The sequence below is a fragment of the Synechococcus sp. W55.1 genome (genome assembly GCF_047461655.1).
Lineage (GTDB): Bacteria > Cyanobacteriota > Cyanobacteriia > Thermostichales > Thermostichaceae > Thermostichus.
Genome location: NZ_JANSHN010000026.1, coordinates 1 through 49,136 on the forward strand (window position 1 = coordinate 1; position 49,136 = coordinate 49,136).

Sequence of the window (49,136 nt, forward strand, 5' to 3'; positions counted from 1 at the left end):
TCCCACCCCGAACCCTAATGGCAGAGGACTTCCAGATGACCTTGAAGTAGCGCCGCCGTCTTTTGGGGGGCTTGGCGGTGGGGTCGCTGTTGCGGCGGCTGCGCCAGGATTTCAGGGCAGCACAGAAGCTCTGCACTACGGCGTCAGCACTGTGGGCATGGAGCTCATTTTCTGGGCTGTTGGGGAACCAGCGCATTAAGCTTGCGGGTTTCAACCACAAACCTTTTTTACGGACTACCCGCCAAAAGGAAACGAGGGTTTGGGAATACAGCTGGCCTGCTGCCAAAGCCAACTGGTGCAACTGTGGGGAAGTTCCTAACTTGAGCCTGCGGACGCGATACACTTACTTTCACCGGTGCCCCAACTAAGACAGACTATAGCGCTCTGCGCCGCCGCAGGCGTCCGCGAAAGCGTCACGTAGCGATGAAGTAAAAGCCGCCCTTAAGGGCAGGGCTTGCAACCCAGTTTTCTTGGTCAGGGGTTCTAAACTGGTGGCTCCAGAGTTCATTGCCGATGGCATCGTAAAGGCGCACAAAGGCATCGCTAGGCAACTGACCCGGTCTGCTCGGGAAGAGTTCCACTCGCCGCAGGCACCCAAAAGAGCCGAGCTGGCAAAAGCCAGCCCTAGAGAGACAACCCTCTCCAGCGGTCGCTTCCTGTTCATATGCGTACGGCACCCTGACGGGAAAGGACTCCGTCCCGCTACCGCGATCGGCGCTTCTTGACAAGGGGGCACCGCCTAGAGGTTAGCACGGGATAACTGACGGGATAACTGTTGGATGATTCTCCAACGGCAGGACTGTCCTCTGGCTGGGAACCTTCCTTTAGGCGACTTGGGGTACGGGCTCAGGGTTGGGCAGCAGGCCAGCTAGGCGCGGGGAAAAACGCAGTGCTGCCTGCACAAAGGCTTGAAACAGACGGAAGTGCTCGGCTTCTTCAAAGGTGAACTCGGGGTGCCACTGCACGGCAACAGCCCAGGGGTGGGTTTCGTGTTCAATGGCCTCGATCAGCTCATCTCGAGAACGGGCAGCCAAACGCCAACCTGAGGGCACATCGCGGATGGCCTGATGGTGCCAAGAGACCACAGAGATTTCTTCTGCGCCGACGATTTGGTGTAGCCGTGTGGAGCGGATCAGGCTGACATTGTGGCGTTCGCGTTAGCGTCGCGTAGCGACAATGGGCTTGCGAAAGGACTCCGTCCCGCTACCGCGATCAGCGGGGTTGAAGTGATCCAGCTCGTCGTACACATCAGGCACATGGGGGAAAGGACTCCGTCCCGCTACCGCGAACAGCTTGCCGCCACTGACCACATTTAACAATTGCATCCCCCGGCAAATGCCTAAAACAGGGATCCCCTGGGCCAGCACGGCCTGAGCCAAGGCCACCTCAAATCGATCCCGCTCCGCGTTCACGTAGCGCACCTGGGGATGTTGCGGATCTTCTCCGTAGGTGCTGGGGCAGAGGTCACCGCCACCGGTCAACACCAGGCCATCCACCCAAGACAGCAAAACCTGAGGTTCGCTCTCACCTGGGGGAAAAAGAACGGGGATCCCTCCGGCAGCGCGAATGGCGTCCACATAGCGTCCTGGCGCTACGAAGTCTCCTTCGTCATTGCGGTTGCGAGTGGTAACGCCAATGAGGGGTCGATTCGAAAAAGGGGATGTCCGGTTCATCCTTCTACGATAACCCCATTTCCCGATGTTGATGGTGCTATGCCCACGGCACCCTGGCGGGAACCGCGCCGCTGTCCTGAACAGAAAAATCTAAAGTTTTCCCCCACGATAGGAGTTGAATCTCGCTGTTGCGCAACGCTAACGCAAAGGGATCCCAGGAATTGCCGAAGCCAATGAACTACCCCACCGCATAGGCGGATGGGGTTTCTGATGCCCCATCCACTTGACGGCAGGATTTTAGTCTCTTCCTCTGCCCCAGTTGCTTCATAGACCCGCAGGTCTTTGAAGTAGAGCTGAGACATCCAAGACTCACGAGGCTGGTTCCCAACCCCGGTTGCCGATTAGTGGCAACGTTGTACATCACCATCACCGAGCCGCGATCCCTGGGGATTTCAAACCCACAAGCCGAGCAGACATGATAACGGTTGCTCAAGTCCGCCCAGTTCGGGTGTACCGCACCACACTTGGGACAGCGTTGGCTCGGTTTGATGGCCTTGGTGGGAAGCAGGAGAACCAAACCTCCCTTCTGTTCGATTTTGTAGGTCAGCATCCGATTGAGTGTGCCGAAACCCACCGACAAAATCGACTTGTTTAGCCCTGCCTTGCGCTTCCCACCCTTGCGGGTCATCCCTTTGATATTTAGCTTCTCCGTTACGCCGACGTCATAACGACAAGCTATCTCTGACGTAACTTTGTGTTGCCAGTCTTTGCGCTGACGGGCAACTTTGGCTTTGAGTTGCGCTTCCCGCCGGTGGATTTTCTTCCACCTTCTGGAAGCCTTGACGCCCTTTTTAGGGGCACGCTTTCTGCGCTTCAGTCTGGCGACTCTGCGAATCTTCTCCTCGCTCCGCTGGGTAAAGCGGGGATTAGTAATCTCCCGAAACTCCACCCCGTCAAACAAAGTCAGGGCGGTCTCTGTACCCAAGTCATAGGCAACTATAGATTCGTACTGCAAATCCGACTGCGAACCAAACTTTGGCTCAGGTACTGCCACCTCCACCGTGAACGACGCAAACCACTGCCGTCGGGAGGGCTTGTAAACAAGGGTCAGAGTGGTGGGCACACCCCAGTCTTTGGCTTTACCCCGCATTTTCAGGGTAATGCCCAAGTCATTGAGCGTGACCGTGCCATGCTTTCCCGTGCTATTTACTTTCCAACCTGACTGGGCAGGATACGTCCAGCCTGAATACCGGCGAATGGACTTGAACCTTGGCTTCCTGTTCAGTCCTTGGAAAAACCGTTGGTAAGCCACATCGACTCGCTTGACGGTGGCTTGCAGGGCTTGGGAGTTCAGTTGAGCAAACTCCGGCCACACCTGCTTGAACTCAGGCAGCAGATTCTGTTGCTCCAAGTAGCTAACCGTCCTGCGGTTGCGTTTGTATTCATACTCCCGATGAGCGATGCAGGCGTTGTACAAGTAGCAGTGGAGACGACGAGCAGACAACAAAACCTTTTGTTGTGCTTTGTTTGGATACAGTCGAAATGTCTGCCTTCTTGTTACCACTGCCCTTTTACCTAGCTCTCGCCCTTCAGTCGATTATTAGTATATCAAATTTTTGCGGTTAGGAGAAATTGCCATGACCCAACTAACTTAGGAGCGGTGCTCATGTCGTTTTCAGGATTTACCTGCACATTGTGTTTGTGACCAAGTACAGGCGCAAAGTTTTGACTGAAGCGATGTTAGAGGCGATGAAACCTGTTTTGGAATGGGTACTATCTGCAAACCGATGTTTTCTAACCTGAATTTCAAGAGGAACCGGATCATGTACATTTGCTGATTGACTTGCATCCCGATAACAATATTTCCCATCTAGTTTCGTCTCTAAAGTCAGCATCAAGCCGAATACTGAGGCAGCAATTCAAAGCAGAAATAGACAAGGTGTACTGGGGTAAAGCCAAGCTTTGGCATGATTCCAAGTGCATTATTTCCTGTGGCGGCGCACCGTTGGAAACAATAAAATCCTGTATCTAAAATCAGTCGGGCGGTGCTATCTATCCCCACCCTGTAGAGGGTGGGGAATTCCGCACGTTTTGTTAACCTTTCCCCAGGAAATAGCGGCGGCTGATCCCTTGGGCCAACAAGACGAACAACACCAGGGATCCCTGAATCACGCCGGCCAGAGAAGACTCCAATTGTAAAGAGAGAGGCAGTTGCAAGCTGCCGATGTTGAGGCTGCTGAAGAAAAAGGCAATCGGCAAGATCAGCAGGGGGTTAAAGCCCGCCAGCATCACCACCAACAAGGCCAAGAAGCCCAAATTGCTGGAGATATTGGGGATGAGGCGATGGAACAGGGCCAACACCTGCAAGGCGCCCGCCAGCCCTGCTAGGCCCCCACAGCAGGCAAAGGCCATGAGCAACCTGCGGGTAGCCGGGATCCCCAGCCGGAAAGCGGCTACAGGGTTTTTCCCCACCGCCCGCAACTGCAGGCCAAAGCGGGTGTTGCGCACCACCAGCACTGTCAGGGCCAAAGCCAACAGGGCCAGCAGCAACGCCACCGGACTGGCCTCTGACCGCCCCCAGGTAGGCAGCCACAAACGGGGATCCAACAATTCCGTCCCGCTCATGGAAGCCACCCCCGGCCTTTTCCAAGGGCCGAAGATCAGGTAGAGAACCCAACCTTGGGCAACAAAGTTCAGCCCCAGACCGGCGAAGATCTCGTTGACCCGCCCCCACACATTCAGGATCCCGGCCAACAAGCCCCAGCCCGCCCCCCCCAAGATCCCGGCCAAAAGCGCCAAGGTAATGACCAGTGACGGCGGCAACCATCCCGCTTCCAGACGCACCAGAAACGTGGCCGCAATTGCCCCGACCACCATTTGCCCTTCGATGCCCAAGTTGTAGAGACCGGCAACAAAGGTAAACACCAACCCACAGCAGCAGAGGACAAGGGGAGCCAGCGTCGCCAAAACCCGGCCAAACTGAGCTTCGGTGCCAAAGGCCCCCTGCCACATGCTGGCCGCTACCTGGAGAGGGGAAGCCCCCGCCAGCAGGATCACCCCCGCCACAAATAGCAGCGCTGCCAGCCAAGCCAATCCCTGGATTACCCAGGTACGCTCTAGAGACACCCACGACCGGCCCGATTCCGCTATTCCCGCCATGCTTTAACACTTCCTAGGATTCTTAAACTTAAGATTTTTAAACTCAAAGAGGCTCCCCGCTGCCCTGCTCCAAGAGGGGATCCAAACGGCGCACCAGTTGCCAGCCCTCCACCGCCGCCAGAGGTTGTAACCCCAAATCCCGGATCTCCACCTGTTCTGCCTGCACCGGAGATACCCAAAGGTAGTCTCCATGCTCCCCTCGTCGCAGAGCCTGATCATCCACCCATCTCCCCGGATTAGGGGTATAAAAAGCGATGGCCTGGGCCTGACAGACATCCGGCAAGCCGCTGCGGCCAATATCCACCACCGTCTCCCCAGCCTCTGTCGAGGACTCCGTCCCGCTAACGCGAACGGACGGGGGCAGCATCTGGCTCCAATCCATGCGGGCAAAAGCAGGGCTGAAGTTGCCGAAATCAGGCCGCAAGACGATGGTGATCATAGCGAGGATCCCGGCCAACAAGAGGGTTCCCACCCACAGACTGCCGGCACAGCGCAACACCCGCCGCCAACTCCAGATCCCCGGCAGCAAGAGGTACAAAAGACCCATCGCCACCAGCGGCCAAGCATGAGGCTGTAGGAGCTCCAGACCGTCTACGCCCAGCCGGACGGCCACCCCCAAACCCAACAGCAGCAGCCCCACCGCTGCCAGGCCCCAAGAGATCACCTGAGCCAGACGGGGCTTTAAGTGCTCCGCACCGCTGACGCGACCCCGCATAGCCAACGCTTGATCCAAGGCTACCCCGGCCAAGAGAGCCAGCCAGGGGTAAAGCTGCACGGTGTAGTAGGGGGTTTTGGTGGGATAAAGCTGCAACAACAACAACAGCAGCAGGGGGAAAGACCAGATCAGCAGCGTGGATCCCGGCTGCTGGCGCACCAGGAGAAAGCCACCCACCAAAGCCAAAACCGTCCACGGGAAGCCATGAACGGGAATGTGCCAAAAGTAGTACCAGCCGGTGGCATCCGCATGGAAGGGCTCTTGCCCCAGATCCCACACCTTCCCCACCAGGGTGGTCAGCACCTGTGGGCCATACACCTGCATGGCTGGACCTAGCCAGAGGCCAAAAATCCCCAAGCCCAGCCCAAGCGCCAGCCAAAATGGGGCGGATCCCATCCAGCGGCGCCGTTGCTGCACGAGATAGGGGATCAAAGCCGCCCCCGGCAGCAGGATCATGGCGCTTTTCATCAGCAGGCCCAGCCCGAAGGCCACTCCGGTTAGCCAAAACCAAACCCTGTGGCTGCGGATACCGTTGACCAGCCCCAGGATCCCCAGCAGCTCCAGAAAGGTCAAGGGCACATCCTGCCCCACCAGCCGCCCCTGCTGCACCCAGAGGTAGCACAGGGGCAAAACCGCCATCCCCAAAAAGGCTGCCCGCATCGGCAAAAAAAACCACCCAATCCAACCCACCAGGGGAATGGAGAGCAAAGCAGCGAGGATCCCTGGCAGCCGCGCTGCCCACTCGTTTACCCCGTACAGGGCAAAACTGAGGGCCACGCTCCAGGTGAGCAGAGGGGGTTTCTCGAAAAAAGGCTCCCCCAAAAAAGTGGGCCCCAGCCAATGCCCTCCCCGCAGCAGCTCGCGGGCCATTTGGGCATAAAAGCTCTCGTCGCAGCCGGCCAAACTGGGATCCGCCCCCGAAAGCACAAACAGAGGCACTGCCAGGCCCATGACTAGTAGGCTTAGGCCCCAAAAGGGCACTAGGTGCGGGTCGCGGCGAAACTGAACGAAGGAGCTGGATCCCGGCAGGGATCTGCGGCTAGGAGAACTGCCCAGACGGTTGGGGTTGCCGAAAGGACGCATGGGACAAGTCAGCAAGGGGCGGCTCTAACCAGACTAGACAAGGACTCCGTCCCGCTTACGCGAGCGGCAGAATTTTTTAGGGAAGCTCCAGAGATCCAGAGGAGCTCTTCAGCTTATCTGCCGGCAAGGTTAAGCCCTGAAACCAGCTAAAAAACTGCTCGGCATAGGGCCAAAGAGCGGGCTCCAAGTAGTAGAAGTTCTCCCCCCGGTCGGTAAACTCCCAAAACTCTGCAGCCGTAGAGAGCAGCTCTTGGTGGATGCTCTGCAGGCGCGCCAGGGGCTCGTGCTGCATATCCTGATAGATCAGCCTGGCCCAGTCCTCCCGGCCACGACTGAGGAAATAGGCTGCCAAGCGGACTTGGGTTTTGCGGATCCCACGCAGGGTGGTTTCCTGTTGCTCGCTTTCGGGATCCTGATCCAGACGTAACAAGGCTTGCACAATGGCTTCCGTTGTTTCAGAGCCCAGAGCACAGCTCGACTGGGCCAACATTCCCAGATCAAAGCCAAAGGTTTCAGATAGGAAAAAGAGGCCAGCTTTGTAGGCAATTAAGCTGTAGTAGCGAAAGTAGCCAACAATCTGCAAGACCAGAGCCGACTGGCGGTGTTGTAGGGCTGCCTCGGCCAACAAGCGGTACTGCTTGAGCAGGTTGTAGCCGCTGCGGATGTCTCGCGCGTTGATGACGGCCCGCAGATAGGTATTGAAAAACTTGATCACCCACCCCGCTACCGTGAGTTGTTGGGTTTCCAGGGCGCGGATCCCCAGCTCCCGGCTGTGAATGGCCACCAGGGTGCTTGCCTGGCGCATGCCGTTTAGCCCCTCGGCAAACAAGGCTTGATACTGCCGCAGGATCTTCAGCTCCAGCCAGGATCCCTCTGCCTCAATCTGGCTCAAGAGTCCCTTATCCACCGAAGCAAAGTCTGGATCCCGCCGCAGAGCCGGGGTAAAGAGAAACCAGGCAGGGGGCAGTTGTGCTTTGTGAGCAGCATAGAAGACCCACAGAGACTTCAAGCTGTCCAAGGCTTCCAGGAGAATGCTCCCCTCCTGCTGACGGAGAGCACTGGTGGCGATGCTTTTGATTTCATCCAGAGCCGAGAGGCAGCGCTGATGAGCTGTCACGCAAGGTTCTGGCGCAGAGGGCTGCTGCCAGGAGAAACGGCGCTGTTCGGAGCTGGAGGTAGATCCCAGTCGTCTGGAAAGTGCTCCGCACCGCTGACGCGAACGTCGGGATCTGGAAGCAAGGGATCCCAGGATGGCCTGCCGCACTTGCTGCTCAATGCGATGGATAATCGAAGCCGGCTGCAAAAAGTGAAACACGAAGCGAAAGTAGGGGATCAGCATCAAAAACGAAGCTGTGCCCAGCAGCAGATTCAGCCCGACGAGCAACCCTGGAGGGTGTTGCTCCGCAACGCCAACACGAACGTAAAAGCCCAGGGCTGCCGAACTCCACAAACTGACCACATTGGCCAGAATCAGGAAAAAGAAGAGGTAGAAATTGACTTTCTCGCGCAAAAACAGCTCCGTGACCTTGGGGGTGAAGCGATCCGCGCTCAACTGCACCACAATGGCCACCACCGAGAGGGTAAAGCCCAGCACCCCCGACAACACCTGAGCCAAGGTGGTTACAAATTCCTGCAAAGCTTCTGTATCCTGCGTGGATCCCGCCCGAACCAGGTTCAACCCGCTCTGGATCCAGCGGTGCCCACCCCAAGCCCAAAGCAAACCTGCCCCCACCACTGCAGCACTCCAGGGCAGAAAGCGGGGGCGACGCCCAACAAAGCCTGGATCTGTGTGTCTCTCTTTCACAATGGCCCTTCTCAGAGAGGGGGTGCCTCAATACTCGCTTAGAAGAGCTTCCACAAACTCGTAGCTGGAAAAAGGCCGCAGATCTTCTAGCCCCTCGCCGGCGCCGATAAAGCGGATGGGCAGGTTCATCTGCTGCGTAATGGCCAGGGCAATCCCCCCCTTGGCGGTGCTATCCAGCTTAGTCAGGATCACACCGCTCAACTTGGCAGCCTTGGCAAACACCTCGGCTTGGCGCAACCCGTTTTGCCCTTGGGTGGCATCCAGCACCAGAAGGCTTTCTACTTTGGCTTCGGGAGCTTTTTTATCGACGATGCGGCGGATCTTGGCCAGCTCGTCCATCAGGTTTTTCTTGTTTTGCAGACGGCCTGCCGTGTCCACCAACAGCAACTCGGTGCCCCTGGCCTTGGCGGCTGTGATGGCGTCAAAAACCACCGCTGCCGGATCGGCATTGGGAGAGGGATTGGCGATCACCTCTACCCCTGCTCGCTCTGCCCAAACCTTGAGCTGCTCCACAGCAGCAGCCCGGAAAGTATCAGCAGCAGCAATCAGACAGCGGTATCCAGACTTGCGGGCGACATGGGCAATTTTGCCAATGGTGGTGGTTTTGCCCGCCCCATTCACCCCGACAATCAGCCAAATGTTGAGCGTGTCCCGTTGTGGGGCAAAGGTGGGATCCCCCACCGTCAACATCTGCCGCATCTGCTGCTTGAGGTATTTGACGGCCTCCTCTGGGGGCACCACCTCCTCTCGCATGCGCTTTTGTAGGGCTTGGATGATCTGCTCGGTGGCGTCGATCCCCACATCGGCCTGCAGCAACAGGGCCTCAATTTCTTCCACAGCCTTCTGATCCAGAGGGCCGCGGCCTACCAGGGCTTTCAACTGGTTGATCAGGTTAAGGCGGGTTTTGCCCAAGCCTCGCCGCAGCTTTTGCAGCCAGGAGATTTCCTCAACGGAAATCTCTTCCGGTTTGCGCCCTTGAGCCGCCAAGATCTCGGCTGACCAGCGGAAGCCCTCATCGAAGACCAGCTCTTCCGGCCCCGTCTCTGGAGAGGGAGCAACGGCTGGAGTCACCGGCTCGGGTTTGGGCTCATCCACGGCGCTGGCTTGCAGGGCTTGGAGACGCTCAGCAGCACGGGGAGCCAGATCGAAAAACGAGGGAGCTGCCGCCGGCTGCACAGGGGGCGATTCTGGAGATGCTGGTTCTTGTGTTGGAGTGGAGGACTGGACGGGTTCACGGGGTTCTGCTTGGGCAAGTGGGCCGGAGTCCTCAGTCGAGGCCGGTGGCTGCAGCTGGACGGATTCTGCAGGGATCCCTTCCGCTGGCGCAGGTGGGACAGAGTCCTGAGTTGCCGGTGGGGCTTGGGCAGCAGCACGGGCCTTCAGGTTGGCATAGGCGGCTTTGGCAAAAGCCAAATAGTCTTCAGGGGAGATCTCCGCCGGTTCTGTGGCTGGCGCGGGGGCTGGTGGCGAAGGCTCTGCTTCACCAGAAGAGTCGGTAGAGTCGGTATAGCGGCGGCGAAACCAATCGAAGGCCATAATCCCATCTCCAGCCTGGCTGATCTTTAATCCAGTTTGACAGAGCAGCTCTCCTGCTAGAGCGCAGCCCTGGGGAGCTCATCCCTGCTCAATGGGGATCCCCGTTAGCGGGACGAGGTCCTTTCCAACCCTTCCACCCGCACAAACCCAATCACCTGCAACTGGTCAGGCTCTATCTCTAGGCTGAGCACCCGCATCAGGATCCCAATCTCTTCCAGCTCTTGCAGGTCAAACACCTCATTGAGCCCGCCCAAAAACGCTGCTGAGATCTCATCGGGAACCCGCACAGAACCGATCACAAACTCCGGATTCTCCAGCTTTAGGCTGCGCCCTTCTTCCACGCGGATCCCGGTGTTAAACACCACCTCCACTGCTCGCGTTGGCTGGACGGAGTCCTTCTGCTCGGTACCGCCGTCTTCCTCCACCAAAAGGGCAGAGAGCTGAATGCGGCTGGGATCCGAAAACTCGACGCGGGGCTGACGCAGATCGAAACGGCGAGCTTCCCTTCCCGCTCCCCCAAAAGGCAGATCGGCGCGGATATCCTGAAACTGGCGGAGCACCTCTGGCTTGTTGAGGGCAGCATTCAAGTCCTCTTCTCGCACCACCACCCGCACCGCAGCTTGCAGAGGTCGCGTCAGGCGCAAGGGAGCCCCCTGGAAAAAAGAGGGGTCAATTGCCACCGGATCGGTTTCCAGCTCCAGAAGCTCGATGCGGGGAAAGGGCGCTCGATAGAGCCCGCGACCGGCAATCAGCAGGCGATCCGCTTGGCCATTCAGCAGCCGGTAATTGGGCTGGCTTTGGATGCGCACCTCCAAAACCTCTGCCCGATCCAACTGATCCAACAGAAGCTGCCGCGCCGTCTGATCCGCCAGATAGCCCGCTCCTCCTCCCAAGCCCGCCAACAGCCCCAAGAGAACTGCCAGGATCTCCATGATCACTAACCGGATGTGCCCCAACCCAGGTTAGCAAGGGGATCCCTGGCCCCCCTTGAGGATCTGGGCTAGCGCAGCACCTTGAGAGGGCTGGCCTCAATGGGTCGGTTGCCCATAAAGGTTTTGGCAATTTTCAGGCCATCGGCCATTATCGGGCGATTGAGCGCGGGGTCATGGATGAATTTGGCGCCAGAGGCAACCGTTGGGCGTCCCTCCCCCCAAGTGTCCACGACTTTGAGAGTTGCAGCAGCAACTGGACGTCCGTCGGCATAGTAATCCACCACTTTCAGGGTTGAAGCCCCAACCGGACGGTGGTCAATCTCAATTTCGCTGAACTTGACAGGGCTGGAAAACACGGGCGGGCCGGATTTCTCCCCCAGCAGTACCGGCATCTGAGCAGCCGCAGAGGCCCCATCAGCAGGCAGGGGAGCCAGGTTTAGAGCGTTACCCGTTTGCGTTAGCGGGAGGGCGTCCTTTCCCATAGAAGAAGCCTCTTGCTCTGGAAGCGTGCCGGAATGACCATTTGGAACGGCCATAAGAAACTCCTGAGTTGGTAGAGATAATGAACAAAACAGGACGGGAAAGGGCAGGAAGCTAGATCCCAGTGGAGCGCTGCAGAAGAGGGATATCCTTGGCAAGGCTAAAGGTTGGCCTCCCCAAGTTCAAATGAGTGAGACTGAATCTCGAATCTAAAAATATTCTAAACCAAAGTTTGGCATGGGATCCGCCGGCTGTGACCCAACGGTTCCTGAGACGATGCCGGCCAGTCGCGTTAGCGTTGCGCAGCTATGACGTCCTCTTCGCTTCAGCCACTCCCTGGCAAAATCCAAAGCGGACGGTACACTAGTGAGTTAGCAAAGTCTATGGCAGGGATCCCCTATTCCTATTGGCGCTGGGCAAGGTGGCCGGCACCGGCTCTGTGGGCGTTGCTGCTTTGGTTTGCTCCTGCAGCTCGAGCTTCTACCCTGGACGCGCCCCCATTTGACCTGAATGTTGTCCGCTCCCGTTCTCTGCCGTGGAGACATCCTCTTCTTGTTCCCGAGCAGAAGGATCCCATCCCAGCCACTCGCGTTAGCGGGACGGAGTCCTGGGTTGAGGTCGAGGTGACAGAGCATCCCTTTCTGGAGTTCACCCTTGAAGAAAGCAACGCAGCTATTGCCCTATTCGGCTGTGATTGCCCGGCCCACCTCAACCAGTTGCGGAGACTACGCGGTCTGCCTTTGCTGTGAAGCACAGCTCCACCAGTAACTGTCCCTGACAAAGAAACACAGGGAGCCATCCAGCCGGTCTTGGGCAGAAGGGATCCCTCTGTGCCGAGTTAGGGCAGGACAGGGAGTAGCGGCAGGATCTCAATCTCGGTGCGTTGGGTTTGTTCGGGGGATCCGGAGGGCCAAATGGAGCCGCCGGAGCCGCGGAGTGGAACAGTCTGACTGGCTGGGCTGGCCATGCCGTGCTGAGTGATGAGCTGGTTGAGGCGGGCAATGCGCTCCGAGACAGGGGGATGGGTGCGCAGGAACTCTGGCACAGATCCGCGGGATTGCAACTTGGCCAAAAATTGCGGCATGCCCTGCGGGTCAAACCCGGCGCGATAGGCTGCCCCCAGACCTTTTTCATCGGCGATAAACTCGTTTTCACGGCTCTGCGGGCGCCGTACTCCCAATTCCAGGGCCAGAGCGGCCAGGGTACTGTCGTTGAGCCCCAACAATTGAGCCCCAAACTGGGCAGTGGCAGCCTGCTGCAGTTGTTGCAGGCCGTGGCGTTCGCCGATGTGGGCCACCTCGTGGGCCAGCACGGCGGCAATCTGGTCGTCGTTGTCGGCGGCTGCGAGGGCACCAGTGGTGATGTAGACAAAGCCTCCCAGTGTGGCAAAGGCGTTGATGTCGGGATCTTCCACCACTTGAAAGGTGTAGGGCAGATGGGGCCGTTCGCTGTGGGCGGCCACCCGTTGGCCAATGCGGTTCACCCGCTCGACCCAGTAGGGATCCGAACTGAGGCGAAGTTGTCCCCGCGCTTTCAGTTGTCGATCGATCTGGCGGCCTAAGCTCACCTCTTGGGCATCGTTCAACTGGCTCACCTGCAGCCACTGAAGGCCATGAATCAGCAAACGGCCCAGATCTTGGGCATGGGCAGGGGATCCCATCCCAGATGCCGCAAGAATGCTGAGTAGGGCAATGGCGACCGGTCTCACCGCGCGAGAACTCCACCCCTTGGAGAGGAGAGGATCCTGTCCTGCTGGCGCGAGCAGCCTGAGGGTGTGGCGAGGTTTCAACATCAGGAATTGGCTCCATCAAGTACCCTCAAGTTAGCGATCCCGAAGCAAGATTGTCCTGCCACCCAAGCGAAACCGCTTTGCTATCAAGGGCAACCGCCGAGAGAGTTTCCCCTGGCTTGGGGGAATGGAATAGGATAGGGCTCTATATTCAGGCAGACGTTTAAGGGCGGTCATGACGGGATCCCCTACATGGAACCCTGAAATCTCCCCAGCTACCCCATCTCCAAACTCCTGGGTCACAGACGGCGTTTACTTTCGGTCGGATGCCCAGGGGATCCATCTGCACTTGCCCAGCACCTTGCCTTGGGAGGAGCTTTGGGAAAACCTGGTTTGGCAGTTGCGCAGCCGCAAACCCTACTGGGCCGGGGTCGCTCCCCTCACCCTCTGGAGCCAGCAGCGAGAGCTGGACATGCCCGCCCTACAACTTCTTGCTGCCCTATTGTCTCAGCATGGACTGCAACTGTGGCGCGTTCAAACTCGATCCCGCTCGACAGCGATTGCAGCAGCGACGTTGGGGTATTCTGTGGAGCAATCTTCCCTTTTGGAGGCAGTTCCCCCTGCTCCCCCAGACACCACACCTCTGTACCTACGTTCGACGGTGCGCTCTGGCATGTCCGTGCGTCACAGGGGCTCGGTATTCCTGTTAGGGGATCTCAACCCCGGCGGCGAGATCATTGCTGGAGGAGATATTTGGGTTTGGGGACGCTTGCGGGGCCTGGTTCACGCGGGGGCCGACGGCGACAAGGGAGCTGTAATTTTGGCTTTGCAGTTGGAGCCCACTCAGTTGCGCATTGCCGATCAAGTGGCCCGTCCGCCAGAAGGCGGATCCCTGCCCAACACCCCTGAAGTGGTTTACCTGCAGGAGGATGTCATCTGCGTCGCCAGCCTTCAGGATTTTCTGCGGAGAGGAGTATGAGCCGAGTCATTGTCATAACCTCTGGTAAAGGTGGAGTCGGCAAAACCACCGTGACGGCCAACCTGGGCACTGCCTTGGCGCGCTTGGGTCGCTCGGTGGTGGTGGTGGATGCAGACTTTGGCCTGCGCAACCTGGATTTGCTGCTGGGGCTGGAGAATCGGGTGGTGTACACGGCCCTAGAGGTGATTGCCGGGGAGTGCCGCCTCGAGCAGGCTTTGGTGAAAGACAAGCGCACCCCCCATCTCTCGCTGTTGCCGGCAGCCCAAACCCGCAACAAAACGGCGGTGAATCCGGATCAGATGCGCCAGTTGATCGAGAAGCTGGCCAGCAGCCATGACTACGTGCTGATCGATTGTCCGGCAGGGATCGAACAAGGGTTTCGCAATGCCATTGCCGGGGCCAACGAGGCCATCATCATCACCACCCCAGAAGTGGCAGCGGTGCGGGATGCAGATCGCGTGGTGGGCTTGTTGGAAGCCGCCCAGATTTCATCGACTCAGCTCATTGTCAACCGCCTGCGCCCGGACATGGTGGCAGCCGGCCAGATGATGTCGGTGGAAGATGTGGTGGAGGTGCTGGCCATCCCGTTGGTGGGTATTATTCCAGAAGACCGCGAGGTGATCGTCTCCACCAACAAAGGGGAGCCCCTGGTTCTCTCCGCCAATCCAACTCTGGCTGCTCAGGCCATCCAGCGCATTGCCCGACGGCTAGAAGGGGAAGCGGTGGAGTTTCCCAAGCTGGCCAGCTTGAGCGAGTCTTTTTGGGAGCGGGCCAAACGGTTTTTAAACCAAAAGGTGCTCTGACAACTGTTTTGTCGTTTTTCCCCACTTTATCCAGATTGGAATGGCAATTTTGACCTGTTCACAACTTTCACAACTGAGTAACAAGGCCGGCAAAACCTATGCTCCTCGATTTTTTGGATCAGCTTTTTTCTCGGCACTCCGGCAACAGCCGCCATCAAGCCAAGCAACGGTTAAAGCTGATCTTGGCCCATGACCGCGCTGATCTCACCCCAGCGGCACTGGAATCGATGCGCCTGGAGATTTTGGGGGTGGTGTCCCGCTATGTGGAGCTGGATTCAGAAGGGATGCAGTTTCACTTGGCCACGGAAGGGGGAACGACTGCTCTTATTGCCAATCTGCCTATCCGTCGCGTTAAGCCCTTAGAGACCGGTCTCAGCCGCTCAGAAGGCGAGAAAGCCTAGAAGGGGAGATTTTTGGCAGCATGTCGATTTGCTTTCAATTCCCAACAGAGCTGCCCAACGCCAGAGTGGTCGTCAAGCCCGCTCTGTGATACGTTGAGGTAAGTCGTGTGTACTGTAGCGAGAAGCAGGCTGAGTGTAGCTTTTGCAACTTCATGGGGCCGACACACATGAGTTAGCTCTGCGTGTTTGGGCTCATGAACTGCTGACGTGATGGGTAAAGCCCCCTTGACGATTGGAGACTTTTCAGCAGTTTGTATTGGCGTTAGCGTTGCGGAGCAACAACGACGTTAACGATGGCAGCGACGAGATTGTTAGCGTTCAGTAGCTGGAAAGGTAAGGGCTCCGTCCCGCTATTGCGTTCGGTTAAGCCTCAATATGCAAGATTCATTTGAGCTGACGATCCTGTTTACGCTAGCCCTGGTGGCTGGGATCGCTGCTCAGGTGCTGGCCAATTTTGTCAAAGTGCCCAGCATTGTATTCCTGCTGCTGTTTGGCCTGTTGCTGGGGCCAGATGGTTTGGGCTGGGTTCATCCCCAAGTCATGGGATCCGGGCTGGAAGCGCTGGTGTCGTTGGCGGTGGCTCTGATCTTGTTTGAGGGGGGACTGAACCTGCGGCTGCAACGTCTCAATCAGGTATCCGATAGCCTGCGCAATTTGGTTTTGTTGGGATCCCTGCTGACCTTGGTGGGGGGAGCGGCAGCAGCTCACTATCTGGGGGAGTTTCCCTGGCGGCTGGCCTTTTTATTTGGATCCCTGGCGGTGGTGACGGGGCCGACGGTGATCAACCCTATCCTGAAGCGGGTACGGGTCGATCCGGCAGTCAGCACGCTCCTGGAGGGAGAAGGGGTGCTCATCGATCCCATCGGGGCCATTTTGGCAGTGGTGGTGCTGCAGGTGGTGCTCTCCGGCCATCCCAGTTTTCTCATGGCCTTGGAACAGTTGTCCAGCCGTCTGGCCATCGGGTCGGCGGTGGGAGCGCTGGGGGGCTGGCTGATGGGATCCTTCCTGCTTTGGTCGCGGCAGTTTTTAACCGAGGAGCTGCGCAACTCGGTGGTGCTGGCGGGGGCCCTGGGGGTGTTTGCCTTGGCCCAGTCGCTGCGATCGGAGGCGGGGCTGATGGCAGTGGTGATGGCGGGCCTGGTGGTGCGGCAGAAGGCGGCCATTGCTGAGCGGGGTGTGCGGCAGTTTCACGGCCAGTTGGTGGTGTTGGCCATCTCGGTGATTTTTATTTTGCTTACCGCCACGCTCTCCCTCAAGGCGGTGTTTGCCCTGGGCTGGGGATCCCTGGCCACAGTGCTGTGTTTGATGCTGGTCATCCGTCCCTTGAGTGTGTGGCTGTGTACCTGGCGCAGCGACCTGAATTGGCGGCAGAAGCTGTTTGTGGCTTGGCTGGCTCCTCGGGGCATTGTGGCGGCTTCGGTGGCCTCCTTGTTTGCCATTCTGCTGACAGAACGGGGCATTACTGGGGGGGATGCCCTCAAGGCGCTGGTGTTTTTGACCATCTCGGTGACGGTGACGGTACAGGGGCTGACCGCGGCTTGGGTGGCCCGTTGGCTGGGTCTGGATCAGGGCAGTTCCACCATAATCATCGGCGATCATCCCCTCACCAACCAATTGGCCCAGTTGATGCGCTCGCTGAACCAGACAGTCGAGGTGATCCCACTGCTTTCTGGGGCTTCCAAAAATGGGTATGGCAGCTACGAAGCTTCCCATTCAGCGGACGCCAAAGACTCCGTTTCGCAGAAGCGTCGTGCCGCCATCGCGTCAGGGATGCGGAGCAACAGTGGTGCAGAGCAACATGGCAATGGCACCCACAAACCTGACCCGAAGCCAGAGGCTGCCCCCGGATCCCTGCAGGAGGCCGTACTGAACGAGTCTGCTTTGTTGAAGGCTGATATCGACCATGCGGAAACTCTGTTGATCCTGACTCTGGATCCGCAGGTGAACTGGGCCATTGCCGAGTTGATGGTTAAGCTCTCGGTTTCTGCCACCATCTGGACGGTGTTGCTGCCGGATATGCCCATCTCAGAAGGGATCCGCACCTTACAGCCTTCCTTCCCCCAACTGCAGCGCTGGGCCGGCTATCTGGAGGCCAACCGGGCTGAGCTGCGCTCGATCACCCTACCCACGTTGGCGGACTTGGGCCTACCCCTCCCCTTCTCGGCTTCGGCCCTGCCAGAGGCAAGCAACAAGGCTGTTCGCGACAGCAGGACGGAGTCCTTTGTCTTAGCAGCTCAAGAGTCGCTCCCGACAGCGCTGCCCAATCCCTTCCTGGCCCAGATGGGACTGGAGGATCCCACCCTTGAACGGCTGCGGGATCAGTTTGCCTATCGAATCAAAGCCGATCTATGCCTGCCCTTGTTGTTGGTGCGCCCGCAGCGGCTGAGGAGCGGCTCATCTCGACCGGGTCGGCTCTTCTACCTGCCTGAGCCAGACATTTGGCGACGCGGGGATCGCATCTACTACCTGGAGCGCGTTTCCAGCCCTGTGGATGCCGGTGCTCTCTCCGCCAAAGAGTCTGATTCCCAAGAATGGGATCCGTCGGCAGCCGTTCGCGTTCGCGACAGCGGTGCGGAGCACAACAGTGGGATAGAGTCTTTGGTGCTGCCCCAGTATGTTGAGGGCGTCAAGCTCCACTTTGATCTCTAGCCAGCCAGCGGCCACTGGGGATGAGGGAACACCCCTGCACCTGCTCAGGCCGACCCAGATAAACCCAAGCAAAGGTGCCGCTATCCAGTTGCACCCACTGCCGTTCGTACACCCGCGGGTGGTCTTCCAGTTCGTCCAATCGGGGCAATAGACTCAAGGGGATGCGGTAGCACTCGCCGTAGAGCCGGTTTCGGCCACGAACTGCCATCGGGTAGGGGCCGAGACTGTAAAGATCAATGTGGTTGAGGCTGTCTGTCCCCAAAAATTCTGCCCCCTGCAGCAAGCTGTGGTATTGGCCGCCCCGCAGCAGGGATCCGTAGACAAAAACCACTGTGGTCGGTTGCATAGCGTTGCGGAGTAATACAGCTGCTTCACAGTGCCTTGAAAATTAGGGAGATTGCGTCCATTTTTGGCCAATGCGCGGCTCCGACCCGGCCAGTAGGCGCTCGATGTTGCGCCGATGAGCACCGATCACATACACCCCGCCCGCCAACGCAAACAACAAATAGGGCAAAGGTTGAGCTGTTGCCCACATCACCACCGGAGCCGCCACTGCCGCCAGCAGGGAGCTGAAGGAAACGATGCGGGTGAGGGCGAGCCCCAGCAGCCAGACGCCGAAAGTTGTCAGGGCTACTGGCCAAGCCATAGCCAACAAGATCCCCAGGCTGGTGGCCACCGATTTGCCCCCCCTGAAGCCCAGCCAGCAGGAACGGCTATGGCCGATCACTGCGAACAATGCCGCCAAAACCACCCACCACGGGGATCCCAAGGCCGATCCCAGAGCCACTGCTGCTGCCCCCTTGGCAGCATCCACCAGCAACACCAGCAGGGCGGGCCCCTTGCCCAACGTCCGCAACACATTGGTTGCTCCGGTAGAGCCGGATCCCTGTTGGCGAATATCGATCCCCCCCCACCAACGGCCTACCCAGTAGCCGGTTGGAATGGATCCCAGGAGATAGCCCCCCAGCACCGCAAGAAGAGCCGTAAGCAATGCAGGCATAGCAGGATCTGGAACGCTCTTCCCTCACTTTGCCACAGGGTCTGAGCTGCAGCCGGGATCTTGCCCCGTCCGGGAGCTTTTGGCTGCTCGCGGCCTCGTCTGCAACACCGTTACGTTCGCGCCAGCGGTGCGGAGCACTTTCCCCCTGCCGTGGGCCCCGAAGAGGCGGGACAGAGTTCTCTCCACCCAATATCGAGAGTCGCTAAATATCGAGAGTCGCTAAATATCGAGAGCCGCCAGATCCAAATGGGCACTGTGGGCCTCAATAAACTCCCGTCGGGGACCAACAGCATCTCCCATCAAGATGGTGAAAATGCGATCCGCCTCCACCGCATCTTCGATGGTGATTTGTTTGAGGGTGCGCGTTGCCGGGTTCATGGTGGTCTCCCAAAGTTGTTCAGGCATCATTTCCCCCAGACCCTTGAACCGTTGGATGGTGTACTTGGTGTTGGCAGGCAGCCCCCGCAGGATTTGGTCTTTCTCGGCGTCGCTGTAGCAGTAGCGAACATTGTTGCGACCCCACTCGATTTTGTAGAGCGGCGGACAGGCGATATAGACATAGCCCTGTTCCAGAAGCGCCTTTTGATAGCGGTAGAAAAAGGTCAGCAACAGGGTGCGAATGTGGCTGCCGTCCACGTCAGCATCGGTCATGAGGATGATGCGGTGGTAGCGCAGTTGGCTGGGATCAAATTCATCCCCTTTCACCCCCAAACCCAGCGCTGTGATCATGGCCTGAATTTCGGCGTTTTTGTAGATCTTGGCGGGATCTGCCTTTTCAATGTTGAGAATCTTGCCGCGCAGGGGCAACACCGCCTGAAACTGCCGATCCCGACCCTGTTTGGCGCTGCCCCCTGCAGAGTCGCCTTCCACCAAATACACCTCAGACTCCGCCGGGTCGCGGCAACTGCAATCGGCCAACTTCCCCGGCAGCGTGGAAGATTCCAGGGCAGATTTGCGCCGCACCAATTCTCTGGCCCGCCGGGCTGCCTCGGCAGCATTGAAGGACTGGATGGCCTTATCGACGATCCCCCTGGCCACGTTGGGGTTGAATTCCAAGTACTCCGTGAGCGCCTCGGAGACGAGGGTTTGCACAATGCCCCGCACCTCGGTGTTGCCCAACTTGGTTTTGGTTTGCCCCTCAAACTCGGGGTTGGGCACCTTGACCGAGACGATGGCCGTCAACCCCTCGCGCACATTTTCTCCGGCCAGGTTGCTGTCGGAGTCTTTCAGCTTGTTGAGCTTGCGGGCTTGACTGTTGATGGTGAGGGTAAGAGAGGTTTTCAAGCCCTCCAGGTGGGTACCCCCTTCGTTGGTGCGGATGTTGTTGGCAAAGCCGATCAAATTGTCGGTGTACACATCCGAGCACCACTGCAGCGCCACTTCCACCTCCACACCATCCCGCTCCCCTTGGATGTAGATGATGTCGGAGTGGATGGGCGTTTTTTCGTGGTTGATAAAGGCTACATATTCCCTGATGCCGCCTGCATATTGATAGGTTTCGCAGTGGGGCGGATCCCGCCGCAGATCGCTAAAGGTAATTTTCAAGCCGGCATTGAGGTAGGCCAATTCGCGAAAGCGGGCCGCCAGCAGGGCATAGTCGAACTCTCGCTCGGGAAAGATCAGCCCATCCGGCTTGAAGCGCACCTCTGTACCCCGCCGATTGGATCCCTTGGGCTGGGGTTCGGATTTCAGGGATCCCACCACCGCCCCGCGCTCGAAACGTTGAAAGTAAACCTTGCCCTCTCGCCAAACCGTCACCTCCACCCATTCGGAGAGGGCATTCACCACCGACACGCCCACCCCGTGCAGCCCACCGGAGACTTTGTAGCCGCCACCGCCAAACTTGCCCCCCGCGTGCAGCACCGTCAGCACCGTAACCAGAGCCGACTGCCCGGTTTTGGGGTGGATGTCCACCGGAATGCCGCGGCCATTGTCCAAGACGGCTACCGAGCCGTCGGGATGCAGGCTGATCTGAATATCATTGCAATAGCCGGCCAGGGCCTCATCCACAGAGTTGTCCACCACCTCGTACACCAAATGGTGCAACCCCTTCGGCCCAGTGGAGCCAATGTACATGCCAGGGCGTTTGCGCACAGCCTCCAAGCCTTCCAAAACTTGGATCTGCTCTGCACCGTAGTTTTCCGTCATTCCCAACTCCAATCCCGAGGAAGGCTCCCGGCCAAGATCAACAGAAACCCAGAAAAATTGACCTTAAAGGCCAGGAATCAGCTTATCATCAAAAAACTGTCCCCATGATAGCACAAAAGGCTAGAACGGCCACACAGACGCTTCTGAGGGCCAAGTTCAGGATGGGATGCAGGTACGGAAGTCAGGCCGTCTTGCCGAACTCTAACCCAGAAAGCTCTCCACCAGCCCCGGCGGCGGCTGCACGTGAAGCGCGCCTTTTTCCAAGTCCACGACAGGCACCAGGGCTTTCACAAAGGGGATCAACACCTGCCGATGGTCAGAGGTCGTTATCTCCAGCACATCCTGGCCGGCTGCCAAAATCCCCGAAACCTGTCCCAGCAGCTCCCCTTGGTGATAGACGGCCAAGCCGATGAGATCGCGGTAGTGGTACTCTTCCGGCTGCAAGGGCAAGCGGTGGGAAGCCGGTACCAGCAGCCTAGCCCCCACCCAGGTCTCAGCCACCGTTCGATTGGGGATCCCTTCCAGTCGCACCAAATAAAGACCCTTAGCCGGGAAAAACTGCCCCTCGATCAAGGGGTGCAGCAGGGGCTCGGGATCCGTATCCCGCTGCAGCCAGCGCGGTCCGGGCTCTGTGAGGCGTTCTGGGAAATCCGACCAGCACCTAACCCGCAGCCAGCCCCGCAAGCCGTGAGCCGCCACCACCTGTCCCACCAGCAGCCAAGCCGGATCCTGGGCCATCATGGTCAGTCAACTCAGTCGAGCCGGGGAAAGTCCACTTCGGTTGGGAAAGAAGCCGGGGTACGCAGCTTCTGAGAGGCCGCCGCGCGAGATCCTTCCCCACCCTTGGCCACGTCCACCATGGAGAGCAGCCCTTGCAGGGTGCCAGGGATCGAATTGGGATCCATGAAGATCACCTTCGCGCTGGGACTGCTGCCCACCTTGAGGCCCATGTCAATATAATTTTGCGCCATCAGGTATTGCAGCGCATTGGCTGCCTCTGGGTTCTCCTGCAGCGTGGCGGCAATGGTTTTGATGGCTTCAGCCGTGCCTTCAGCCAGCAGCAGCCGCTCTCGCTTCTCCGCTTCTGCTCGCAATAGCTGTGCCTTGGCGGCCCCCGCAGCCTGGTTGATGCTGGCCTGCTGCTCCCCTTCTGATTTCAGAATAGCGGCCCGCTTTTCCCGCTCGGCAGCCATTTGTTTTTCCATCGAGTCTTGCACGGTTTTGGAGGGTTGAATGTCCCTGACTTCCACGCGGGTGATCTTGATCCCCCAGGGATCTGTGGCCTCGTCCAGCTCTGTCAAAAGGCGAGCGTTGATCTCGGCGCGGGAGGAAAAGGTTTGATCCAAATCCATACGGCCAATTTCGGCGCGCAAGGCCGTCAGCACCAGGTTAATCAAAGCCCGCTGCACATCCTCGACCGCATAGCGGGCCTTGATCATGTCGGTGATGCGCCAGTAGACCACCGCATCGGCCATCAAAGAGACGTTGTCGCTGGTGATGCACTGCTGAGGAGGCACATCCAACACCTTCTCGCGGATGGTTTCCTGGAACACAATCCTATCGATAGGGGGAAGAATAAAGTGCAATCCTGGGGTCAGCTTGCGATGAAACCTGCCCAAACGCTCCACCAATGCCTCATACCCCTGGCTGATGATTTTGACCGAGTTGAACAGGTAGCCGACAAAGATCAGGGCAATGGCCGCTAAGATACCTGGCATAGGGCTTTTCTCCTAAGGGGGAGTTCAGTCCCCATTCTAGACGGTTGCTGGGACTGCTCCCTTGCTCGATTACATCTCAACAGAAACGCGATGGACCAAGTATGATCTGCAGCTCTGCGGAACGTCTGGAGCTTCTTAAGATTTTTCGGGCCGCAACCGACAACTTGAGGCCACCCAGCAGAAGTCTGGTGAGGGGATCCCGTCTATGAAACTGAGCAGCAGGAATCTAGAGGTTGGTTTGGGCAAAATCTATGACGTGATTGTGGCCGGAGGGGGAGCAGGGGGGTTGTCGGCGGCAATCTATCTGGCTCGTTATGGATTGAGTTGCCTGGTGGTGGAGAAGGGCAGAGGCCGCTCTTTTTGGATGCAGGATTTGCGCAATTATCTGGGATTGCCCCCGACCACTCCAGGGCGAGAGCTGTTGCGCCAGGGAACAGAGCATGCCCTCAGCTTGGGGGTAGATTACCTGCGCGGTTTTGTGGAAGATGCCACCGATGAGGGAGACCTTTTTGCAGTCAAGGTCAAGGTGGGAAAAATGAACAGCCTCTACCCCGTTTTTCGGAGCAAATATTTGATCGCGGCAACCGGCATTATGGATTACTTGCCCCAGTTGTCGGATATGCAGAATGTTTACGACTACGCGGGCTATTCACTGCATGTCTGTATGATCTGCGATGGCTACGAAATGCGGGATCAGAAGGCGGTGTTGATCGTCAATTCAGAAGATCGGATCAATACAGCTTTTGTCCTCAACTGGTTTACACCCTATATCTCGGTGTTGACCCACGGCCTCTGCTCGGTCGGCCCCGACATGCGCAAAAAACTGGCGGATCATGGCTACCCACTCTACGAAACTCCCATTCGTCGTTTTTGGGGAGAAAACCATCAATTGCAGGGTGTGGAGCTGGAAGATGGCACCTACATCGAAGCGACCACCGGCTTGGTGGCGATGGGAGCCAAATACCACAATGCTTATTTGAAAGGGATCCCCGGCTTGAAATGGCAAGGGGAAAACCTGCTAACCGACGAGTGGTGTCGCACTGCTCATCCGCGGCTGTTTGCACTGGGCGATTTGAAGCAGGGCCTGAACCAAGTGTCGATTGCGGTTGCCGATGGCACCCTAGCTGCCACAGCCATTTGGCGGGACATCCGACGGGCCTCACCTGCACGTAAATGGGAAGAGCGCCTGCTCTCGCCACCTGGGATCCCAGGGCCTTCCGGATCCTCACTAAATTGATGGGCTCTATCGAGCTTGGGTGGCTTCTGTCCTATGATTGGTTGCGAAGGATTAAGCCATTCCATGCACTCTCTGAAAGCGTTGAAAGCGTTGATATTTTGCCTAGCCTTCCTACTGGTTGGACTGATCTACTACTGCACGGTAGAGGCCCAGCCTCTTTTTGAGCTGAACCTGACGGCCACCTCGGAATACAACCTCATTCTCCCCATTGAAAGCATTCGGGTGGTGCGCGGCGCCAATCCCCAAGATTTGCTCATTTATCTATCAGCTCCTTCGGCAGCCTGGATCCATCAAGAAGAGGTGAACGGGCATTATGTGATCGACATCCCCTACGGAGTCATTACCCATACAACAACCATCGAGGTCGCTTCGGATCTGCCCTATCGGCTGAGCTGGGGCAACCAAAATGAGCAGACGGGGCGTTTACTGATTACCCCTGCTCCCGCTCATGTGCAGGTGTTTCTGCAGCATGGCTGGATCCCGGATCCCGACTTTCTCGATCCGGCAGAAAATACTCAACCTTTGCAACTGCCTTTAGAAGAAGTGCTGGGGCCTTTACTGGAAGTGCCACCTCGTTCTGCCTTTCTGACCATTGATGATGGCCCCTGGCCTCAGTCTACCCCCCGACTTTTACAGGTTTTGGATGATCTTCAGATCCCGGCCACTTTCTTTGTTATTGGCACCCACGTTTCCCGATTTCCAGAATTGGCTCAATCGATTCAGGCCCATCACCACACCCTAGCCAATCATACTTTTACCCACGATTATCAACGTCTCTACGGAAGCAATGAGCTGTTTTATGCTGAGGTGGATCAGACAACCCAACTGCTCAAAGCGTTGAACTTGGATCCCCAACTGGTTGTTCGCCCACCGGGAGGTTTTCGCCTAGATTCTGCTTTGCGTCGCTCTCTGGAGCAGGCAGGATATCGAGTTCTTTACTGGAACATGAGCCCGGAAGATGCTTACGCGGGCCAAAGCGCAGCCCAACTTTTGGAGCGTGTTCGAGCTCAGTTGCCGGCGATCCAGGCTTCCGATCAGCCCCTGGTTTTGCTGCTCCACGATCGCTGGCCCCACACCGCAGAGGCCCTGCCGGATATCGTCGCTGCCATTCAAGAGGCGGGCTATCGCTTTTTGCCTTGGCCGGCCTTCAGGGATCCCGTTTGAAGGGCGAGTTTCTCGTTGGCTGAGGCAGGGGTTTCCCGGTTTGAGGACTCAGATCCGCCTTCGCCCACCGGGATCGCATAGCGATAACGGCAGCCCGTACCTTGACAACCCTTTCCCCAAGTAGCACATTGAAAGTTCACAGGACTTGGCTGCGGGCCGAGAAAGATGAGCGAGAGGACATTATTCGATAAGGTGTGGGATGCCCATACGGTGCGGATTTTGCCCTCTGGGCAGACGCAGTTGTTCATCGGCCTGCACCTGATCCACGAGGTGACCAGCCCGCAGGCTTTTGCCATGCTGCGGGAGCGCCATCTGCCGGTTCTGTTTCCCGAGCAGACGGTGGCCACAGTGGATCACATCATTCCCACCGACAACCGGGCACGGCCTTTTGCGGATCCCTTAGCGGAGGAGATGATCCAGGAACTGGAGCGCAATTGTCGGCAATACGGCATCCGTTTCTACAACAGTGGCTCCGGTCGGCAGGGGATCGTGCATGTGATTGCCCCGGAGCAGGGGTTAACTCTGCCGGGGATGACCATTGCCTGTGGGGACAGCCACACCTCTACCCACGGGGCCTTTGGGGCCATTGCTTTTGGGATCGGCACCAGCCAGGTGCGAGACGTATTGGCCACCCAAACTTTGGCTTTGTCCAAGCTCAAGGTGCGCCGCATTGAGATCCACGGCAAGTTGGGGCCGGGAGTTTACGCTAAGGATGTAATTCTGCACATCATCCGCAAGCTGGGGGTCAAAGGCGGGGTGGGCTACGCCTACGAGTATGGGGGCAGCGCCATTGAAGCCATGAGCATGGAAGAGCGCATGACCCTCTGCAACATGTCCATCGAGGGAGGGGCCCGCTGCGGCTACGTCAACCCCGATGGGGTGACCTTTGAGTATTTGCGGGGGCGAGAGTTTGCCCCCCAGGGATCCGATTGGGAAGAGGCGGTAGCCTGGTGGAAAAGTCTGGCCAGCGACGGCAATGCCCGCTACGACGACGTGGTGGTATTCCAAGCCGCAGACATTGCGCCGACGGTTACTTGGGGGATCACCCCCGGCCAAGGTATTGGGGTGGATGAGCGGATCCCTGCCCCAGAAGATCTGCCGGAAAGCGAGCGGGAACTGGCCAAAGAGGCCTATGCCTACATGGACTTGCAGCCGGGGGATCCCATTGTAGGGACACCGGTGGATGTCTGCTTCATCGGCAGTTGCACCAATGGCCGCTTGAGCGACCTGCGGGAGGCAGCCAAGATTGCCAAGGGGCGGCGGGTGGCCCCAGGGGTGAAGGCGTTTGTGGTGCCCGGCTCAGAACGGGTAAAGCAGGAAGCAGAACAGGAGGGCTTGCGGGAGATCTTCGAGGCGGCAGGGTTTGAGTGGCGGGATCCCGGTTGCTCCATGTGTTTGGCGATGAACCCGGATCGGCTGGTGGGGCGCCAGATCAGCGCCTCTTCTTCCAACCGCAACTTCAAGGGCCGCCAGGGATCCCCCAGCGGGCGCACCCTGCTCATGAGCCCGGCTATGGTGGCCGCAGCGGCAGTCAGCGGCAAGGTGGTGGATGTGCGGACGCTGCTCTAAGCAACTGTCTCCTAGGTATAGCGGGGACTGGATTTGAACCAGTGACCTTCGGGTTATGAGCCCGACGAGCTACCAGGCTGCTCTACCCCGCGGCGCTTTTCTAGCCTAGCTTGTCCTCCGGCTAACCGGCAAGCCTACACCTTGGGTTTCGCCGGGCATTCTCTTCGGGGATCCCCGTCGCACCTGGATGAGCTGGGCGGTGATGCTGATGGCAATCTCGGCGGGGGTTTCGGCGTGGATCTCCAGGCCAATGGGGGCAAAGAGCCGACTGAAGGCGGTCTCCGGGATCCCTTCCTGGGTCAGGGTTCGCAGTACGGTTTGTACCCGCTTGCGGCTGCCGATCATCCCCAGGTAGTGGGGGGTCAGGCCGGAGTGGTAGATGGCCCGCAGGATTTGGCAATCGAGGCTGTAGCTGCGGGTCACAAGAGCGATGTAGAGCTGCGGGATCCTGTGCAGATGGGGGATAAGTTGGGCAAAGGGTTCTGAGCACAGCCGCTCGGCAACGGGAAAGCGCTGAGGGGTTACCCAGTCCGGGCGATCGTCCTGAACCCAAATGCGAAAGCCGGCCAAATGGGCGATCTGGGCCAGGGACAGGCCGCAGTGGCCCGCTCCGACGATCAGCAGGGTGGGGGAAGGGAGGAGGGGCTCGACCCAGGATCCCGCGAGGAGCTGTGGGCGGGATGGCAGGGGGGCAAAGTGCTCCGCACCGCTGTCGCTAAGGCTGAGGTAGGGGAACCCCTGAGGATGGAGGGGAGTGATCAGCCAAGCCCTTTGCCCTTGGGTCAGAGCCTGGAGGATCTGGGCCACCAACGTTTGGGCAAGGGATCCCTGCCATCGCTGTAGCCAAATGTGCATCCGTCCCCCGCAAACGCCCAAGGGAGGGCTGTTGAGGTCAAGGGAAACTTGCATCCCAGCCGGCGAGGACTCCCCATCGCCATCGCCAACGGGAACAGCGGTCTGCAAAAGGGTTTGCGCTCGGGCAATGACTTCCGCTTCGGCAGCTCCACCGCCAATGGTGCCCAACAGGGTGCCATCAGATCCCACGGCCAGTTTTGCCCCCGCCTGGCGAGGCACAGATCCCTGGGTGCGGATCACGGTGGCCACCACCAGCGGCCCGCGGGAGAGCATATCTGCCAACTGTCGGTAAAAGGTCTCGTCCACCTCAGCCTCAATTCGGTCAGGGATCCAATCTTTCTTAAGGATCTTTCAAAGATCAAAAGATCAGGAGAGCCCCTCTAGGATGGCCTGATGGAGGGCAACCCGGAAAGCCTGGAACCCGTTCTCCCGCCGACCGTGGTAGACGGCGTTGGTGAGCAGCGCCACCACCAGTTCCCGCTCTGGATCGATCCACAGAGAGGTTCCGGTGAAGCCAGTGTGGCCGAAGGCGCTGGGGCTGAACGGGGAGCTGCTGGCCAAGGGATCCGGGGAGCGCAAGGCAAACCCCAAACCCCGGCGCTCGTGACAGCGGTGGGCATCCCCTTGCTGAGGCAACTGCTCGCGGGTCATTTCCCTCACCGTTTGGGGCTGCAACAGGGATCCCGTCAAAAAACTCTCCCCGAAAGCAGCTACTTCCTCTGCCGTGGCGAATAGTCCGGCATGGCCGGCGATCCCGCCCAGGCGGGCGGCATTTTCGTCGTGAACCTGCCCCTGTAGGCGGCGCTTTCGCCAAGGACACAGCTCGGTGGGGGCACAAGAGACAGAGACAGGGGGTGGGTCGAAAGGATCCCCCGGATAAAACTGAGTTTGGCTCAGGCCCAGAGGCTGCAAGATCCGGGCGTACAAGATCTGATCCAGAGGGGTTCCGCTCAGACGTTCCAAAGCCAGCCCCAGCAGGATCAATCCAAGATCGCTGTAGACTGTGCGGGATCCCGGCCTGTAGGCCAAAAAGGTGTGCAGGGCCATGTGCCGGGCCGATTCGGCATCGGGCTGTCGAAACAGGGGCCGCCAGGCGGGCAAACCGGCGGTGTGGGCCAGCAACTGTCGCACCGTCACCTGTTCTGTTGCAACAAGCTGGCCTAAGGATTCCGGTTCCACAGCAATCCATTTCCCCGGCTGCAGAGGATCTTCATAGGGGGCAATGGGGCGGGATCCCTGAAACTCCGGCAACAGGAGACTGACCGGTTGATCCAGCAGCAACGCTCCGGCTTCCACCAGGGCCATGCAGGCGGTGGCGGTGTAGAGCTTGGTCAGCGAGGCCAGGTCAAAACGGGTGGCCGAGGTTGTTGGTTGGCGCCGGGTCTCAGGGTCGAGATAACCTGCCGCCCTTGAGTAGATACACCTTCCCTTGTGGCGGATGACCACCTGGGCAGCGGGGAAAAGGTGGGGAATGGCGGAGTTGAGCAGCCCCTCCAGCAAGGCTGGATCCCAACCCATCTGCTTCTCCTCCTGGCTTGGGGATCCCCAGTCCAACAAACAACTTGTAACGGTGTTTACAAAAGCCTACCGCTTCCCCAGCTAGGATGCCACCACGGCAGGCTACATCATCAAGGGATCCCGAGTGCGGCTGGAGTTGTTGCAAGCTTTTTTGAACGTGGTGGAAACAGGTAGCTTTTTGGCCGCTGCTCGCCTCAGCGGTCTGACCCAATCGGCCATTAGCCGCCAGATCCAGGCCCTGGAAGAAGCAGTGGGCGCTCCGCTGTTGCATCGCAAAAGCCCGGTGGCTCTAACCGTAGCTGGGGAACGGCTTTTGCCCCATGCCCGTCGCATCTGTCAGGAATGGCAGCGGGCTCAGGAAAGCATTCGAGAATGGCTGCAGGGCCAGCAAACTGAGCTCTGCATTGCCGGGATCCATTCTCTGATCGCCCATCAACTGCCGCCGGTGCTGCAACAGTTTTGCCGGGAGTACCCAGAGGTGCAGTTGCGGGTTACCGCTCTGGGCAGCGACCGCGCCTTGAAGGTGCTCAGGGATGGGCTGGTGGACGTGGCCCTGGTAATGGAGAATCCCCTGATGACCCGGGGGGCAGAACTGGTGGTGGAGCCACTGTACTCGGAGCCAATTCAAGTATTGATGCCCGCCACCCATCCCCTCAGCCGCTACGAGCGGATCCCCTGGAAGGTGCTGGCGGAGTATCCCCAGGCTGTGTTCAAAGATGGCTATGCCATGCGCTCCTTGGTGGGATCCCATCTGGCCCGACAGGGGCTTCCCCTGAAAGCAGCCCTGGAACTGAACACCTTGGATGCCTTTCGGGGGGTGGTGCGACAGGGGCAGTTGATTGCCCTCCTGCCGGAGTCGGCCCTGGTGGACTGCTGCGCCGATCCGGATTTGCAGGTGCGACCCACCGAGCCCCCCCTATTGAGACGACAGGTGGTTATGGTCACCACCAGCGATCGCTATCGGATCCCTCCCATTCGCCGGTTTTTGCAGTTGGCCGCCCAGCTGATTAGGCAGTCTGGTAATGCTGAGCCTGCTTCCGGCGCAGATCCCCATTGGCCCTCTGCTGGGCTGTTGTCGGTTTTGTAGAGACCTTTTGTAGAAATTTCTGGTCAAATACCCATATCGGTAGTTTCAAGTGTTCCGCCCTTATCTCCCCCTATCCTGAGTAGCCCAGCGCTCCCGACCGCCGATGCTATGAGCCAAGAGTTTCGCGAGCTGTTGAAAAAAATCGGCAGCGGCACCCACACCCACCAGGATCTCAGCCGGGCAGAGGCCGCCAGCGCTGCTCGAATGCTCCTGCGGGGGGAGGCCACTCCCGCCCAGATCGGGGCTTTTTTAATTGCCCACCGCATCAAGCGCCCCACTGCCGAGGAGCTGGCCGGTATGTTGGATGCCTATGCAGAGTACGGCCCTCTTCTGCCCCGGCAGGATCTGCCTCATCCCTTGATCATCTTTGGCCATCCCTACGATGGCCGCTCGCGGACGGCACCGCTGGGGGTGCTGGTGGCTTTGCTGCTGGCAGCGGCAGGGTCAGCCGTTTTGCTGCATGGCTCTGGCTTCTGTCCCACCAAGTATGGGCTGCCCTTGGAAGCGGTGTGGCGGAGCTTGGGGGTGGATTGGCGAGGGCTATCCCTGGAGCGGGTGGGGCAACTGCTGGAACAAACCGGGCTGGGATTTTTGTATTTGCCCACCTGTTTTCCCCAGGCTCAGGCTCTGATGGACTACCGGGATCAAATCGGCAAGCGCCCCCCCTTGGCCACCTTGGAACTGGTCTGGACGCCCTACCAAGGCCCCTTTCACCTGGTGGCCGGCTATGTGCATCCTCCCACCGAGGCCACGATGCTGGAGCTGTTTGCCCTGCGGGAGATTCGGCAATTCACCACCGTCAAAGGTCTGGAAGGCAGTTGCGACCTGCCACGGGAGCGAGCGGCCATTCTCAACCAGGGCGGCAAACGGCTGCTCTTGAAGGCCAGAGATTGCCACTTGGCAGGCCCGGAGATTCCCTTCTCCGGAGAGAAAGAGCTGCTCCGGCAGATGCAGCAGGTGCTCAGCGGGGATCCCTGTGAACTCACCCCAGCCGTTCTCTGGAATGGGGGCAGCTATCTGTGGCTCCTCGGGCTTGCTCCATCCTTGCCAGAAGGGATCCAACAGGCGGAAGACCTGCTTCGCTCCGGACGGGTGATGGAGAAGCTGAAACAACTGATCCGGGTGATCGACCTCTCCTAGGGCTGGCATCCCCTGTTTTGATGGCTGGAGTCAAGCTCTCCAGCCCAGGGAAAAAAGCCCCCCGGCCAGCTCCAGGGGGCGAGAAGCCGAAGGTTGGATCCTTTAGGGCAACAGCTCTTCGATGGCCTCTTCTTTGGTGTTGGTGCGGCGGGAGAGGGTGCGGCGGTCGAAGGTCATGTGGATCTCCCGGTTTTGCTCGCCATCGGCAGCCACCGCAAAGATGGGGAAGTCGATGTTGCCGTCTGGGAAAGCCATGTGGAAGCGGAAGGTGCCATCGGGGTTGAGCTGGATCTTGCGCCCGCCAATGGTAACGGTGGCATCCGGCTCTGTGGCCCCATAGACAATCAGCTCGGCATCGGCCACCAACCAGAACTTGCGAGAGCGCTGCGGCAGCACTTCGGAAGCCCCCGAGAACAGGCCCAAGCCGGATCCCGAAGCCATCCAAGGAGCAGCAGGCACTTCGGCCATGGCCATCCCCATCATGCCCACACCCGAGGGGATGATAAACGAGCTGATGGCCTGCTCCGGCACCAATTGGCGGCTGCCCATCTGGTGGCTGCCAAACAGGGATCCCGCCACCCGCATTGACTCAAAGCCGCCCACCATTTCTAGGAAGGGATCGACCATGGCCCCTTGCTGCGGCTCATCGCCCTTGTAGGCCACCACACCCATGCCGGTGGCACTGCGCTTGTAAGGCTCGCTGAGCTGGTAGAGGGTGCGGCCCTGCAGGGCCATATCGAAGGGCACCGTCAGGAAATGCTCTTCAAACCAGTCGGAGGGAAAGACTGGCGGCACCATCACTGCAGCCGAGCGGGCCAACATCAGCCAGCGGCCATCTGCCGTCCGGTAGCCGATCTCCACAATGTAGGAACGATCGCTCACCGGGATCGGCAAATACCACTCCCGCGCCAACTCATCACAGGGGTACTCCTGCATGCTGTGGGCCGGCTGGTAGCTGAAATCGATATCCGTCACATCGTAGAGGCGCAGCGCCAACTGTTGGCCGCCCTCGCGGCGCTTGCTTTCTTTAGCCTCGTTGGGCACATCCCAATAGGCGTAGGCCCACTGGGGATCCCGCGGCAGCAAAACGATGCGGCTTTCCCCGTAACCGCCCGGCAAATCGCCCAGCCCTTTGTCCACATCGGCCAGATCCGGCTTACCGCCAACCTCTTGGCCCACAAACTTCGTTTGGGTAACCGACTCTTGGCCGCTCGGCTCTGGCATCGTGTCAGCGGGACGACCGCTGCGAGCAGCTTGGGCTTCCCGAATGGCCTGGACAAGTTGCTCCTTGGTCATGCGGCTGTACTTGGGGATCTGATAGCGGGCAGCTTCTTCCCGCAACTGCCGGATGGTCATTTCTTCCAACGGGATCCGCTCTTGTGGCATGGTCGGGGTCTCCTGTCTTCTCTTCGACAAATCGGGCTTTGTGCAATGCTCCAGCTTCTAACCCAAAGGCCGATCCCAGCTTGCGGCTCAGTACAGCCTCGAACCCGCTGGCGTGCCGGCCTGCCTTGCGCTCTCCAGCCGCTGACAACCATCAGGTGGGGATCAACGGGGATCATAAAGAATGATGAACCCATGTTTGCGTATTTTTGCCTGTTGGTCAAGAGCTTGGGGATCGCTGGGGATCAAAAACAAAGGGTGGGATTGCGCGGGATCCCCTGCCGAACCGGCCTCGCCTGGGTAGCATGGGGGAAAGGTGAGCTGTTGCGAGATGGGCCGCAGATTTCGTGGCCAAGAGGTGTTGGGATGAGGAGGTGGAAGCCTGCCGGGAAAGGTTCCGGGATCCAGATGAGTTGGGCAGCGCTGGGGATCCTGCTGTCGGGATCGGTCTTGCCCATGGAAGCGATCAATGCACAGACGCTGTTTCCTCCCCTTTACCGCTTGCAAGGGGGATCCCCTGCCTTGCCCGCCGGAGAGCAGCCTGCCTCTGAAGCAGCGCCCTGGCGTCCGGCAACCAAGGACTCCATCCCACCCAAGGGAGCGGATCAAAAAGTAGAGCCGGCCCAACCCATCAACGGGGAAGTGGCAGAGGGCCCGGTTTTCGATCTGGATCTGTTGCGGCAGTTCGGCACCAGCCCCGGCGGCAGTGGCTCTGGATCCCGGCAGGGGGAAGTGGTCGGGCCGGGCAGCGGCCAGAGTGGGGTGCGCGGAGCCAGCCCTGGCTCAGGGATGGGTGCGGGCCAAGGGCCAGGGGGTGGAGCGGGTCTGGAAGCGGGATCCCAGCGGCGGGAACCGCAAGTGACGGGGTTGATTGTGGATGCGCGGGGCTTAGATTTCTTGCCCAGCCAGTCGATGCGCCTGTTTGATCCCGACGGCAACCAAGTCTACACCCCTGTCAATCTTGGCCAAGACCTCAACGCCGCCTTCGTGGGCAGCGAGGGCACAGCCGCCTATGCCACCTCGGAAGAGCAGGCCCGCTCGCTGGTAAACCGCATTGGGGAACGGCCCCACCGCATTCGCGCCATCCGTACCCTTGGCTACGACCTGGTGATTTCCGCCGAAGATGCCTTTAGCCTGCGCCAGATGAATGCGACAGATGGCTTCCTGGATCGCTTTGCCGTGGTGGTCATCTGGGATGGCAGCCAAGCCAGTCTCCCCTGAGGCCCAGGGATCCCAACATGGCCATCCAAGTGCAGGACAGGGGAATGCTAGCCTAACAAAAGTGCTCTGTCTGCACCGCCCCTGGCGGGGTTGTTGCTGTGCCTGCGGCACCCTATGTTGCCACGCAACGCTTACGCGAACAGGAACCGCAACGCTGTCGCGACGAGGCCGCAAACGCTATCTTCCCCTAGCCCTATGCAACGGTTTGCCAACCAACCTCTGCGGGAACATCCCCACCTGGCGGTGTTTTCCTCCAGCAAGGTGGGCAATTTTGTGGTTACCATCCCGCTGTTGCGGGGCCTCAAGGAGAAGTACCCCGATTGTGTGCTGGACTTTTTCGGCAGCGAAATTACCCGCGACTTCGAACTTCACTGTCCCTACATTGACTTTAGCTTTCCTCTTTACAGCCGTCGCCCCGATTACCTCGAGGCCCTAACCGCTGCTGTGCGAGAACGGGTGGCTCAGGCCGGGCCCTACGATCTGGCCATCAACTGCGACGAGTTCAGCGAGCTCAACTTGGTGGCGGTGACGGCGCTGCGTCCTCAATACATTGCCGGAGCCGGTTTGACCTTGGATTTTCGCCGCAAGTTGGATCCCGGCTCCGACCCGGTGCAGCGCATGCTCCAAGACGACGACTGGAACAGCCTGGAGTTTTTGCAGCGCTACAAAGATATCCTCACCAGCAACTACATTGCCGAGATCTTCTGCCGCCTGGCCTATGTGGAGACGGATTTTTTTCGTCTGGAGCTACCCAGCCGGGATCCCGATTTTCCGGTGCCAGAGGTTTTGGTGCACATCACCACTACCCGCCGCGCCAAGATGTGGCCCCTGGACTACTGGCGGCAGGTCATCGAGTGGTGCCAGGGACAGGGATGGCAGGTGGGGTTGATCGGCAGCGCGCCGGAGCTGCAGCGATCCCTCTACCACGGCGGCAGCGGCGAAGACGAACTGCTGGCCCAAACAGGAATGGTTGACCTGCGGGGCAAAACCAGCCTCATCGAGCTGGCAGGAGCCTTGAAGCGGGCGCGGGTTTGTATCTCCGTGGATGCGGGGCCGATGCACATTGCGGCGGCGGTGGGCTGCCCTACCATTGCCCTGTTTGGCAACGATGCCGATGGAGATGGGGCCAGCCCAGTACGGCTATGGGCTCCTCGTCTGCCCCACGTTTACCTCACCCAAACCGCCTACAAGTGCCGGGTCTGTGTAGACAACAAGTTCAAAAACGAAGCCTGCCCGGTGGAAGGCCATCCCTGTATGGCCCATCTCAAGCCGGAAATGGTCATCGGATACCTGCAAGAAATTCTCAGGCAAACCTAGAGGTTTCAACCGGTCTCCTCCCTCACCCCTAGCCCCTCTCCCAAAGAGAGAGGGGAGACATGCAGCGACGGGACGAAGTGTTTACGGCTACTTGAAATAGCTATGTCTTGGGATCCCCATCTTTTTCCCCCTGGCGAGAGGGATCAGGAGTGCCGGTGGACGGCAAAGATTGCCTAGGGTGGTAGGTCGGATCCCTGGAAGTCCGTTTAAGCTGGGAGTCCAGAGCTTAAAACTTAGTGCCTAAACCGTTTAGGTGTGAGCTGTGACTTTGGAGACGTGGTGTCGCCACCAGTTGGGCCGCTTTGCAGGGTGGGGAAAAACGAGGATCTGGCAAGGAGTTGCCCTGAAGCTGCTGGCCACCGCTTGCTTTGCCTGTTTAGGGGCGATCATCCGGCTCAACACTCCCGCCCTTCATCCGTTTCAGATTGTTTTTTTGCGCAACCTATTCGGGTTTCTCACCCTGTCACCGCTGGTGTTGCGGGTCGGGATCCGATCCCTGCGCACCGCCAAGATGGACTTTTACCTCCTGCGCTCGGCGATCAGCACGGTGGGGATGCTGCTCTCCTTTTGGGCAGCCAGCCTCTTGCCTTTGGCGGAAGCTACGGCGCTCAGCTTTGTCCAGCTCTTGTTTGCCAGCTTGATGGCGGTGTTGGTGTTGGGAGAGCGCATGTCCCACTACCGCTGGATGGCTCTGGGGCTCGGGTTTGCCGGGGCTTGGGTAATGCTGAGGCCGGGGTTTCGGGAGCTATCCCTGGGCGTAGGGTTGGCTTTGGCGGCTGCCGCCCTCTTTGCTTGGGTGACCATTGTGCTCAAGATCCTCTCCCGTACTGAGTCCAGCCTCACCATCACGGCCTACATGGGCCTGCTGCAAACCCCTCTCTCGTTTCTGGCTACCGTTTGGGTTTGGACATGGCCCTCTCCCGAACAGTGGCTGTGGATGATGGCTATGGGGCTGCTGGGCAGCATTGGGCAGGTGGCTCTCACCCAGGCTTACAAGATGGCTGAGTTGACCATGCTCGTACCTTTAGATTTCTCTCGTCTGCTCTGGGCCAGCTTAATCGGGTTTTGGGTGCTGGCTGAGATCCCCGATGGATGGACTTGGCTGGGTGGGGCCTTGATCTTTGCCGGCGCTACCTTTGCAACCTACGGCGAAGCCCGCCTGCGCATGATGGCAACTCAGGCCCGTACCGGCGGAGTTTGATAGCAGGCAGATGATCCTCTGCCAGGGGCAATGACCTAGACCCGAGGCAGAACGGGGCTGGAGCTGGTTAAATCGGTGGTGGTGAGGGCAACCAGCAGGGCTTCGGGGCCGACGGGGAAGGGCAGGTGGTGAATATCGGATCCTGGCTGGCAGGCCACTTGGGCGGCTTGCAGCAGGTCGGCGGATCCCAGGTGACCCAGCTTGAGATCCCGCAAGTTGAGGGGCAACCCCACCTGCCGGTAAAAGGTCAGCAACTGGGTACGTGCCGCCAGCGCCAACTGGTTTCCTTGCAAGATCTCCTCCAGGCGCAATTGCACCAGGATACCGAAGGCTACTTTTTCTCCGTGCAGAGTGGCCCGATGCCCCAGCAAATGGGTTAGCCCGTTGTGGACAGCGTGGGCAGCCACCGTCCGACATTTGGCCCCACCCATGCCGCCAACGATCCCTGCCAGGCAAATGCAAGCATCCACCACCTGTTTCCAAGCAGTTCCGCCCGGCTCCCGCAGGGCCGCCGCCGATTGCTGGAGAAGCAAATCCCGCAAGACACGGGCTTGCTGCACTGCCCCAATCACCAGGGCATCTTCCGATGCGCCGCTGCTGACAGAAGACTCGTACCACTTGGCCAAGGCATCTCCGATCCCGGCTACCAAGGTGCGAGGGGGAGCCTGACGAATGAGGTCGTAGTCCAAGATCAAGGCGGCTGGGGCCTGATCCAAGGCCACATCCCGCTGAAAAGCGCCGCTGTTGGAGTAGATATTGGATAGGGCACTCCAGGCGGCACAGGTGGCAGCAGAGGTGGGCACGGTAACCACGGGGATCCGCAGCCGGTGGGCCACCAGCTTGGCCGTATCCAGAGCCTTGCCCCCGCCTACCCCCAAGATGCCGGTTGTGGACTCCGCCATGGCTAGCGCCTGCAAACGCGCCAGCTCCGACTCGCTGCAATCTACCCCGTAGGTAGTCCAGTGGACTTGGACGGCAGGCTCCCGCGCGAAATTGCGCTGCAGAGGGGACTCAACCACAGCCAAGGAGCGTTCCCCCCCGATCACCAGCACACGGGATCCCAGCACGGTGAGGGGCACAGCTTCCAGAACGCCGCTGCCGCGGTACAGCCGACCTGGGGCCGGAATGGCAAGATCCAATTGGCAAGGAGAGGCGCTCAGCATTGCAAGAATGGGCGAGAAAAAGGACTCCGTCCCGCTATCGCGAATAGCTCAGTGTTCGTAATACAGATAACGATCCTAGCCGAAAAAAGGGCTGCGCACCGCTGGCGCGAATGCAGATGGCTCACCCAAGGTCTGGCTATAGTTAAGCTGTTCATCCCCTCAACTCTGCAGCCTCTAAGGTCTCTGGCCCCCTGACACGTTCGCAGAAGTGTCGCGTAGCGACAACAGTTCTCAGCAAGGGATCCCACCATGAACCCCACAACTCAACATCAGCTCATGCTCAAAATTGTGGCCGGCTCTGCTTGGGCCGATGGGCATTTGGAACCCCAGGAATTGGCCTACTTGGGATCCCTGCTGCGCCGCTATGGTTTGGAGCACGATACCGAGCTGCGAGAACTGATCCAAGAGCCTATCCCAATGGAGCAAACCGAGCGCTGGATGGCCGATTATCTTGCCCAGGCCAGCGAAACCGAGCGCATGCAACTTTTGGGAGCAATCGGCAACCTGATGATGGCCGACAACACGGTCTCTCCAGAAGAGCACACCCTCTTGGATGACTACTACACCCTCATGGCAGGGATCCCGGCTCGTCCAGAATCTGCACCTAACCTGGTGAAGGGCGTTGGGCAATTTTTCCGGCGCGTGGCCAAGGCTGTGGGGGGCAGGTGAGCGGGAAATCTGCGCTCTGGGCTTCAAGGATCCATGCTTTTGGAGAGCTCCTTCCCTTGCTGCTCCGCACCGCTGGCGCAAGAGTGTATCAGTCTGTACAGTTGTTCCCCAATGGTCTGGATCCCACTGACAATGCGCTCCTCGGGTTGATAGCTGAAGGCCAGGCGCAGAGCATGGTCTCCTTGGCCGTCGGCAAAGCAGTGGGTGCCCGGTAGGAAGGTGACCCCCAGGGCACGGGTAGCCTGCAACAAGGTGCTGGCGCTTAGGAAAGGGGGTAGCTCACACCAAACGAAGAATCCACCCCCAGGGGCCTCCACCTTGACTTCGGGGGGAAAATGTTGAGCGATGGCCTCCAGCATCACCTGGCACTTTTCTCGGTAGCGACGGGTGAGGAGTTGAATGTGGCTCTGCAGACGGCCCTCCCCGCAATAGCGGGCCACCACCCGGCCCAGAAAGGGCCCCAGGGATCCCTCGCTGCGAAACATCTCCAGGCGGCGGATGATCTCAGGGTGACCACAGGCCCAGCCCACCCGTACTCCCGGCACCACAATCTTGGAGAAGGTGCCCACGTGCAGAACCCAGCCTTCCTGATCCAGCGCAGCCAAACTGGGCAAGGGATCCCCGGCAAAGCGCAGGTCGTAGTAGGCATCGTCCTCCACCACCACCACACCGTACTCAGCCGCCAACTGCACCAATTTCTGCCGCCGTGGCCCAGAGAGGGTGCAGCCTTTGGGGTTTTGGAAGGTGGGAATGGTATAGACAAATCGGGGGCGGATCCCTTGGCGAGCCAGATCGCGCAGCACCTCTTCCAAGCGATCCACCACCATGCCCTCCCCATCCACCGGGATCGAGATCAGACGCGCTCCTGCCGCCGCAAAACGGCTGACAGCCCCCATGAAGGTGGGCCCTTCCACAATGACTACATCCCCCGGCTCCACAAAGACCTGAGGCAGTAGGCCGAGGATCTGCCCAGAGCCATAGCCGATCAGTAGGTTTTCCGGCTGGGCCTCTACCCCTCTATCCCGCATCAACTGCAGCACCACGTCGATCAGCCCGGCAAACGTGCCGCCGTAATTGAGGGCATTGTCCCCATCTTCCGCCAACACCTCCGCCGTGGCCCGCGCCAAGTCGGCCTTGGGAAACAGGCGCGGATCCGCCAGCCCAAAGGTAAAACTGGTAACCACTGGCACCGCCCCTGGGATCTCCGCCCCGAAAGGAGAAGGGATCACAGCCTGAGCCCGTTGGGCAAAAAGGGTTTGCAACAAGGGCCGCGAAGTGCTACGCGGTGCCGATGCGGACGAGGTCTGGGTCATGGCAAGCAAGAGAAAGAATACCTTAGGCCAATGCCTGCCACGATAACAAGAAAGAACTGCCCAGGAGTAGGGATCCCAAAACCCGCCGCCAGCTCCGGTAGGGGATCTCAGCCAAGACGCCGCCGGCGCTCAGGCATAGGAAGGGGAGCACCACCAAACCCCAGCGAGCACTTTGCTGCAGGGTGTTCACTTGGGGATCCCAAAACACTGCTGCCAGCACTCCCACCCAGAGGACATGGCCCAAGCCGGCCAAGCTGAGCAGGGCTTGTTGCCGTTCCGCCCAAGGCCAGCCCAGCCGCACCAAGCTCAACCCCAAGGGCAGCATCAAAGTAGCCAAAACAGCCAAGCCACTTTGGGAGCTGAGAGGATAGGGAATCACCTCAGCAGAGGTAGCCGGCAAATTAAACCGTCCCAGCCAGGAAAGCCCCATCACCAGCAGCAGCAAAAGCAGTCCTGATATTCCGAGCCGCTGACGCGAACGCAACGGTTGCCGCGGCCACTGCTGGCTCGTCCACAGCCCTGCCCAGAGCAAAGCCAAGGGCCAAACCTTATAGGACAGGGCACAGGCTAAGGCCAGACCCCACCAGCGCAAGGTGGATCCCGGCCCAACACCACAACTGCAAAGCAAAACCAGGCTGCCCAAAATCTCGCTGCCCGGCTCCAACCCTTGGGTCAACACCCAGGGGCTGAGTCCCCACAGCCCAGCACTCCAGAAATTGCCCCAGCTCCAGCACAGCAGCAGAATGGCCAAGCAGGCTACAGCCGAGAAGATTTGCAGGATCCCTTCAGCCGGGATCCCGGTTCCCTGAGCCAGCCAGGGCAGTAGCCTGTCGGCAAAAGCGCTCCGCACCACTGACGCGAACGAGTGGTAGAGAGGCAGTTCCGGTTGGACAAAAGTCAGGGATCCCTCAGAACCGCTCACCGGCAAAACGCGCCACCACTGCAGAGGAGCCGGTTGCCCCCAAGAGCGGAGTCGCTGCCCCAAAAGAAGGCCCATCCCCCCCCAAAGCAGCCAGTGGCCCATGAAACCAAAACCGACCAAACGCCGAAGGCGATGGTTGTCCCTGTTGGACGACCGCAGGCGGGGAAATGAGCCGCGGGGCAGCCGCTTGCCCGGGCGGGGTGTGGCGGGGGGAAACTTCATGGGTAAACCCTAGCCTGTTCGCATGAGCAGTGCAGAACACTATCCCTACACGGGGTGGGCCCTCGACCGGCAGCAGAACATCCAACGCCCTCTACTCTTGGCCGGTTGGGGAGAAAAAGTGCCCCTTCGTTACTTCCAAAAGAGAATCTCCCCGCGTGACATACTCCCGCACTCATGCTGACGCAAAGCGCTCCGGCCGCTAGAGAGAAGGTCTAGTCAACTCTAGATCGCCCGTCAAGGGGCAACCCGACTGTTGCCAGCGGCGGATGGCCTGGGCAGTGAGTCCATTCGTTACATCGCGAATGGGGATCCCCGATCCGGTTACCTGCAGACGCACCAACCGCCAGGGATCCCCAGGAGCAGCCCGCAGAACATAAGCCTCGTAGGCCAGTTGCAGGGTTTCGCTGCGCCGACCGGCCAAGGAGTTGCCCTCCTTTTGGGGGTGTTGGGGCAAGACCAAGCGGCGCTCCAGCGTGGTGAAATACAGCCGAAAAGCTTCTGGCGAAACAGCAGTTGCGGTGTCCGGCAAAACCGGAGCCAGCTCCTGTTGGCGTAAGCGGGCCGGAGACCCTGGAGAGAGCATTTCAACCTCTGGCTTCCCCACCAGCACAACCTGAAACTCAGAGCGGGAGCGGCTCAAGGCCAGATTGAGAAACAAAGGCAACTGCTCCGTTAGAGCCTCAGCCCAAACCTGAGGAGCAGCCAGGCAAGTTTCCCCTCTTGCCGGAACGAAATGCTCCGCACCCCTAACGCGCCCAGGAGTGCTGACCAGGCCCAAAACCACCGACAAACCGACTCCTAGCCAACGCCTCCTGCCGGATCCAGCCGGCCTTTTTTCAGGGATCCACTGCACAAGCCTACGGCGTCGTTGCATTACAGAACTACCCCAATAACATCGGGCATCTCCCCACACCCTCACCCGGCAGCATCCCATGAGGCTTGGAAGCGCCGCAAGGCGGCCACGGGATCGGGAGAAGCGGTGATGGGGCGGCCCACCACCAGATAATCGGCTCCTGCCCGCAGAGCTTCGTCGGGCGTGCAGATGCGCTGTTGATCCTCCTCACCATCCCCCCCATTGGCCTGGCTCAGACGGATCCCGGGAGTAACCAGCAAAACCTCCGGCCCCAAAGCTTGGCGCAGCCGCGAGACCTCCTGAGGAGAGCAAACCAGTCCGGTAAAGCCTTGGGCTTGAGCCAGCCGGGCCAAATGCAACACGTAGTCGGCGGGATCCATCTCGATGCCCAGTTCCTGTCGCACCTGCGGGGGGCTGATGCTGGTTAAGAGGGTAACCGCCAATAGCCGACAAGGACTGCCCTGGGCAGCTGCCACGGCTGCCCGCAACATGGCACTGCCGCCGGCAGCATGGACGGTGAGCAGATCCACTCCATAGCTGACGGCCACCGCCGTGGCCCTCCCCACGGTGTGGGGAATGTCGTGCAGCTTCAAATCCAGAAAAATGCGCTTGCCCCTTTCCTTGAGAGCCTGCAGAATGGGAAAACCCGCAGCAGTGAACAACTCCAGGCCCACCTTCCACCACAGCACCTGCGGCAAAGAGTCCACCCACTTCAAAGCCTGCTCTTGAGAAGAGGTATCCAGCGCAACAATCAGGCGGTCACCCTTCATCGGGGCTCATTCCGGGGCTCATAGTGGGGACAGCCCTCACAGGGGCCGCAGGGGTTGACGGCACAGCGCAACTCCGGAGAATGGGCGTTGTAGCGGCAGGTGGGATCCCCGATGTATTCCGGCGGCGAAGCCACGTAAGTGTAAACAACCACGCCCCCAAATCCTATCGGGCTGACGAAGAAACGGCTGGCGGTGAACGATTCGCCCACAGAAGGGTTGAAGGTTTCCTCAAAAGGCTCTGGCTCAGGCTCCACTTCCTCCTCCAGATTCCAGAGGGCTTCCCACTGCCTCAGGGCTTCCTGCAGAGGCGCGCCCCAGTGTTCTGCCAGCTCCACCAGGGCAGTCTCCAAAGAGGCCAAACTTTCTTCGGCCACTTGGGCAAAGGCTGCAACCCATTCCTCCAAAAGTTTCTCAAAATCCATGCAGCAGCGACCTAGAGGCTCCTTCTTCACCTTACCGCCAGCCTGGGCAACCTTTAACTTCCTCCCCGGCAAACGGCATCCACTAGAGCTTGATTCACCAATGGAAACAGCTCCGCCAGTTCTTCTGTGGATAGGTTTCCAGTACAGACATTGGCGCGAATATGCCACTCTGCCCACATTTGCGCCGAAGGAGCAGCAGGATCCCGGCCCTCCTCAGAACCTGAACCGCCCACAGGTACCCGAGGGAGGCTGCGTCCCGACCCAAGGTTCAGTTGCAGTACGCTGTCACGGTTGATGCCAGTCAGCGAGGTTTGAGCGTTAGCCTCCTCAAGGAAAGCGAGAGAGAAAGCCAAAGCCATCCCAGCTAATCCCCAGAAAACAGCGCGGTAAACCATGGGATCTCCAGTAGTTAGATAGAGCCCTGTCTTGAGCGCAATTATAGCCACTACTTCCCGTTCCTCCGGGCAGAACTGGGTCAAGTCTGCCTACGACCGCAGGCCGATTCCCGACCACTGCACGCAATGACGGCCCTGCTCATCCTTCAGGGATCCATCGCGGCGATAGGAAAAGAAATCTTGGGGCTGGCTGAGGGTGCAATGGGGGCTGACGGCAATGTGTTCAGGGGGGATCCCTTTGGCTTGGGCTTGGGCACCGTTGACCCAGCGCAGATCCAGGCGAACCTTGCCAGGCAGAGGATCGGGCAACAGGGCGGCGCGGGCATCCAGCCCTGGGGGTAGGCTTTGCAGCACCTGCTCCGCCACCTCCTCTGACACCTGATAGACCGACCCCGAAATGGAAGGCCCGATGGCAACGCGGATCCCAGCAGCAGGGATCCCCGCCCGGAGAAACTCCTGCAGCACCTTGGACAAGATCCCCGCAGCAGTGCCTCTCCACCCGGCGTGAATGGCCGCCACCCATTCTCGACTGGCCACCAAAATCGGCACACAGTCAGCGGTGCAGACCCAGGCAGAATCCCCTTGGCGGCGGGCAATGACCGCATCCGCCTGAGAACGGGTAGAGATCCCTTGACCAACAGAGCAGTCCTGCTCTCCCTTCTGTCCAAGGGTTTCCGTGATCCCATCTGCCCAAACCCAGTTGCAGCCATGCACCTGATGGCCCCACGCGGCCCGTTCAGGGGGCAGTTGCAGCCGAGCGGCCAACTGAGATGGGGGATGGGGATGACCTTGGCGAGAGCCAAAAGCGTGAGGCCACTCCGCCAAAAGCTGACACTCCAGCCAGCGCCATCTCTCTGCCTGCTGCCAAACCCACAAGGCGGAGCCACTCATCGGCGGGAGCTACCCGGACCAGCAATCGGCGGGGATCCTTGAGACCGATGTTGGGCGTGGAGATGACCCACCCGCTCTTCCAAACACATCTTCAGCTCAGCAGGGTTAAACAGCATCGGCAAAAAATGAATGCTTTTGGTTTCTCGGAAAAAGAACAACACCGGCAGCGGCGGCCAGAAAATTTGCCAATCCTGCCACTCGCTGTAGGGGAACTCGCGGATGCGCTTGGAGCCGCTGTAGACCTGCAGCGCCGTTCTGGTAAAGGCCAGACCGATCAGAGAGGTCTGCACCATCAAAAACAGGCCGAACAGGCCCACCCCTAGCCCCGCCCAAAACGAAAGCCAGAACAGCGGCACCGCCAAAGCCAACACCGACAGGCTGAGGCGAAAATCCGGGGTCAATAGATGGGCAGAATTGGGTCTAATCATGCCCCATTTCTCCTCTCGGGGATCCCAGACCCATTCTAGGCCGCCTCGGCAACTCTTCAGAAGTCAGAGGATCTGTAGGACATAGAGGAGAGAGCCTCTTCTCGAAATCAGGGAACGAGGGGCAAACCGAACCCGTTTTTTGAGTTATCCCGAAAAATACTTGGGATCCTGGGGAAATTGGGGTTTGCCATTGAGCTTCTTCCCACAGCTGGCCGATACAACCGCGCAGGCGGGATGGAATCCTCGCGTAGCTCTCAACTGAGGGCCTCACCGCGTGCGATGGTATACGATAAACTCCAGAGTTCCGCAAGTTTACAGATCAGAACCGGCGAGACATCCCTCGCTCACCCAAACACGGCCTGGGGAAAACCGACATAATACGGATATTAACGAGTGCTTACTGCTAACCCGCACAATTCGTTGGACCTCTCCATGCCTCTCGACCCTCTCTCTCAGTTGCCAGAGGAGCCAACCACTCAGATCCCCTTGGAGTTTTACGAGCGCAGACCCCAGCCTGAGGCAACTGCGGCCTTTCTAACGGTGCTCAGCGGCGCCAATATGGGCATGACGTTTCCCTTGGCAAGGGGTGGGGTTTTGGGGCGCAGCCACTGCGCGGATATCCAGCTCTTGGATCACGCCGTCTCCCGGCAGCACTGTCGGCTGGAGAGAGAAGATGAAGGTTATGTCCTCACCGACCTGGAGAGCCTCAACGGCACATATGTTAACGGCGAGCGCGTCAGCCGCGTTCTCCTGAAGGATGGAGATTACATTCAAGTGGGGGCCAGCACCCTCAAGTTTGCCTACTACAACGCGGCAGAAGAAGCCTTCTTTTTGCAAATGGCCACTGCTGCCCTCTATGACCCGCTGACCGGCTTGCATAACCGACGTTTTTTCCTGGAGCAACTGGAGCTGGAGATCCCCTTTGCCCTTCGCCATCGCATTCCCCTCCACGTGCTCTATCTGGATTTGGATGGGTTTAAGCAAATCAACGACCGCTGGGGGCACTGGGCTGGGGATCAAACCTTAATCCAGGTGGCGCGGCGATTGCAAGCTCACGTTCGCCAAGACGATCTGGTGGCCCGCTTGGGGGGCGATGAGTTTGCCCTGCTGGTGCGCGGGATCCCGAACTCGCAGATCCTAGGGCTGGCAGAACGCTTGCGGCAGGCTGTCCAGACCCTGTTGGTGCAGGCGGGGACGGAGACCATCTCCCTAAGCTGCAGCGTGGGCATCGCCTCTCTGCTGGAGCTGGAAGAAGGAACTGACCCACAAAGTCTGCTGGCTGCTGCCGACAAAGCCCTCTACCGGGCCAAAGCTGAGGGTGGTAACCGAGAGACTTTGCTGTAGTTCAGGGCCAACTGCTGGAGTTTAGGATCCCTCCACCAAACTGGCGTAGGCTTCGGCGCTCATGGTGTCCTCGAGATCTTCGGGGTTGGCAATGCGCACCTTGATCAGCCAGCCATCGCCATAGGGATCGTCGGCAAGGCTTTCGGGGCTCTCCACCACCGCTGTATTCACGGCCACCACCTCTCCAGAAAGAGGGGCATAGAGATCTTCGACGGCTTTGACCGATTCCACCGAGCCAAAGCTTTCCCCTTTTTCAATCTCTGTCCCTTCTTCGGGCAAGCCCACAAAAACGATATCCCCCAGTTGATCGACGGCATAAGCCGTGATCCCAATCACCGCAATATCATCCTCAACATGGATGTACTCGTGGGTGTCCACGTAGCGCAGATGGGATGGATACTCCAGGGCCATGCCGGTTCTCCCATAAACTCAGTGGATTATTCTAGGGTCAACCCTTGAAGATGGTAAAGAGCGGATCCCAAGCCCGGCCCGCTAGAGAAACTCCATCAGCAGCCGATTGACCGTTTGCGGAGCTTCCTGCTGCGCCCAATGGCCGCATTCGGGGATGTACTCCTTGCGCAGGCCGTTGGGGAAAAAGGGATCCATCCCCTCGGTTAGCTCGCGGCTGAGGGCAAAGTCTTCTTCTCCCCAAATCAGCAGGGTAGGGGCGAGGATTTGCCGCATGGGCTGCAAAAACAGGTTCTGCAAAGTGGGCAGGTTAAAAAGCTGGCGGTAGTAGTTGAGGGCAGAGGTGAGAACCTTGGGTTTGGAGAGGGCCTCTTGGTAGAGCTTGAGGTCGTGGCGGGTGAAGGCGCTTTTGCGCACCGAAGTTTCCTGGAAAATGCGGCGCACCCAATCTCCCAAGTCCCATTGCAGCACCCACTCTGGCAGCCAAGGCAACTGAAAAAAGAACAAGTACCAACTGCGGCGCAGTTGATCCAAGTTGCTCAAGAACTCCCGCCGGAAGCAGGCCGGATGGGGAGAATTGAGGACGGCCAGCTTGCGAATCTCCTCAGGGAAAAATTGCGCCCAGTGCCAGGCAATGGCTCCCCCCCAATCGTGGGCTACGACCACCGCTCTTCGGGCCCCAAAGTGGCTTAGCAAGCCGCGGATATCCTCGGTAAGGGTATCCAGGTCATAGCCGTGATCCGGTTTGTCGGAATCGTTGTAGCCGCGCATATCGGGTGCCACCACGCGAAACCGCTGCGCCAACACCGGAATCTGATGCCGCCAGGAGTACCAAAACTCCGGGAAACCGTGCAACAAGATCGCCAGCTCCCCTTCCCCTTGGGTGACATAGTGCAGTTGAATGCCATTGGTAAGGGCATAGCCGTGCTGCCAGGTTCCCATCTTGGCGGCTACCTCAGGAGGAAGACGGGGGATCCCTGCTTCTGCCATGTCGTCTGCTCTCGAGCTAACCCATGATTTGGTATCCACCCATACTAACCTTTGCCGTTGGTCTTCCCTTCGCCGGTGCAGGTTTTTTGAGAGGCATCTCACGAGGAAAGCTTAAAAGAAGTCTGCGGGTGGAAAGGTCGGATGAACACTAACGCAGAAGGCCACAGCCCAACATCTCCTCAAAGTGTTGCTATTTTGGGAGCCGGGGCTTGGGGAAGTACCCTGGCAATGCTGGCTCAGGGGCAAGGGCACCGGGTGCGGGTTTGGGATCGCCGCAAGGGCCTGGATTTGGCAGAGGTGCTCCAGGGATCCCAAATCCTCATCTCAGCCGTCTCTATGGCGGGGGTACGCCCTGTGGTGGAAGCGGTGCGCCAAGTGGGGATCCCGCCGCAGGCAATTTTGGTCTCGGCCACCAAAGGGTTGGATCCACTGCAGCTTCTGACCCCTACCCAAATTTGGGGGGCCACCTTCCCGGAGCAGCCCCTGGTGGTGCTTTCGGGGCCTAATCTTTCGGCGGAGATCCGCCAAGGCTTGCCGGCAGCAGCAGTGGTGGCCAGCCGGGATCCCTGGGCCGCTGTGCAGGTGCAGTATGCCCTTTCCTCGGAGCGGTTCCGCCTCTATACCAGCAGCGATCCGCTGGGAGTGGAGCTAGGCGGCACCCTGAAAAATGTTATCGCCATCGCTGTTGGCGTGTGTGATGGCTTGCAACTGGGGGCCAATGCTCGTGCGGCTCTGGTTACCCGCGGCCTGGCAGAGATGATCCGGGTGGGATCCAAGCTGGGGGCACGGGCAGAAACCTTCAACGGCCTGTCGGGGTTGGGGGATCTGCTGGCCACCTGTCACAGTTCCCTCAGTCGCAACTACCGGGTGGGCTACGGGCTGGGCCAGGGCAAGCCTTTGTCGCAGATTTTGGCCGAAATGGAGGGTACTGCCGAGGGCGTTTACACAGCTCCGGTCGTTGTAAAAATTGCCGCCCAACACGGGATCCCCGTGCCCATTACTCAAGAGGTTCACCAGTTGCTGCAAGGGCAGACCACTCCCACCGCCGCTCTCGCCCGCCTGATGGAACGACAACTGACCTCAGAATAGGCTGCCCTCCCCCCCGGCCCCTCTCCCAAAGGAGGAGAGGAGTTTGGGCTACCTGGCATAACCGCAAATCTACGGACAAGGAAAGTTGTCCCTCACGCTACCAGGATTTTTGCAGAGCCGTGGGATCCCAGAATGAGCGATTTGGCGGAGTTTTTTTCCTCAGGGTTTCCCTACACTGCCCCTATAGTTCTTTTACTTGCTCCTGCATCAACTCGGATCTCTGTTGCTCCGGGAAGTGGATAGTGGGCCCGACAGGCTGGGCTGGGTTTGGTTTTTGCTTGCTTTTTTACAAAGTTATGTCCAAACGCATCTTGGTGATTGAAGACGAACCCTCCATCCGTACCTACCTGCAGAAGGTGTTGCAAAGAGCGGGGTACGACGCGGTGGCGGCCACCGATGGAGAGGAGGGTTTGCAGATGGTGCGCACGCTGATGCCGGACTTGGTGTTGTGCGATGTGGTGATGCCCAAGCTGAACGGCTATGGGGTGCTGGATGCTCTGAGATGGGATCAGTCCACGGCTCACATCCCCTTTGTCTTTCTCTCCTCGAAAATCTCTCCCGAAGAGATTGAACAGGGGTTATGCTTTGGCTCCGATGCCTATTTGACGAAGCCCGTTGACCAAAAACACCTGTTGAAAGCCGTTGCTGCCCAATTGTCTTGAGTTGACCGCCTTCCGCATACCCGAACGGTCGGCTGGAAACTCTGGGTGCAGTTGTGTTGATTGAACTGGAGACATTCCCCTAGGTCGTGTTGATCTTATGTTAGGATAGAGAGAGTAATTTATAGAGGAAAGAGGATGAAGTTGGTTTTTTTAG

General features: G+C 59.1%; 45 protein-coding genes, 1 tRNA gene and 2 pseudogenes. 19 read left to right on the plus strand and 29 right to left on the minus strand.

Annotation, left to right across the window (positions count from 1 at the left end):
- From NW816_RS11925 to NW816_RS11935, 3 genes and pseudogenes are all read right to left on the minus strand, one after another.
- Positions 1–214, minus strand: a pseudogene (locus tag NW816_RS11925) (RNA-guided endonuclease TnpB family protein); the annotation flags it as partial.
- A gap of 610 nt (positions 215–824) precedes the next feature.
- A pseudogene (locus NW816_RS11930) lies at positions 825–1,673 on the minus strand (gamma-glutamyl-gamma-aminobutyrate hydrolase family protein).
- 178 nt (positions 1,674–1,851) lie between these two features.
- Complete coding sequence (locus NW816_RS11935) at positions 1,852–3,177, minus strand: RNA-guided endonuclease InsQ/TnpB family protein (protein ID WP_414409293.1); 1,326 nt, start codon at positions 3,175–3,177, stop codon at positions 1,852–1,854.
- Positions 3,178–3,314: 137 nt separating this feature from the next.
- Between NW816_RS11935 and NW816_RS11940 the strand changes: the two genes are divergently transcribed.
- Both NW816_RS11940 and NW816_RS11945 read left to right on the plus strand, forming a co-directional pair.
- Positions 3,315–3,416: a hypothetical protein gene (locus NW816_RS11940; RefSeq protein WP_414409328.1), complete on the plus strand. Its 102-nt coding sequence runs from the start codon at positions 3,315–3,317 to the stop codon at positions 3,414–3,416.
- Between the two features lie 40 nt (positions 3,417–3,456).
- On the plus strand, positions 3,457–3,645 hold the full coding sequence (locus NW816_RS11945; RefSeq protein ID WP_414409329.1) for a transposase: 189 nt from the start codon (positions 3,457–3,459) through the stop codon (positions 3,643–3,645).
- Between the two features lie 62 nt (positions 3,646–3,707).
- Here the strand turns inward: NW816_RS11945 and NW816_RS11950 are convergent, their stop codons facing one another.
- The 6 genes from NW816_RS11950 to NW816_RS11975 all read right to left on the minus strand — a co-directional run bounded on the left by NW816_RS11950 (position 3,708) and on the right by NW816_RS11975 (position 11,378).
- Positions 3,708–4,772, minus strand: coding sequence for an ABC transporter permease (locus tag NW816_RS11950; protein WP_414409294.1), 1,065 nt, complete (start codon positions 4,770–4,772; stop codon positions 3,708–3,710).
- Between the two features lie 43 nt (positions 4,773–4,815).
- Positions 4,816–6,585 (minus strand): ArnT family glycosyltransferase, encoded by a 1,770-nt coding sequence (locus NW816_RS11955; RefSeq protein WP_414409295.1) that lies wholly within the window; start codon positions 6,583–6,585, stop codon positions 4,816–4,818.
- A 61-nt stretch (positions 6,586–6,646) separates the two neighbouring features.
- The gene (locus NW816_RS11960) at positions 6,647–8,374 is read right to left on the minus strand and encodes a DUF2254 family protein (protein ID WP_414409296.1); all 1,728 of its coding nucleotides are present in this window, start codon (positions 8,372–8,374) and stop codon (positions 6,647–6,649) included.
- Between the two features lie 27 nt (positions 8,375–8,401).
- Positions 8,402–9,910, minus strand: coding sequence for a signal recognition particle-docking protein FtsY (ftsY, locus tag NW816_RS11965; protein WP_414409297.1), 1,509 nt, complete (start codon positions 9,908–9,910; stop codon positions 8,402–8,404).
- 104 nt (positions 9,911–10,014) lie between these two features.
- Entirely contained in the window at positions 10,015–10,842 is an 828-nt protein-coding gene (locus tag NW816_RS11970) for a DUF2993 domain-containing protein (RefSeq protein WP_414409298.1), read from the minus strand.
- Between the two features lie 68 nt (positions 10,843–10,910).
- Positions 10,911–11,378 carry a hypothetical protein gene (locus NW816_RS11975; RefSeq protein ID WP_414409299.1) on the minus strand — a complete coding sequence of 156 codons (468 nt, stop codon included), beginning with the start codon at positions 11,376–11,378 and terminating at the stop codon, positions 10,911–10,913.
- Between the two features lie 327 nt (positions 11,379–11,705).
- Here NW816_RS11975 and NW816_RS11980 point away from each other — a divergent pair, with 327 nt between their 5' ends.
- Complete coding sequence (locus tag NW816_RS11980) at positions 11,706–12,071, plus strand: hypothetical protein (RefSeq protein ID WP_414409300.1); 366 nt, start codon at positions 11,706–11,708, stop codon at positions 12,069–12,071.
- An 89-nt stretch (positions 12,072–12,160) separates the two neighbouring features.
- Here NW816_RS11980 and NW816_RS11985 read toward each other — a convergent pair whose 3' ends face one another.
- Positions 12,161–13,114: a M48 family metallopeptidase gene (locus NW816_RS11985; RefSeq protein ID WP_414409301.1), complete on the minus strand. Its 954-nt coding sequence runs from the start codon at positions 13,112–13,114 to the stop codon at positions 12,161–12,163.
- A 172-nt stretch (positions 13,115–13,286) separates the two neighbouring features.
- On the opposite strand from NW816_RS11985, the gene minC reads away from it, so the two are divergent.
- From minC to NW816_RS12005, 4 genes are all read left to right on the plus strand, one after another.
- Positions 13,287–14,030, plus strand: a complete 744-nt coding sequence (minC, locus tag NW816_RS11990; protein ID WP_414409302.1) for a septum site-determining protein MinC — start codon at positions 13,287–13,289, stop codon at positions 14,028–14,030.
- A complete protein-coding gene (minD, locus tag NW816_RS11995) occupies positions 14,027–14,833 on the plus strand; it encodes a septum site-determining protein MinD (RefSeq protein ID WP_414409303.1) in 807 nt (268 codons plus the stop codon). Before minC ends, minD begins: the two co-directional genes overlap by 4 nt.
- Positions 14,834–14,931: 98 nt before the next feature.
- Positions 14,932–15,234 (plus strand): cell division topological specificity factor MinE, encoded by a 303-nt coding sequence (gene minE / locus NW816_RS12000; RefSeq protein WP_414329651.1) that lies wholly within the window; start codon positions 14,932–14,934, stop codon positions 15,232–15,234.
- 375 nt (positions 15,235–15,609) lie between these two features.
- Complete coding sequence (locus NW816_RS12005) at positions 15,610–17,883, plus strand: cation:proton antiporter (protein WP_414409304.1); 2,274 nt, start codon at positions 15,610–15,612, stop codon at positions 17,881–17,883.
- Here NW816_RS12005 and NW816_RS12010 read toward each other — a convergent pair.
- The 5 genes from NW816_RS12010 to NW816_RS12030 form a co-directional block, all read right to left on the minus strand.
- Entirely contained in the window at positions 17,861–18,229 is a 369-nt protein-coding gene (locus NW816_RS12010) for a gamma-glutamylcyclotransferase (protein ID WP_414329655.1), read from the minus strand. The genes NW816_RS12005 and NW816_RS12010 overlap by 23 nt on opposite strands.
- Positions 18,230–18,271: 42 nt before the next feature.
- On the minus strand, positions 18,272–18,883 hold the full coding sequence (gene plsY / locus NW816_RS12015; RefSeq protein ID WP_414409305.1) for a glycerol-3-phosphate 1-O-acyltransferase PlsY: 612 nt from the start codon (positions 18,881–18,883) through the stop codon (positions 18,272–18,274).
- Between the two features lie 219 nt (positions 18,884–19,102).
- Positions 19,103–21,031 (minus strand): DNA topoisomerase (ATP-hydrolyzing) subunit B, encoded by a 1,929-nt coding sequence (gene gyrB / locus NW816_RS12020; RefSeq protein ID WP_414409306.1) that lies wholly within the window; start codon positions 21,029–21,031, stop codon positions 19,103–19,105.
- 201 nt (positions 21,032–21,232) lie between these two features.
- Positions 21,233–21,772 (minus strand): ribosome maturation factor RimM, encoded by a 540-nt coding sequence (gene rimM / locus NW816_RS12025; RefSeq protein WP_414409307.1) that lies wholly within the window; start codon positions 21,770–21,772, stop codon positions 21,233–21,235.
- An 11-nt stretch (positions 21,773–21,783) separates the two neighbouring features.
- Positions 21,784–22,749 carry an SPFH domain-containing protein gene (locus NW816_RS12030; RefSeq protein ID WP_414409308.1) on the minus strand — a complete coding sequence of 322 codons (966 nt, stop codon included), beginning with the start codon at positions 22,747–22,749 and terminating at the stop codon, positions 21,784–21,786.
- A 205-nt stretch (positions 22,750–22,954) separates the two neighbouring features.
- Here NW816_RS12030 and NW816_RS12035 point away from each other — a divergent pair, with 205 nt between their 5' ends.
- The 3 genes from NW816_RS12035 (at position 22,955) to leuC (ending at position 26,719) form a co-directional block, all read left to right on the plus strand.
- Positions 22,955–23,986: an NAD(P)/FAD-dependent oxidoreductase gene (locus NW816_RS12035; RefSeq protein WP_414409309.1), complete on the plus strand. Its 1,032-nt coding sequence runs from the start codon at positions 22,955–22,957 to the stop codon at positions 23,984–23,986.
- Between the two features lie 63 nt (positions 23,987–24,049).
- Complete coding sequence (locus NW816_RS12040; protein ID WP_414409310.1) at positions 24,050–25,150, plus strand: polysaccharide deacetylase family protein; 1,101 nt, start codon at positions 24,050–24,052, stop codon at positions 25,148–25,150.
- 165 nt (positions 25,151–25,315) lie between these two features.
- Positions 25,316–26,719 (plus strand): 3-isopropylmalate dehydratase large subunit, encoded by a 1,404-nt coding sequence (gene leuC, locus NW816_RS12045; RefSeq protein WP_414409311.1) that lies wholly within the window; start codon positions 25,316–25,318, stop codon positions 26,717–26,719.
- Positions 26,720–26,737: 18 nt separating this feature from the next.
- Here leuC and NW816_RS12050 read toward each other — a convergent pair.
- The 3 genes from NW816_RS12050 to NW816_RS12060 all read right to left on the minus strand — a co-directional run bounded on the left by NW816_RS12050 (position 26,738) and on the right by NW816_RS12060 (position 29,092).
- Positions 26,738–26,811: transfer RNA gene (locus NW816_RS12050), tRNA-Met, on the minus strand.
- A gap of 13 nt (positions 26,812–26,824) precedes the next feature.
- A complete protein-coding gene (locus NW816_RS12055) occupies positions 26,825–27,880 on the minus strand; it encodes an XdhC family protein (protein WP_414409312.1) in 1,056 nt (351 codons plus the stop codon).
- Positions 27,881–27,940: 60 nt separating this feature from the next.
- On the minus strand, positions 27,941–29,092 hold the full coding sequence (locus tag NW816_RS12060) for a serine hydrolase domain-containing protein (protein WP_414409313.1): 1,152 nt from the start codon (positions 29,090–29,092) through the stop codon (positions 27,941–27,943).
- A gap of 124 nt (positions 29,093–29,216) precedes the next feature.
- Here NW816_RS12060 and NW816_RS12065 point away from each other — a divergent pair, with 124 nt between their 5' ends.
- Positions 29,217–30,179, plus strand: a complete 963-nt coding sequence (locus NW816_RS12065; RefSeq protein WP_414343887.1) for a LysR family transcriptional regulator — start codon at positions 29,217–29,219, stop codon at positions 30,177–30,179.
- A gap of 108 nt (positions 30,180–30,287) precedes the next feature.
- Positions 30,288–31,319, plus strand: a complete 1,032-nt coding sequence (locus tag NW816_RS12070; protein ID WP_414409314.1) for an anthranilate phosphoribosyltransferase family protein — start codon at positions 30,288–30,290, stop codon at positions 31,317–31,319.
- 102 nt (positions 31,320–31,421) lie between these two features.
- Here NW816_RS12070 and NW816_RS12075 read toward each other — a convergent pair whose 3' ends face one another.
- Entirely contained in the window at positions 31,422–32,705 is a 1,284-nt protein-coding gene (locus NW816_RS12075; RefSeq protein WP_414409315.1) for a DUF4912 domain-containing protein, read from the minus strand.
- Between the two features lie 405 nt (positions 32,706–33,110).
- Between NW816_RS12075 and NW816_RS12080 the strand changes: the two genes are divergently transcribed.
- The 3 genes from NW816_RS12080 (at position 33,111) to NW816_RS12090 (ending at position 36,441) form a co-directional block, all read left to right on the plus strand.
- A complete protein-coding gene (locus NW816_RS12080; protein WP_414409316.1) occupies positions 33,111–33,923 on the plus strand; it encodes a hypothetical protein in 813 nt (270 codons plus the stop codon).
- Positions 33,924–34,118: 195 nt separating this feature from the next.
- Complete coding sequence (locus NW816_RS12085) at positions 34,119–35,240, plus strand: glycosyltransferase family 9 protein (RefSeq protein ID WP_414409317.1); 1,122 nt, start codon at positions 34,119–34,121, stop codon at positions 35,238–35,240.
- A gap of 262 nt (positions 35,241–35,502) precedes the next feature.
- Positions 35,503–36,441 (plus strand): DMT family transporter, encoded by a 939-nt coding sequence (locus NW816_RS12090; RefSeq protein ID WP_414409318.1) that lies wholly within the window; start codon positions 35,503–35,505, stop codon positions 36,439–36,441.
- A 35-nt stretch (positions 36,442–36,476) separates the two neighbouring features.
- On the opposite strand, the gene NW816_RS12095 is transcribed toward NW816_RS12090, so the two are convergent.
- Positions 36,477–37,604: an iron-containing alcohol dehydrogenase family protein gene (locus tag NW816_RS12095; RefSeq protein ID WP_414409319.1), complete on the minus strand. Its 1,128-nt coding sequence runs from the start codon at positions 37,602–37,604 to the stop codon at positions 36,477–36,479.
- Between the two features lie 249 nt (positions 37,605–37,853).
- Here NW816_RS12095 and NW816_RS12100 point away from each other — a divergent pair, with 249 nt between their 5' ends.
- Complete coding sequence (locus NW816_RS12100; RefSeq protein WP_414356214.1) at positions 37,854–38,273, plus strand: TerB family tellurite resistance protein; 420 nt, start codon at positions 37,854–37,856, stop codon at positions 38,271–38,273.
- Between the two features lie 23 nt (positions 38,274–38,296).
- On the opposite strand, the gene NW816_RS12105 is transcribed toward NW816_RS12100, so the two are convergent.
- The 7 genes from NW816_RS12105 to NW816_RS12135 all read right to left on the minus strand — a co-directional run bounded on the left by NW816_RS12105 (position 38,297) and on the right by NW816_RS12135 (position 44,489).
- Complete coding sequence (locus NW816_RS12105; RefSeq protein WP_414409320.1) at positions 38,297–39,586, minus strand: PLP-dependent aminotransferase family protein; 1,290 nt, start codon at positions 39,584–39,586, stop codon at positions 38,297–38,299.
- 22 nt (positions 39,587–39,608) lie between these two features.
- Positions 39,609–40,730: a hypothetical protein gene (locus tag NW816_RS12110; RefSeq protein WP_414409321.1), complete on the minus strand. Its 1,122-nt coding sequence runs from the start codon at positions 40,728–40,730 to the stop codon at positions 39,609–39,611.
- Between the two features lie 199 nt (positions 40,731–40,929).
- Positions 40,930–41,604 carry a hypothetical protein gene (locus NW816_RS12115; RefSeq protein ID WP_414409322.1) on the minus strand — a complete coding sequence of 225 codons (675 nt, stop codon included), beginning with the start codon at positions 41,602–41,604 and terminating at the stop codon, positions 40,930–40,932.
- Between the two features lie 41 nt (positions 41,605–41,645).
- Positions 41,646–42,353: an orotidine-5'-phosphate decarboxylase gene (pyrF, locus tag NW816_RS12120; protein ID WP_414409323.1), complete on the minus strand. Its 708-nt coding sequence runs from the start codon at positions 42,351–42,353 to the stop codon at positions 41,646–41,648.
- Positions 42,350–42,775, minus strand: coding sequence for a DUF6464 family protein (locus NW816_RS12125; protein ID WP_414409324.1), 426 nt, complete (start codon positions 42,773–42,775; stop codon positions 42,350–42,352). Before NW816_RS12125 ends, pyrF begins: the two co-directional genes overlap by 4 nt.
- A 485-nt stretch (positions 42,776–43,260) precedes the next feature.
- Positions 43,261–44,061, minus strand: a complete 801-nt coding sequence (gene pgeF, locus NW816_RS12130; RefSeq protein ID WP_414409325.1) for a peptidoglycan editing factor PgeF — start codon at positions 44,059–44,061, stop codon at positions 43,261–43,263.
- Positions 44,058–44,489, minus strand: a complete 432-nt coding sequence (locus tag NW816_RS12135) for a DUF3119 family protein (protein WP_011432011.1) — start codon at positions 44,487–44,489, stop codon at positions 44,058–44,060. Before NW816_RS12135 ends, pgeF begins: the two co-directional genes overlap by 4 nt.
- 432 nt (positions 44,490–44,921) lie before the next feature.
- Between NW816_RS12135 and NW816_RS12140 the strand changes: the two genes are divergently transcribed.
- Positions 44,922–45,833, plus strand: a complete 912-nt coding sequence (locus NW816_RS12140) for a diguanylate cyclase (protein ID WP_414409326.1) — start codon at positions 44,922–44,924, stop codon at positions 45,831–45,833.
- 21 nt (positions 45,834–45,854) lie between these two features.
- Here the strand turns inward: NW816_RS12140 and gcvH are convergent, their stop codons facing one another.
- Together gcvH and NW816_RS12150 are read right to left on the minus strand one after the other, a co-directional pair.
- Positions 45,855–46,244 carry a glycine cleavage system protein GcvH gene (gcvH, locus tag NW816_RS12145; protein WP_011432013.1) on the minus strand — a complete coding sequence of 130 codons (390 nt, stop codon included), beginning with the start codon at positions 46,242–46,244 and terminating at the stop codon, positions 45,855–45,857.
- A gap of 81 nt (positions 46,245–46,325) precedes the next feature.
- A complete protein-coding gene (locus NW816_RS12150) occupies positions 46,326–47,231 on the minus strand; it encodes an alpha/beta fold hydrolase (protein ID WP_011432014.1) in 906 nt (301 codons plus the stop codon).
- 141 nt (positions 47,232–47,372) lie between these two features.
- Here NW816_RS12150 and NW816_RS12155 point away from each other — a divergent pair, with 141 nt between their 5' ends.
- Positions 47,373–48,320 (plus strand): NAD(P)H-dependent glycerol-3-phosphate dehydrogenase, encoded by a 948-nt coding sequence (locus NW816_RS12155; protein ID WP_414409327.1) that lies wholly within the window; start codon positions 47,373–47,375, stop codon positions 48,318–48,320.
- Between the two features lie 296 nt (positions 48,321–48,616).
- On the plus strand, positions 48,617–48,982 hold the full coding sequence (locus NW816_RS12160; RefSeq protein ID WP_414355726.1) for a response regulator: 366 nt from the start codon (positions 48,617–48,619) through the stop codon (positions 48,980–48,982).
- The last annotated feature ends 154 nt before the right edge of the window (positions 48,983–49,136 follow it).

Bases quoted from the DNA above. Each gene is read 5' to 3' on its own strand.
- NW816_RS11950 (WP_414409294.1), bottom strand. From the start codon at position 4,772: ATGGCGGGAATAGCGGAATCGGGCCGGTCGTGGGTGTCTCTAGAGCGT.
- ftsY (WP_414409297.1), bottom strand. From the start codon at position 9,910: ATGGCCTTCGATTGGTTTCGCCGCCGCTATACCGACTCTACCGACTCT.
- NW816_RS11970 (WP_414409298.1), bottom strand. From the start codon at position 10,842: ATGGAGATCCTGGCAGTTCTCTTGGGGCTGTTGGCGGGCTTGGGAGGA.
- NW816_RS11975 (WP_414409299.1), bottom strand. From the start codon at position 11,378: ATGGCCGTTCCAAATGGTCATTCCGGCACGCTTCCAGAGCAAGAGGCT.
- NW816_RS11980 (WP_414409300.1), top strand. From the start codon at position 11,706: ATGGCAGGGATCCCCTATTCCTATTGGCGCTGGGCAAGGTGGCCGGCA.
- NW816_RS11985 (WP_414409301.1), bottom strand. From the start codon at position 13,114: ATGTTGAAACCTCGCCACACCCTCAGGCTGCTCGCGCCAGCAGGACAG.
- minC (WP_414409302.1), top strand. From the start codon at position 13,287: ATGACGGGATCCCCTACATGGAACCCTGAAATCTCCCCAGCTACCCCA.
- minD (WP_414409303.1), top strand. From the start codon at position 14,027: ATGAGCCGAGTCATTGTCATAACCTCTGGTAAAGGTGGAGTCGGCAAA.
- minE (WP_414329651.1), top strand. From the start codon at position 14,932: ATGCTCCTCGATTTTTTGGATCAGCTTTTTTCTCGGCACTCCGGCAAC.
- NW816_RS12005 (WP_414409304.1), top strand. From the start codon at position 15,610: ATGCAAGATTCATTTGAGCTGACGATCCTGTTTACGCTAGCCCTGGTG.
- NW816_RS12010 (WP_414329655.1), bottom strand. From the start codon at position 18,229: ATGCAACCGACCACAGTGGTTTTTGTCTACGGATCCCTGCTGCGGGGC.
- plsY (WP_414409305.1), bottom strand. From the start codon at position 18,883: ATGCCTGCATTGCTTACGGCTCTTCTTGCGGTGCTGGGGGGCTATCTC.
- gyrB (WP_414409306.1), bottom strand. From the start codon at position 21,031: ATGACGGAAAACTACGGTGCAGAGCAGATCCAAGTTTTGGAAGGCTTG.
- rimM (WP_414409307.1), bottom strand. From the start codon at position 21,772: ATGATGGCCCAGGATCCGGCTTGGCTGCTGGTGGGACAGGTGGTGGCG.
- NW816_RS12030 (WP_414409308.1), bottom strand. From the start codon at position 22,749: ATGCCAGGTATCTTAGCGGCCATTGCCCTGATCTTTGTCGGCTACCTG.
- NW816_RS12035 (WP_414409309.1), top strand. From the start codon at position 22,955: ATGAAACTGAGCAGCAGGAATCTAGAGGTTGGTTTGGGCAAAATCTAT.
- NW816_RS12040 (WP_414409310.1), top strand. From the start codon at position 24,050: ATGCACTCTCTGAAAGCGTTGAAAGCGTTGATATTTTGCCTAGCCTTC.
- leuC (WP_414409311.1), top strand. From the start codon at position 25,316: ATGAGCGAGAGGACATTATTCGATAAGGTGTGGGATGCCCATACGGTG.
- NW816_RS12060 (WP_414409313.1), bottom strand. From the start codon at position 29,092: ATGGGTTGGGATCCAGCCTTGCTGGAGGGGCTGCTCAACTCCGCCATT.
- NW816_RS12070 (WP_414409314.1), top strand. From the start codon at position 30,288: ATGAGCCAAGAGTTTCGCGAGCTGTTGAAAAAAATCGGCAGCGGCACC.
- NW816_RS12075 (WP_414409315.1), bottom strand. From the start codon at position 32,705: ATGCCACAAGAGCGGATCCCGTTGGAAGAAATGACCATCCGGCAGTTG.
- NW816_RS12080 (WP_414409316.1), top strand. From the start codon at position 33,111: ATGAGTTGGGCAGCGCTGGGGATCCTGCTGTCGGGATCGGTCTTGCCC.
- NW816_RS12085 (WP_414409317.1), top strand. From the start codon at position 34,119: ATGCAACGGTTTGCCAACCAACCTCTGCGGGAACATCCCCACCTGGCG.
- NW816_RS12095 (WP_414409319.1), bottom strand. From the start codon at position 37,604: ATGCTGAGCGCCTCTCCTTGCCAATTGGATCTTGCCATTCCGGCCCCA.
- NW816_RS12100 (WP_414356214.1), top strand. From the start codon at position 37,854: ATGAACCCCACAACTCAACATCAGCTCATGCTCAAAATTGTGGCCGGC.
- NW816_RS12105 (WP_414409320.1), bottom strand. From the start codon at position 39,586: ATGACCCAGACCTCGTCCGCATCGGCACCGCGTAGCACTTCGCGGCCC.
- NW816_RS12110 (WP_414409321.1), bottom strand. From the start codon at position 40,730: ATGAAGTTTCCCCCCGCCACACCCCGCCCGGGCAAGCGGCTGCCCCGC.
- NW816_RS12115 (WP_414409322.1), bottom strand. From the start codon at position 41,604: ATGCAACGACGCCGTAGGCTTGTGCAGTGGATCCCTGAAAAAAGGCCG.
- pyrF (WP_414409323.1), bottom strand. From the start codon at position 42,353: ATGAAGGGTGACCGCCTGATTGTTGCGCTGGATACCTCTTCTCAAGAG.
- NW816_RS12125 (WP_414409324.1), bottom strand. From the start codon at position 42,775: ATGGATTTTGAGAAACTTTTGGAGGAATGGGTTGCAGCCTTTGCCCAA.
- pgeF (WP_414409325.1), bottom strand. From the start codon at position 44,061: ATGAGTGGCTCCGCCTTGTGGGTTTGGCAGCAGGCAGAGAGATGGCGC.
- NW816_RS12135 (WP_011432011.1), bottom strand. From the start codon at position 44,489: ATGATTAGACCCAATTCTGCCCATCTATTGACCCCGGATTTTCGCCTC.
- NW816_RS12140 (WP_414409326.1), top strand. From the start codon at position 44,922: ATGCCTCTCGACCCTCTCTCTCAGTTGCCAGAGGAGCCAACCACTCAG.
- gcvH (WP_011432013.1), bottom strand. From the start codon at position 46,244: ATGGCCCTGGAGTATCCATCCCATCTGCGCTACGTGGACACCCACGAG.
- NW816_RS12150 (WP_011432014.1), bottom strand. From the start codon at position 47,231: ATGGCAGAAGCAGGGATCCCCCGTCTTCCTCCTGAGGTAGCCGCCAAG.
- NW816_RS12155 (WP_414409327.1), top strand. From the start codon at position 47,373: ATGAACACTAACGCAGAAGGCCACAGCCCAACATCTCCTCAAAGTGTT.
- NW816_RS12160 (WP_414355726.1), top strand. From the start codon at position 48,617: ATGTCCAAACGCATCTTGGTGATTGAAGACGAACCCTCCATCCGTACC.